Below are 55,886 nucleotides of genomic sequence, written 5' to 3'. Positions count from 1 at the left end.
GACGGTGTCGCGCCGGGCATCGTCTATTTCGGCATGCTGGCCCAGCGCCACGAAGTGGCGCGCGGCGCGCTCGAGGCGGTGCTGGACAGGGGCGCCGGCACGGTCCTGCGCTTCCTCGACCTGAACCTGCGCGATGGCCAGTACGACGAGTGCGGCGTCACCCGCTCGCTGCAGGCGGCGAACGTCGTCAAGGTCAACGAAGAAGAATTGCAGGCGCTGCTCGGCTGGTACTGCCAGATCAAGCCCGACGATCCGCCGCTGGCGGCCGACGAGGTGCATGCCTCGTGCCAGGTTTTGCTGAAGATGTTCTCGCTCGACGCCCTGATCGTCACCCTGGGCCACCGCGGCTCGGCGTACTTCGACAGCGAGGGCCGGGTCCTGTCCCAGCGCGATCATCCGGCCCCGCCGTTCGTGATCGATACGGTGGGGGCGGGCGACGCCTTCGCGGCGATCTTCCTGCTGGGACGCATGCGCGGCTGGCCGCTCGAGCTGAGCCTGGCGCGTGCGAACGAATTCGCCGGCGCCATCTGCGCGATTCCCGGCGCGGTGCCGAGGGATATGGGGTTCTACGACAAGTGGATGACGCGCTGGCGCTGAACGCCAGGCCGGGCATGCAATGAAAAAGGGCCGGCGCAAGCCGGCCCTTTACGTTCAAGTCGCGATCACGGCGCGATCTGGCTCTGCAGGTAGTTCTGGATGCCGACCTTGACGATCAGGTCGAGCTGGGTTTCCAGCCACTCGATGTGTTCTTCGGTGTCTTCCAGGATTTCCAGGAACAGGTCGCGCGACACGTAGTCGGCAGCCGCTTCGCAGGCGGCGATGCCTTCCTTGACGGTCACTTGCGCGGCGCGTTCCAGCTTCAGGTCGCATTCCAGCATTTCCTGGGTCGATTCGCCGATCAGGAGCTTGTGCAGCGCCTGCAGGTTCGGCAGGCCGTCCAGCATCAGGATGCGGTCGATCAGTTTGTCGGCATGTTTCATTTCGCCGATCGATTCTTCGTATTCTTTCTTGCCCAGTTTTTCCAGGCCCCAATGGCGGTACATGCGCGCATGCAGGAAATACTGGTTGACTGCGGTGAGTTCGTTGGTCAGCTGTGCGTTCAGCAGACGGATGACGTTTTGATCGCCTTTCATTGGAGTGCCCCTAATTGATTTTGAATGGACACCATGATAGCAAACAAGCCGCTGCAATATGGCCTCAAAAGAGAGAATTTTCGCCAAAAAAGCGCATTAAATCGCAGAAAATGCCAAAAAATACGGCGTAATAGAAACCGTTCTCACTCCATACTGGGAACGCTTCTCGCTACCGCCAGAATGAAAATGAAAGCACTTCTCATTTCACCCGCACGTGCATCTTTCGGAGCATGTTTTATCGATTAAAAACCATGGCCGCTCGGTATGACGCGCCCGCGCAGCAGGGTCGCGAGTTCGTCGGAATTGCGGCGTCAGGTCGACGCCGGCGCGCCGCAGCAGCGCGCATTCAATGACGGACAGGAAAATGGTTGACCGGCCAGGCTGGCCGGGCGCGATGAACGGCTGTTCAAGCGACGGTCGCGGACCGGACAAGCCCCGCCGCGTGGCGGGACAGAAGCGGCGCTATTCGGCAGTTCAGGCCGCTTGGGGGATGCGGCGAACTTCGGTGATCGTGGTCTTGCTGTCGATGTGCTCATGCAGGACTTCGCGCGCATAGCTGACGCATTTGCCGCACATGGTGCCGACGCCCAGTTCCTTGCGCAGCTCTGCCATCGAGGAGATGCCCAGGTCGGCGGCCTGGCGGATTTCACGGTCGGAGATGTTGTTGCAGACACAGACGATCATCGAGACTACCCTTGCTGTTTACACTACAAAAATGCGAATCATTCTCATTTGCGTTGCTATTTTCTGTAAACCGGACCGCGAAATCAAGTGATTTTTACGTGTCATGGACACTTTTTTTGCGCTTTCCGCTCATGCAATGACAAGCTGCAAATAGAAATAATTCGCATTTAGAGCTATGATGTCGGCATCATTCTTGTCGCTGTCTCATAAGCGCAACAACCATCTGGAAGCTGCCATGACCCTAGCCCCCACCCTGTCCACACTCGACTCGCTGAAAGCGGGCCAGAGTGCCACCGTCGTCCAGCTGGCGCCGCATGCGCAGGGCGGCGTCGACGTCCAGCGCCGCCTGATGGAGCTGGGCTTCGTGCCGGGCGAGCGCATCCGCGTGCTCAAGCGGGTGCTGGGTGGTCCGCTGGCGGTCAAGGTCGGCGAGTCGACCTTCGCGCTGCGTCGCTTCGAAGCTGCCCTGATCTCGATCGATTCGGTCAATTCGATCAAGGCGGACTGAACGCATGGGAGTCATGGAACAACAAGTGGCCGCCCGCACTCCGCTGGTCGCACTGCTCGGCAACCCCAACTGCGGCAAGACCGCGCTCTTCAACCGTCTCACCGGCTCGCGCCAGAAGGTCGCGAACTATGCCGGCGTCACCATCGAGCGCAAGGAAGGCAGCTTCAAGTTGCCATCCGGCCGGGCGTTCCGCGTGCTCGACCTGCCGGGCGCCTACAGCCTGAATGCGCAGACGCCGGACGAGGGCATCACACGCGACGTGGTGGTCGGCCTGCGCGCGGGAGAACAGGCGCCGGACGCGGTGCTGTGCGTGGTCAACGCCACCAATCTGCGCCTGAACCTGCGCCTGGTGCTGGAACTCAAGCGCCTCGGCCTGCCGATGGTGCTGACCCTGAACATGGTCGACGTCGCCCGGAAGCGCGGCATCGAGATCGACACCGCGAAGCTGGCGCAGGAACTGGGCATGCCGGTGGTGGAAACCGTCGCCATCCAGTCGGGCGGCGAACAGGCGCTGCTGGCCGAGCTCGAGCGCATGACCTTCGACGCGCCGGTCAAGGTCAATCCGCTGTCGGCGATCGATGCGGTGCCGGTCGAAGAGACCCAGCGCGAGGTGCGCCGCATCCTGTCGATCGCCGTCTCCACCGCGAAGGACAGCGGCAACCTGACCGAAAAAATCGACAATGTCGTGATGCATCCGATTGCGGGACTGGTCATCCTGGCCGCGCTGATGTTCCTGATCTTCCAGGCCGTGTTCAGCTGGGCCGGCACGCCGATGGACCTGATCGAGGCCGGCGTCGGCGCCCTGGGCGGATTCGTCGGCGACCTGCTCGGCGAAGGCATCCTGCACAGCCTGATCGTGGACGGCATCATCGCCGGCGTGGGCAGCGTGCTGGTGTTCCTGCCGCAGATCCTGATCCTGTTCTTCTTCATCCTGCTGCTCGAAGACGTGGGCTACCTGCCGCGCGCGGCCTTCCTGCTCGACCGCATCATGGGCAGCGTCGGCCTGTCGGGCCGCTCCTTCCTGCCGCTCCTGTCCTCCTTCGCCTGCGCGATCCCCGGCGTGATGGCCGCGCGCACGATCCAGAATCCGCGCGACCGCCTGGTGACGATCATGATCGCGCCCCTGATGACGTGTTCGGCGCGCCTGCCGGTGTATGCGCTGCTGATCGCGGCCTTCATCCCCGACCAGACCGTGGCCGGCATCCTCAACCTGCAGGGCCTGGTGCTGTTCATTCTGTACATGGCCGGCATCCTGTCGGCGATGGGCGTGGCCTGGTTCATGAAGCGCCGCAGCACCTACAAGCAGCACGCGCTGATGCTCGAACTGCCGGCCTACCACTGGCCGCAGCTGAGCGCCCTGGCCTCGGGCCTGCTGGAACGCACCAGGATCTTCCTGATGCGGGTCGGCACGCTGATCCTGACCATGATGGTCCTGCTCTGGCTGCTGTCGAGTTTCCCGGGCGCGCCGGAAGGCGCGGCCGAGCCGCCGATCTACTACAGCGTGGCCGGCATGATCGGCCGCGCGCTGGAAGTGATCCTGGCGCCGATCGGCTTCAACTGGCAGATCGCGATCGCCCTGGTGCCCGGCATGGCCGCGCGCGAAGTGGCGGTCGGCGCGCTGGGCACCGTGTACGCGCTGTCCGGCGGCGACGAGGTCGGCGACACGCTGGCGCCGCTGATCGCGCAATCGTGGTCGCTGGCCACGGGCCTGGCGCTGCTGGCCTGGTACGTCTACGCGCCGCACTGCCTGCCGACGCTGGCCACCGTGGCCCGCGAAACCGGCAGCCGCAAGTACGCCTGGATCATGGCCGGCTACATGTTCGGCCTGGCCTACGTGGCCGCCTTCATCGTCTATCGCGTCACCCTCGCCGTCACTGGAGCCTGAATCATGCAGGAACTGCTGGTTGCCGTCATCGTGCTTGCCTCGGCGCTGTACCTGGGCGCGAAAACCATGCCGGCTGGCCTGCGCGTGCGTCTGGTCAGGCACCTGACCCGGGGCGGGCGCACGTCGGTCTTGGCGCGCTGGCTCGACAAGGCGGGAGGCGGCGGTTGCGGCGGCGGCGGCTGCGGCAGCGGCTGCGCGCCCAAGCAACCGGATTCGCCCGGCAAGCACCGCGTGATCAAGCTGCACCAGAAACACTGAGTTTTCTTCTTCAATCCCGCAGCGCCGCGATCAGGCGCTGCGCGTCGAACGGCGCATGCACCTTGATGTCGTTGTCGAAGTAGCAGTAGACGTCGCGCTTGCTGCGCTTGCGCGGCGCCTTGTCCGACGCCAGGCAGGCGTCGTGCGGCTGTCCGCCATCGCGCCAGGCGCGAATCTTCCTTGCCCAGTGTTCGATGGCCCGGTCGTCGTAGCCGCTCGCATACAGTTCCTTGTCGCCATGCAGGCGCACGTACATGAAGTCGGCCGTCACATCCTCGATCCGCGGCCATTTTCCGGCCGTGTCGGCCACCACCAGCGCCACCTTGTACTTGCGCAGCAGGGCGATGAAGACGGGGTCGATGAAGCTGTCGTGGCGGATCTCGACCGCATGGCGCATCGGTCTCCTGGGTCCCGGATCGAGCGCGACCCGGCCTTCCATGCGTTTTTCGTGCCCCTTGGCCAGTTCGGCCGCGGCATGGGTGTCGTGCGGCAGCAGCGCGAGAAAGGCTTCGAAGCGCTCCGGCTCAAAAGAAAAATTGGGCGGGAACTGCCACAGCATGGGACCGAGCTTTTCGCGCAGCATGAACACGCCCGAGGCCAGCACATTGGCCAGCGGTTTGCCGGCGACCTTCAGGCGCAGCATGTGGGTGATGAAGCGGTTGCCCTTGACCGCGAACACGAAGCCGGGCGGCGTGGCCGTGTACCAGGCAGCATAGCTCTCCGGCCGCTGCAGCGCGTAGAAGGAGCCGTTGATCTCGATGCTGGGGAGCTGGCCGGACGCGTATTCGAGCTCGCGGCGCTGGACCAGGCCGGGCGGATAGAACTTGCCGCGCCACGGCGCGTAGCGCCACCCCGAGATGCCGATATGGGTCGATCCGCTCATGCCTGCCACGATACACGGCGCGCCGGCGCGTGGTCGTACGCTGGCGCACCCAGCCGGCGCCCGTGCCGTCGAAGCGCGCGCCGCCGGTCCACCGGGCGGCTGCGCCCTTTTGGCAAAGGCGCAACAGTGCTAAGCTAGCGCCCATCGTCACTCCCAGAGCCGCCATGATCGTCGTCCACCACCTGAACAATTCGCGCTCGCAGCGCATCCTGTGGCTGCTGGAAGAGCTGGGCCTGGAGTACGAGATCAAGCGCTACCAGCGCGATCCCCGCACCATGCTGGCCCCGCCCGAGCTGAAGGCGGTGCACCCACTGGGCAAGTCGCCCGTCATCAGCGACGGCGGCCTGGTCGTGGCCGAGTCGGGCGCCATCGTCGAGTACCTGGTCGAACGTCATGGCGACGGCCGCCTGCGGCCCGCTGCCGGCACCCCGGCGCGCCTGCGCTATACCCACTTCCTGCATTATGCGGAAGGGTCGGCGATGCCGCCGCTGCTGCTCAAGCTGGTGTTCGACAAGGTCGAGAGCAGCCCGATGCCGTTCTTCGTCAAGCCGATCGCGCGCGGCATCGCGCAAAAGATCAAGGGCAGCTTCGTGCTGCCGCAGATCGCGCTGCACCTGGGCTATCTGGAAGCGGAACTGGGCAAGCATCCCTGGTTCACCGGCGAGGAATTCACGGCGGCCGACATCCAGCTCAGCTTCCCGCTGGAGGCGGCGGCCTCGCGCGGCGGACTGGATGGCAAGTATCCGAACCTGAGCGACTTCCTGAAGCGCATCCATGCGCGGCCGGCCTACCAGCGCGCGCTCGCGCGCGGCGGCAAGTACGAGATCGGCAAGGCCTGACGGAGTCCAGCGCATGGCCAAGCTGCTCGCCATCGACGGCCTGAACATCGTGCGCCGGGTGTACGAGGCCAGTCCCGAACCGGATTCGGATCTGAAGGCCAGCATCGCCTTGCGCCACGCCTTCTCGTCGTTTCGCAACCTGCTCGAGACGCATGCGCCGACCCACGTGCTGGCGGCGTTCGACCACGGCGGCGAGAACTGGCGCCACGCCCTCTATCCGCGCTACCGCGAGGGCAGGGCGGCGATGCCGCGCGAACTGCGCGCGGCGCTGCCCGAGTTCCACGAGCGCCTGCGCGGCGCCGGCCTGCACGTGGTGTCGATTCCCGAGGTCGAGGCCGACGACGTGATCGCCACCGGCGTGATGCGCTGGCTGTCGGAAGGACGCGGCGAAGCCATCGTCGCCACCACCGACAAGGACCTGCACCCCTTGATCGCGCATGGCGCGCTGGTGTGGGACCATTTCAAGAACGAATGGCACGACGACGCCTGGGTGCGCCAGCGCTTCGGCGTCGCGCCCGAGCGGCTGCACGACCTGCTGGCGCTGATGGGCGATCCGACCGACGGCGTGCCGGGCGTGTCCAAGATCGGCATGAAGACGGCCGCGCGCCTGCTCAATGCCTATGGCAGCCTCGACGCCGTCATTGCCGGCGCCGGCATCCTCAAGACGCCGCTGGGCGAAAGGCTGCGCGCCGAGCGTGAGATACTCGAGATCTCGCGCTGCCTGGTGTCGCTCAAGCTCGACGTGCGCCTGGGCGTGACCTGGAACATGCTGGCCTATGAATCGAATTAAGAGGGAAACGACGCGATGCTCAAGGCGGTAATCGTGGATGGAAACGCGCTGTCGCGTTCGATGCTGGGCACCGTGCTGGCCGACGGCAGCTATGAGGTGGTGGGCGCGACCCATACCAGCGCGCTCGGCTACGCCCTGGCGATCAAGCACCGCCCGCACGTGATCTGCATCGCGCGCGAGCAGGTCGAGGACGGCAACAACGTGGTCGAACAGCTGCGCGCCGAGCTGCCCAAGACCCTGATCTTCCTGGTCTCGGGCACGCTCGATGCGCAGGCCGTGCAGTCGGCAGCGTCGCGCGGCGTGCACGGCTTCATCGTCAAGCCGTTCAAGGCCGACACCGTGCTCAAGACCATTCGCAATACCGTGATCTCCTTCGTCAAGAAGCAGCAGGCGGCGCCCAAGGCGGACTAGCCGCGGCGCCCGACTTCGTCGGACGCGATGGCCGCCAGTTCGCGCAGCGCACGCAATTCGCGTTCGCGCAGGCGCCGCGGTTCGCGGTCAAGCACGCACAGCGAACCGAGCGCCAGCCCGTCGGCGCCCCGCACCGGATAGCCGGCATAGAAGCGGATGTACGGCGCGCCCGTTACCAGGGGATTGGCGGCGAAGCGCGGGTCGGCGCCCGCATCTTCCACCACGAAAACCCCGTCCTGCATGATCGTGTGGCTGCAGAAGGCCACTTCGCGCGGGGATTCGCGCAGCGCGATGCCGATGCGCGACTTGAACCATTGGCGTTGCCCGGACAGTAGCGTGAGCAGGGCCATCGGGCATTCGGTCACGTGGCTGGCCAGCCAGGTCACGCGGTCGAACACGGCTTCCTCGGGCGAGCCCATCAGCCTGGACGCGGCCAGCGCCGCCAGGCGCTGCGCTTCGTTGGGCGCCACCGGATAAGCGGGGGCCGGCGAGGGGAGTAATTCGGCGGCGAGCCGCGCGGACTGCGCCGCGGGCAGGCCGGCTTCGCGCTGCCGCATCAGCTGCGTCACCGCGCTCAGGCGCACCCTGCGATGGCCGCCTGGGGTCTTCCAGGTGGGCAGCGCACCGCCTTCCATCCAGACCTGGGCGGTGCTCACCGCCACGCCCAGCAGCCGCGCCGCATCGCGCGTGGTCAGGATCGGATCGTCGTCGTGTCTCGTTGTCATGATGTGGTGTATTGCTGCAATACAGGGATTTTATACCAAGCAACAAAAAATGACGGATTTGACGAAAAATTGACAATACTTGTTGACTGTAAGAATTTTTATTGCAACAATGAATCAAAATTCGTCAATTCCGTCATTTCTGGTGCATGTGCGCCAGCCAGGGCCCGCGCATGAACTTACCGATCAAACCAGCACTATTGGCCCCGTCCATCCATGAAGCGGCGCGTCTCGAAGCCCTGCATCGGCTCGAATTGCTGGACACGCCGCCCAGCGAGGCCTTCGACCGCATCACGCGGATGGCGGCCCAGCTGTTCAATCTGCCGATCGCGGCGGTGTCGCTGACCGACAGCGATCGCCAGTGGTTCAAGTCGAAGGTCGGCGTTCCGCATGATTCGATCCCGCGACTGCGCGCGCCGTGCGCGACGGTTACCGACACGGCCCACGTGCTGGTGGTGCCTGACCTGCTTGAAAACGCCTTCTTTCGCGACAGCAGGCTGGCCGCGGACGGCATCCGCTTCTATGCCGGCGCCCCGCTCGTGACCAGCGACGGCTTTGCGCTGGGCGCGATGTGCGTGCTGGGCACCGAACCGCGCCAGGTGACGGCGGCCGAGAGGCAGACGCTGCAGGACCTGGCGACGATGGTGATGGCGCAGGTCGAGTTGCAGCATGCGCTGGGCCGGATCGATCCGACCAGCGGCCTGCCCAACCGTAACCAGTTCATCGGCGACTTCACCGATCTCGAGCTGGCCGGACCGGCGGGCGACATGCGCCTGGCGGCCCTGGTCAGCCTGGCCAGCCCGCAGGAGCTCAGCGACGCCCAGCGCGTGATGGGTTCCGGCTATCTCGACGAGATGATGCGCGACGCGGTGCCGCAGCTGCGCCTGGGCGGCGCCAGCAAGATCTACCACGTGGCCAGCACCCAGTTCGCCTTCTTCGCGCCGCCCGGCGTCTCGCTCGATACCTTCCGCGTCCAGCTGCAGTCCTGGCTCGACGCCCGCGCCAGTTGCGGCCAGGGGCGCTTCATCACCACCACCACGGTCGGCATCGCGCCGTTCACGGTTGGCCAGACCGAAGGCCTGGACCTGCTGCGCAATATGCACAGCGCTGCCTACGACGCCCTGGCGACCGAGGGCTGCGTGCGCGTGTTCTCCTCCGAGCACGACGCAATCCTGCAGCGCAGCTTCTGGCTGGTGAACGCCTTCGGCGCCGCGCTCGAGAGCCGCGACCAGCTGCACCTGGTGTACCAGCCCAAGGTCGGCCTGCGCGACGGCGCCTGCTCCGGCGTCGAGGCGCTGCTGCGCTGGAACCATCCCGAGCAGGGCGCGATCTCGCCGGGCGAATTCATTCCCGTGATCGAGGGCACCTCGCTCGCGCGCGCCACCACCGAATGGGTGCTGGGCGCCGCCATGCGCCAGATGGCCGCGTGGCGTCACGACGGCGTGACGTTGCAGGTGGCGGTGAACGTGTCGGCGGTGAACCTGGAAGAACCGGATTTCTGCGACCGCGTATTGAAGCGCCTGGTGCGCCACGGCCTGGCGCCGTCAAACCTGGCGATCGAGCTGACCGAGAGTGCGCTGATGCGCAACCCGAAGGTGGCGCAGGCCACGCTGGAGCGCCTGGCGCACGCCGGCGTGCAGCTGGCGATCGACGATTTCGGCACCGGCTACAGCAGCCTGTCCTACCTGCAAAGCCTGCCGGCGAACGTGGTCAAGATCGACCAGAGCTTCATGCGCAACCTGGCGCACGACGAGCGCCGGCGCGCGCTGGTGGGGACGATGATCAAGCTGTCGCACGACCTGGGCCACAAGGTGGTGGCCGAAGGCGTGGAGACGGTGGAAGTGGAAGACTTCTTGCGCGCGGCGGGCTGCGACGAGGTGCAGGGCTACCTGCATGCGCGCCCGCTGGCGCCTGGCGCGCTGGCCACATGGCTGGCCGGGCGCGCTAATGCCGTTAAGTTAAGCTAGCTGAGCTAGCCGTCAAATACGTCGTCCCCGCGCAGGCGGGGACCCAAGTTCTGCAAACGTCGTCGAAACGCTTGCAAGATTGGGTCCCCACCTTCGTGGGGAGTCGTTACTGCCAGTGGCAGTAACGACGTTTTTACGCTAACTCAAGAAGACTTTCGCCTTAACTTAACGTCATTAGGCCGGGCGCGCCCCTTGATGCGCCAGCGTCAGGCCACGCCCGAGCGCGCGTCGATGATGCCGCCGCCCAGGCAGACGTCGCCGTCGTACAGCACGGCCGACTGGCCAGGGGTGACCGCCCATTGCGGATCCGCGAAATCGAGCGCGAAGCGGCCGTCGCTTGCAGCCTGCATCCTGCAGGCCACGTCGGCCTGGCGATAGCGGGTCTTGGCCGACAACTCGCGCGGATCCGGGGCCTGGCCCGCGATCCAGCTGGCCTGGCCGGCTTCCAGCCGGTTCGACAGCAGCCATGGGTGGTCATGGCCCTGCACGATGTACAGGGTGTTGGCCTCGATGTCCTTGCGCGCCACGAACCATGGCTCGCTGGTGCCGTCCGCATTCCTGCGCGATTTCAGGCCGCCGATGCCGATGCCCTTGCGCTGGCCCAGCGTGTAGAACGACAGCCCGACGTGTTCGCCGACCGTGGTGCCGTCGTCGAGCCTGATCGGGCCCGGCTTGTAGGACAGGTAGCGGTTCAGGAAATCGCGGAACGGGCGCTCGCCGATGAAGCAGATGCCGGTCGAATCCTTCTTGGCGGCGTTCGGGAGCTTGAGCTTTTCGGCGATCTTGCGCACTTCGGTTTTCGGGATCTCGCCCAGCGGGAACAGCGACTTCGAGAGCTGCGCCTGGTTCAGGCGATGCAGGAAGTAACTCTGGTCCTTGGTGGCGTCAAACGCCTTGAGCAGTTCGAACCTGCCGCTGCCCGTGTTCTGGCGCACGCGCGCGTAGTGCCCGGTCGCGATCAGGTCGGCGCCCAGCTTCAGCGCATGGTCGAGGAAGGCCTTGAACTTGATTTCGGCATTGCACAGCACGTCCGGGTTGGGCGTGCGGCCGGCCTGGTATTCGCGCAGGAACTCCGCGAACACGCGGTCCTTGTATTCCGAGGCGAAGTTGACCGCCTCGATGTCGACCCCGACCACGTCGGCCACGCTGGCCGCGTCGATCCAGTCCTGGCGCGTCGAGCAGTATTCGGAGTCGTCGTCGTCTTCCCAGTTCTTCATGAACAGGCCGACCACGTCGTAGCCTTGTTCTTTCAGCATCCACGCCGCGACCGAGGAGTCGACTCCGCCCGACATCCCGATCACGACTTTTTTCTTGCTCATGTTGCGTCCGTATCGAATTCAGATCCCGCCCTCGAATACCGAGGAATGGGTGTATAGCAGGGACAGCGGCGTACTGCTGCCGGCCAGGTAGTCGTCCACGCACTTGAGCACGATCGGGCTGCGGTGGCGGTCGGCGGTGGCGGCGATCTCGTCGCGGGTCATCCACAGGGTGCGCAGGATGCCTTCGTCGAGCGGCTGGTCGAACTTGCGGCCGACGGTCCCGGCGAAGGTGAAGCGCAGGTAGGTGACATCGGCATTGCGCGACTTCGAGTGGTAGCGCGACATGTACATCCCCACCAGGCTGCGCGGGATGAACTCGTGGGCGGTTTCCTCGAGCGCCTCGCGCACGACCGCCTGTTCCAGCGATTCGTGCGGGTCGAGATGGCCGGCGGGCTGGTTCAGCTTGACGCCCTCGCTCGTCTCTTCTTCGATCAGCAGGAAACGGCCCTCGTGCTCGATGATCGCAGCCACGGTAACCGATGGTTTGAAGATGTCGCTCATGCCTGTCCTTGAAAATGAGCCGGTATTCTACCTCGGGCGGCGGCTGCTCTGCTCAGCCTCCCCCTCCCTGTGGCGCTTGCCTGACGTTAATTGCGCTTGATCTGTCGCAAAAATGTTGGCAAATCTCCCGAGCGGCATGAGTTTTGTCATAAGCATTGCAAGATCAATAAAAGGAGGCGTATATTGTTGTATTTGCTGTAAAGACAAGCTGTGCACTCGAGTATTCCAACGTACGGAGGTGTCATGAGGATAGGCATACCGGCCGAGACCAGGCCGGGCGAGACCCGTGTTGCAGCAACTCCTGAAACTGTCAAAAAACTGGCCGCCAAGCACCAGGTCCTGGTGCAATCCGGGGCCGGCCTTCATGCCGCGGCGCCCGATGCTGCCTATGAGGCGGCCGGCGCCAGCATCGTCGATGCCGCCGCCGCATTCGGCGCCGACATCGTCCTCAAGGTGCGCAGCCCGGACAGCGCCGAACGCGGCCTGATGCGCAGCGAATCGGTGCTGGTCGGGATGCTCGATCCCTTCGATGCCGAGAACCTCGCCGCGCTGGCCGCGAGCGGCCTCATCGCCTTCGCGCTGGAAGCGGCGCCGCGCATCACGCGCGCGCAGTCGCTCGACGTGCTCTCTTCGCAGGCCAATATCGCCGGCTACAAGGCCATCCTCCTGGCCGCCAATACCTACGGGCGTTTCATGCCGATGCTGATGACGGCGGCCGGCACGGTCAAGGCGGCGCGCGTGCTGATCATGGGCGTGGGCGTGGCCGGGCTGCAGGCGATCGCCACCGCCAAGCGCCTGGGCGCCGTGATCGAAGCGTCCGACGTGCGTCCGCCGGTGAAGGAACAGGTAGAGTCGCTCGGGGCCAAATTCATCGACGTGCCGTATCTGACCGATGAAGAACGCGAGATCGCCCAGGGCAGCGGCGGCTATGCGCGGCCGATGCCTGCCGACTGGATGCGGCGCCAGGCCGAACTGGTGCACGAGCGCGCGAAACTGGCCGACATCGTCGTCACCACCGCCCTGATCCCGGGCCGCAAGGCGCCGGTCCTGATCGGCGAGGAGACGGTGCGCGCCATGAAGCCGGGTTCCGTGATCGTCGACATGGCCATCTCCCAGGGCGGCAACTGCCCGCTGACGGAGCTGGGCAAGACCGTGATCAGGCACGGGGTGCACATCATCGGCGAGCCGAACCTCGCGGCGCTGGTGCCGGCCGATGCGTCGGCCCTGTATGCGCGCAACGTGCTGGACTTCCTCAAGCTCGTGATCGACAAGGACGACCGGTTCTTCATCGACCGCGAGGACGAGATCGTGGCCGCGACGCTGATGTGCGCCGGCGGGGAAGTGCTGCGTAAATAGATTGCTTCAGACAAGTCCGGAACAGGACTGGACAGGACAGGACAGGAGACTAGGCATGGAAATCAGCCACACCATCATCAACCTGATCATCTTCGTGCTGGCGATCTACGTCGGCTACCACGTGGTCTGGACCGTCACCCCCGCGCTGCACACGCCCCTGATGGCGGTCACCAACGCCATCTCGGCGATCGTGATCGTCGGCGCCATGCTGGCCGCCGGCTTGACCGAGGGCCTGGCCGGGCGCGTGTCCGGCACGGTCGCGGTGGCGCTGGCGGCGGTCAACGTGTTCGGCGGCTTCCTGGTCACCCAGCGCATGCTGGAGATGTTCAAGAAGAAGGCGCCGAAAGCCGCGAAGGAAACGCCCGAGGCGAAGACCGGGGAGAAGCAGTCATGAACGGCATCAGCATGAACGTCGTCACCCTGTTCTACCTGGTCGCCTCGGTATGCTTCATCCAGGCGCTCAAGGGCCTGTCCTCGCCCTCGACCGCGCGCATCGGCAACGCCTTCGGCATGGCCGGCATGGCGATCGCCGTGGTGACCACCGTGGCGCTGATGCTCAAGCTGCAGGACAGCCTGGGGCAGGGCGGCGGCTCGGGCTTCGTCCTGGTGCTGCTGGGCGTCGTGGTCGGCGGCGCGATCGGCGCCTATGCCGCGAAGAAGGTCGAGATGACCAAGATGCCCGAGCTGGTGGCGGCCATGCACTCGCTGATCGGCCTGGCGGCGGTGTGCATCGCGATCGCCGCCGTGTCCGAGCCCTGGGCCTTCAATATCGCCACCCGCGAGACGCCGCTGCCGTTCGGCAACCGGCTGGAGCTGTTCATCGGCACCTTCGTCGGCGCGGTGACCTTCTCGGGTTCGGTGATCGCCTTCGGCAAGTTGTCGGGCAAATACAAATTTCGCCTGTTCCAGGGGGCGCCGGTGCGCTTCGTCGGGCAGCACATCCTGAACCTGGCGATCGCGATCGCGATCGTGGCGCTGGGATTGATGTTCTGCTTCGCCGACGGCGTGGCGCCGGCCTGGACGCCCTTCATCGCGATGGCGGCGCTGGCCTTCGTGCTGGGCGTCCTGATCATCATCCCGATCGGCGGCGCCGACATGCCGGTGGTGGTGTCGATGCTGAACTCCTATTCCGGCTGGGCGGCGGCCGGCATCGGCTTCTCGCTGAACAACTCGATGCTGATCATCGCCGGCTCGCTGGTCGGCTCGAGCGGCGCGATCCTGTCGTACATCATGTGCAAGGCGATGAACCGCTCCTTCTTCAACGTGATCCTGGGCGGCTTCGGCGGCGAGGCGGTGAGCGACGCCGGCGGCGAAAAAGAGCAGCGTCCCGTGAAATCCGGTTCCGCCGAAGACGCCGCCTTCATCCTGCAGAACGCCGAGTCGGTGATCATCGTCCCCGGCTACGGCCTGGCGGTGGCGCGCGCCCAGCACACGGTCAAGGAACTGGTCGACAAGCTCACGGAGCGCGGCGTGACGGTGCGCTATGCGATCCACCCGGTTGCCGGCCGCATGCCGGGCCACATGAACGTGCTGCTGGCCGAGGCCGAGGTGCCCTATGACCAGGTGGTCGAGATGGAAGACATCAACGGCGAATTCGGCCAGACCGACGTGGTGCTGGTGCTGGGCGCCAACGACGTGGTGAACCCGGCCGCGAAGGACCCGAAATCGCCGATCGCCGGCATGCCGATCCTGGAGGCCTACCGCGCCAAGAGCATCATCGTCAACAAGCGCTCGATGGCTTCCGGCTATGCCGGCCTGGACAACGACCTGTTCTACCAGCCCAACACGATGATGGTGTTCGGCGACGCCAAGAAGGTCATCGAATCGATGGTCAAGGCCATCGACTAAGAGGGCGGCGTGGGAATGGAATGACAACTTCCGGCCAGGAAGTGATCCGATCATCCATTCCCGCCCTCGGTGCGGGCGCCGGCCAGAAAAATAATGTGAGAAAGTTCTAGACGACTGGTCTAATTCGATCTATAGTGCCGTCATGGCCAAGACAACGACACATGACTCTTCCGACGTCCGTGACAATATTGTCGCGGTCGGGCAGCGCATCATGGCCGGCAAGGGTTTCTCGGCGGTCGGCTTGAACGAGATCCTGGCCACGGCGGGTGTGCCGAAAGGATCCTTCTATCATTACTTCGGGTCGAAGGACGCCTTCGGCGAAGCGCTGCTGGCAAAGTATTTCGAGGATTACCTGGCCGACATGGACCGCATGTTCCAGCAGGCCGACAAGACCATGGCGGAGCGCGTGGTCGCGTACTTCGAGTCCTGGCGCGCCAACCAATCGTTTTACGATTGCCAGGGCAAATGCCTTGCAGTCAAGCTGGGCGCGGAAGTCGCGGACCTGTCGGAACCGATGCGCCTGACCCTCAAGCAAGGTACCGACGGCATCGTGACTCGCCTGGCACAGGCGATCGAAGGCGGTGCAGCCGATGGTTCGCTCGCGGCGCAGGCAGATCCCGCGCAATTGGCGGCAACCCTGTACCAGCTCTGGCTCGGCGCCAGCGTCATGGTCAAGATCGTGCGCGATGCATCGCCATTCGATGCCGCGATGGAAACAACACAACGCCTGCTGCGCCTGGCCCGCTGAACGCGGGTCGCACCGGACGCTTCCCAGCGAAGCGTCTTTTTTCGGCGCCAGGATTAGACGACTGGTCTACTTCATAAATTGCAGGAGCAAGCCCATGAATAAACTGACCGTAACCCAGGCCGAGCCCATTGAGCCCGCCACCGAACCGAAAGACTCCTACATGTCCCATCATCCATCCTTGTTCGCGCCGGCGCCCCTCGGGCGCCATACGCTGAAGAACCGCATCGTGCTGCCGCCCCTGACCCGCCAGCGCTCCACCCAGCCCGGCGACGTCGCCAACGACCTGATGGCGAGCTATTATCGCCAGCGCGCCAGCGCCGGACTGATCATCACCGAAGGCACGCAGATCGAGCCGCGCGGCAAGGGCTACGCCTGGACGCCGGGTATCCATGACGCCGCGCACATCGCCGGCTGGCGCAAGGTGACCGAGGCCGTGCATGCCGAGGGCGGCATCATCTTCGCCCAGCTGTGGCACGTCGGCCGGGTCTCGCACGCCGCGCTGCAACCCGACGGCGGCGCGCCGGTGGCGCCGTCCGCCATCCGGGCCGCCGGGGTCAAGGTCTTCATCGAGACCGGCCCCGGCGCCGGCGAGCTGGTGGAGCCATCGGTGCCGCGCGAGCTGAGCGTGACCGAGATCGGCGAGCTGGTCGCCCTGTACGCCCAGGCGGCGCGCAACGCGCTGGCCGCCGGCTTCGACGGCGTCGAGATCCATGCCGCCAACGGCTACCTGGTCAACCAATTCATCTCGGCCCACTCTAACCACCGCAGCGACGAATACGGCGGCTCGCTGCAGAACCGCCTGCGCTTCCTGCGCGAGATCGTGCAGGCGGTGGGCGAGGTGGTCGGACCCGACCGGCTCGGGGTGCGCTTCGCGCCGCTGTTTTCCGGCACCGACGAAGAACGCGTCTACATCGGCCTGGTCGAGGACGATCCGCACCAGACCTATCTGGAAGCGATCGCGGTACTCGAACGCGCCGGCGTCGGCTACCTGTCGATCGCCGAGGCCGACTGGGACGGGGCGCCCGACCTGCCGCTCGCGTTCCGGCAAGCAGTGCGCGCCGCCTTCAGCGGCAAGATCCTGTACGCCGGCCGCTATACCGCCGAGAAGGGCGCGCGCCTGGTCGAGGCCGGCCTGGCCGACCTGATCGCTTTCGGTCGCCCCTTCATCGCCAACCCGGACCTGCCCGAGCGCATCGCCCAGGGCTGGCCGCTCAATCCGCTCAACGCCGCCACCATGTACGGCGGCGGCGAGGCCGGCTTTACCGATTACCCGCGCCATGCGCAAACCATCAACCAAGGAGAACCAGCATGAATCAGCACATGAACCAGCAAATCGAAGGCAAAGTAGTCCTGATCACCGGCGGCGGCACCGGCATCGGCGCGGAGGCTGCGCGCCTGCTCGCCGAACGCGGCGCCCGGGTCGCGGTCGCGGCCCGCCGCAAGGACAAGATCGACGGCGTCGTCGCCGAGATCGCCGCCGCCGGCGGCGAGGCCAGGGGCTATGTCCTCGACGTCACCGACAAGAAGCAGGTGGAGGCGGTCGTGGCCGCCGTGGTCGCCGACTTCGGCCGGATCGACGTCCTGATCAACAACGCCGGCCTGATGCCGATTCGTCCGATGGCCGAGGTCAATACCGACGAATGGGACGCCATGATCGACGTGAACATCAAGGGCGTCCTGTACGGGATCGCCGCGGCCCTGCCGCGCTTCCTGGCCCAGCAAAGCGGACACATCATCAATCTGAGCTCGGTCGCCGGGGTCAAGGTGTTCTCGCCGGGCGGCACGGTGTACTCGGGCACCAAGTTCGCGGTCCGGGCCATCTCGGAAGGTCTGCGCCACGAAGTCGGAAGCAAGGTCCGCGTCACCTCGATCGAGCCCGGCGCCGTGGAAAGCGATCTCAAGCACAGCACCACGGGCGGCGCGACCCAGACCGTGCTCGACTTCTACCGGCAAGCGATTCCGGCCGCTTCGGTGGCGCGGGCGATCGCCTTCGCGATCGAGCAGCCGGCCGACGTCGACATCAATGAAATCGTACTGCGACCGACCGCACAGGAATTCTGACCAGGAATTTTTGAACCGGGAGCGAATCCGCTCCCGGCGCCCTGCCGCCAGCCGGCGGCAGGGCCGCGCATCCACCCGGCAGGAACGGTTAGCGGCGACCGAACATCATCAGGTCGGCCAGGAGCGTGCGCGCGGGTCTGGCCAGGTCGAGCGCCGCCAGGCCCAGGCCCAGCAGTGGTTGCAGCGGCTTGCTGCCGGTGAAGGCGCGGGCCATGGTGTCGGTCAGGCCGATCGTCAGCTTGCGGTCTTGCGCGCGCTCTTCCTGGAAGCGTTCGATCGCGGCCGGACTGGCGTCGCGCGCCAGCTGGCGCGCCAGGACGGCGGCGTCGCGCAGGCCCAGGTTCAGGCCCTGCCCGGCGACTGGATGCAGGGTTTGCGCGGCATTGCCGATGGCGACCGTGCGCGCCGTGGCGCGCGCTTCGGCGTTCAGGCCGAGGGGGAAGGCGACGCGGGGGGACGCCTTGGTGAACGCGCCGAGGCGCGTGCCGAAGGCTTCGCCCAGCTGCTTCAGGAACGCCGTTTCGTCCAGCGCGAGGATCGTGCCGGCGCGCGCGCGGCGCACGCACCACACCAGCGCATACTGGTGGCCGTCGGGACCGTCTTCCGGCAGCAGGGCCAGCGGGCCTTCGCCGGTGAAGCGCTCGAAGGCGCGGTGGGCGATCGGCGCGTCGCTCGTCACGCGCGCGATCACGGCGCTCTGTTCGTAGTCGCGGCTCCTGGCGCGCTGGTCTTGCCGGCCGAAGATGCCGCCCTCGGCCTGGACCGCCACCTGCGCGCGCACCAGGCGGCCGTCGTCCAGCGCCAACTGCACGCCAATGGGGGTGTCGTCCAGCGCCTGCACGCGCGCCGGGCGCAGCATGGCGACGCCGGCCGCCTCGCAGCGCCGCGCCAGGGCGTCGACCACGGCGCCGTAGCGCGTGACGTAGCCCAGTGCCGCGACGTCGTGGTCGCGGCGGTCCATCAGGCTGCGACCCAGATGGCCGCGGCGCGAGACGTGGATCTGGTGGATCGCGGTGGCCGGCAACGGCCAGGCCTTGAGCTCGTCCAGCAGCTGCACGCTGCCCCAGGACAGCGCGATCGAGCGCGGGTCCGAGATCGCCTGGCCCAGCGACTTGCCGTCGATCAGGGCGATACGCGCACCCGGCACGCCGCGCCGCACCAGGAAGGCCGCCAGCGCCAGGCCCACCGGGCCGGCGCCGCAGATCGCCACGTCGAAGTCCAGGTCTGCTGGCGTCATCGTGTCTCCCGCATCAGTGCTTCGATCTCCGCCATGTCCTTCGGCGCGCCGGCGGTCAGGATGCGGCAGCCGGCGTCGGTCACGACCACGTCGTCCTCGATCCGGATGCCGATGTTCCAGTATTGTTCCGGCACGCCTTCGCCGGGCCGCACATAGATGCCCGGCTCCACCGTCAGCGCCATCCCCGGCTGCAGGGGCCGCGACGGCTTGTCGGGCAGGCTCGGGTCGCGGTAGGCGCCGACGTCGTGCACGTCCATGCCCAGCCAGTGGCCGGTGCCGTGCATGTAGAACTGCGCATAGGCGCGCGATCCGATCGCGTCGTCGAGCGAGCCCACCTTGTTCCGGTCCAGCAGGCCCAGGTCGAGCATGCCTTCGGTGAGCACCCGCACCGCCGCATCGTGGATCGCGCTGTACAGGCGGCCGGGATGGATGGCCGCAAGCGCCGCGGCCTGCGCGCGCAGCACCAGCGCGTACAGGGTGCGCTGGGCGTCGCCGAAGCGGCCATTGGCCGGATAAGTGCGCGTGATGTCGCTGGCGTAGCCGTCCAGCTCGCAGCCGGCGTCGATCAGCACCAGGTCGCCGTCCTCGACGCGCCGGTCGTTGGCGCTGTAATGCAGCACGCAGGCGCGCGCTCCCGCGGCGACGATCGGGGGATAGGCCGGGAATTGCGCCCCGTTGCGGCGGAATTCGTGCAGCAGCTCGGCCTCGATCTCGTACTCGAACATGCCGGGCCGGGTGGCGCGCATCGCGCGCGCATGGGCCTCCCCCGAGATCGCGCCGGCGCGCGCCATCAGGGCGATTTCGTGCTCGTCCTTCACGAGCCGCATCTCGTCCAGCATGCCCAGCAGGTGGTGCATCGTCTGCGGCGCGGCGACGCCGCTGCGGCCGCGTGCGCGCACCGCCCTGAGCCAGCCGGCCACTCGGGCGTCGAGTTCGGCGCCGTGGCCCAGCGCGTAGTACAGCGCCGGCGCATCGGCCAGCACGTCGGCCATGCGCGCGTCGAGTTCGTCGATCGGCCAGGCCTCGTCGAAGCCGAAGGCATCGCGCGCCGCTTCGGGGCCGAAGCGGAAACCGTCCCAGATCTCGCGCTCGACATTCTTCTCGCGGCAGAACAGAATCGTGCGCGCCGGCAGTTCTCCTCGGGCCGCGACCAGCACGACGAAGCTTTCCGGTTCGGCGAACCCGGTCAGGTAATAGAAATGGCTGTCGTGGCGGTAGGGATAGTCGCTGTCGCCGTTGCGCGGCGCCGTCAACGCGGTGCCCAGCACGGCGACCGCGCCCGGTTGCATGCGGCCCAGCAGCTGCGCGCGCCGGGCCGCATGCGCAGCGCAATGCGGCATCATGAAGCCGTCTTGGCCGCCCGCAGCGGCGCGTTCAGTTCTTCCAGCTGGCCCACGGTGCCGACGTTGACCCACTGGCCCTGGTAGATCTCGCCGCCGACGCGGCCCTGCTCGATGAACTTGCGCATCAGGGGGCCGAACTTGAGGAATTCGCCGGCGCGGAGCCCGTCGAACATCTCGGCGCGGTACACGCCGATGCCCGCGAAGTTCCATTTGGTGGCGCCGTCGTTCTTGAGCGTGTACATGTCGAGCGCGAAGTCGCCCTCGGGGTTGTGCCACGGGTTCGGCGTCAGCCACAGCCAGGCGATGTCGCGCCGGTCGACCGGGTAGGGAACGCCTACCGCATCGATATCCTTGAGCGCGTCGAGCGCCAGCGAGAAATCGAAGTAGGGTGCATAGATGTCGCCCGACACGGCCAGGAACGGCTCGTCGCCCAGCAGGTGCAGCGCATTGACGATGCCGCCCGCCGTCTCGAGCGGCGTCGGCTCGTGCGAGTACACGATGCGCGCGCCGTAGCGGCTGCCGTCGCCCAGTTCTTCCTCGATCATGTGGCCGAGGTGGGAGTGGTTGATCACGATGTCGGTGATCCCGGCGCGCACCAGGTTCAGCACGTGCCAGGTGATCAGGGGCCGCCCGCGCACTTTCAGCAAGGGCTTGGGGCAGCTGTCGGTCAGGGGCCGCATGCGCTCGCCGCGGCCGGCGGCGAAAATCATTGCTTTCATGCTGGACCTCAGAAGGTGTAGCCGACTTGGGGCGCCTTGTTTTCCACGGCGTCGAGCAGACGCAGCAGCGGCTTGAGTTCGGCGTAGCGGTTGGCGGTCTTGCGCACGTAGTCAAGCACCGTCGGCAGGTCGCCCATGTAGTGCGACTTGTTGTCGCGGTAGTTCAGGCGGCAGAAGATACCGAGGATCTTCAGGTGGCGCTGCATGGCCATGAACTCGAAGTCGCGGTAGAAGGCGTCGATGTCCGGGTTGACCGGCAGGCCGGCCCCCTTGGCGCTCTGCCAGTAGCGCACCACCCAGTCCAGCACGATCTCTTCGTCCCACTGGATATAGGCGTCGCGCAGCAGCGAAGCCAGGTCGTAGGTCACCGGGCCGTACACGGCGTCCTGGAAATCGAGCACGCCGGGGTTGCCCTGGTCGAGGAACATCAGGTTGCGCGAATGGAAATCGCGGTGCATGAACACCTGCTGCTGCGCCAGCACGTTCGAGGCGATCGCCTCGAATACCTTGTCCAGCTGCGCCTGCTGCTTGTCGTCCAGGGTCACGCCCAGGTGGCGGTTCAGGTACCACTCCGGGAAGATGTTCAGCTCGCGCAGGATGAAGGCGCGGTCGAACTCGGGCAGCACGCCGGGCTGGCTGGCCATCTGGAACTTGAGCAGGGCGTCGACCGCGTCCGAATACATGAACGCGGCGTTGTCGCTGGAAAGGCGCGCCAGGTAGGTGGTGCCGCCCAGGTCGCCCAGCAGCAGGAAGCCCTGTTCGACGTTGCGCGCGGCAATCGCCGGCACGGTCACGCCGGCGTCGAACAGCAGGCCCTGCACGTGGACGAAGGCCGGCACGTTCTCGCGTTCCGGCGGCGCATCCATGGCGACCAGGGTCGCGCCCAGCTTGTCCTGCATGGCGGGCACGACGTCGTAGCGGAAATAGCGGCGAAAGCTCGCATCGACGGAGGCAGGGCGGCCGCTTCCGACTTCCACCAGGCCGGTCGAGGCCAGCCAGTCGTTCAGCTGTGCCAGGCGCGGATCGGTCTCGTGCGCGGCGCCGACCGAAGTGGAAGAATTTTGATACAAAGATGACATGGAGCGGCCTGACGAATCCGGTTGGTTGAACTAATTCCCATATAATAAGGGATTCATTCTAAAAAAACCGCCCTTTATGGTGCATGTCCGATTTTCCGTGAGCTGCGATTTTCCATGAGCTGGTCGTCAAGCCAACCTTTCCCACCGCGGCAGGTGCTCGCGCTCTATGCACTGGTTTCCGCAACCGCGATCCCGGCATTCGCCCAGAGTGTCCCCCCTGCGCCCCAAGCCGAAGACGAACTTCCCGTCATCATCCAGGCCGAGGAGATCGGCGGCCGTCCCGACCGGCGGGTGGATCTCAACCGCAACGTCGAGATCACGCGCGGCCAGAGCGGCATCACCGCCGATACCGCCTGCTACCTGCGGGTCGAGGACGAAGTCACGGCCACCGGCAACGTGAACATGTGGCGCTTCGGCGACCGCTACAAGGGCGACGAGCTGCAGCTGAACCTCGAGACCGGCAAGGGCTACCTGCTCAATCCGACTTATTTCCTGGCCGACAGCAATGGCCAGGGACGGGCCGACCGCATCGACTTCCTGGGCGAGCAGCAGGCCGTGGTGCGCAACGGCACGTACAGCACCTGCGAAGGCCCCGATCCCGACTGGTACCTCAAGTCGAGCACGCTGCGCCTGGACCGCGGCCGTGACGTCGGCACCGCCGGCAAGACCATCATCTATTTCAAGGATGTCCCGATCATCGGCACCCCGGCGATGTCGTTCTCGCTGTCGGGCCAGCGCCGCTCCGGCTGGCTGCCGCCCACGGTGGGCTTCGGCTCCCAGGGCAAGGCCGAGGTGATGGTGCCGTACTACGTCAACATCGCCCCGAACCGTGACCTGACGCTGTATCCGCGCATGATGTTCGACCGCGGCTTCCAGATGGGCGCCACCGGCCGCTACCTGGGCAGCACCTACCAGGGCGAGACCCACGTCGAGGTCTTGCCGGACGACCGCGAGACCAATACCACGCGCTGGCGCGTCGACTCGCTGCACAGCCAGTCGATCAGGCCGAACTGGTCGTATGGCTGGAACCTGCACGGCGCCTCGGACGACGAATACCCGTCCGACTTCTCGCGCACCGTTGCCGCCAGCGCCGAGCGCCAGCTGCTGCGCGAAGTGCGCACCGATTACTATGGCCAGTTCTGGAGCCTGACCGCGCGCGCCCAGAACTACCAGGTGTTGCAGGACCCGGCCGCCGTGACCAATCCGAGCCTGACGGTGCCGCGTCCCTACGACCGCCTGCCGCAGATTAATTTCCGCGCGGCGCGCTACGACGTGGCCGGTTTCGACTGGGCGATCGACGCCGAGGCGACCCGCTTCGACCACCCTACCTGGGTCACCGGCAACCGCGCCGTGATGCAGGGCCAGGTGAGTTATCCGATCGTGCGTCCGGGCTGGTTCGTCACGCCCAAGCTGATGTACAACGCGGCCAAGTACGAGATCCAGGACCATCCCGACCGGGTCGGCAGGGACACCAGGCTGACGCGCACGATCCCGACCTTCTCGGTCGACAGCGGCATGGTGTTCGAGCGCCGGACCACGCTGTTCGGCGGCGCCGCCACCCAGACCCTCGAGCCGCGCCTGTTCTACGTCTATACGCCGTACGAGAACCAGGACGACGTGCCGCTGTTCGACACCGGCCGCGCCGGCTTCAACTACGCCCAGCTGTTCTCCGAAAACCGCTACGTGGGCCTGGACCGCGTGTCCGACGCCAACCAGGTCACGGCCGCGCTGGTGTCGCGCTTCATCCAGGAAGACGGCGCCGAGCGCCTGCGCCTGGCCTTCGGCCAGCGCCTGTATCTCGAACAGCCGCGCGTGCGCATCCCTGGCGAAGAACTGCACAAGAGCCGCTCCGACCTGCTGCTGGCCGCCGCCGGCACCATTTCCGAGGCCTGGACCTTCGATAGCGGCGTACAATACGATGCGAACGGAAGCAGTTTGTACAGCTCGAATGTGGGTGTACAGTGGCGTCCGGGGCAGATGAAGGTGTTGAACGCCGAATACCGTTATCAGCGTGACAGCTTCCGCAATATCGACTTCTCGGCGCAGTGGCCGATCGGCCGCCGCTGGTATGGCGTGGGGCGGGTCAGCTATGCGCTGCGTTCGTATGGCGTGGGGCAGGAAGTCAATCCGGCCACTGGCGGCAAGCTGATCGAGAGCCTGATCGGCCTCGAATACAAGGCCGATTGCTGGGTGTTCCGGATGGGCGCGCAGCGCTTCGTGACCGCCGCGCAAGAGACGTCGACGCCGATCTTCTTCCAGCTCGAGCTCAATGGCTTGTCGCGCCTGGGCCTGGGTAATCCGCTCGAGTCGTTCAACAAGAGCATCCCGGGCTATACGCGACTGAATACCGGAATTGGACGTCCATAAGCTAGCGTTCAGACTAGCAGCCCATACTGGCCGTCCATGATTCGTCCATCAAGTGAACTATCCTGAAATGAGTGCTTTCCAGATGATGCGTACTACCCGTTTGCAGTCCCTCCAGATGGCGGCAGCACTGCTGTGCGCGCTCACCGCCGGCCAGGCGCTGGCCCAGGCCGCCACCGGCGCGGCGCCCGCCGCCCAGACCGGGCCATCGGCCGCCACCAGCGGCGGCTTCCTGCCGCCGGCATCGGCCAGCGCCAAGGTGATCGATTCGATCCAGGTCGTCGTCAATGACGAAGTGATCACCCGCAACGAAGTGGCCGGCCGCGTGGCCCAGGTCAGCCAGAACATGAAGGCGCGCAACGCCCAGATACCCGATCCGGCAACGATGGAGCGCCAGGTGCTCGAGGCGATGATCGTCGAACGCGCCCAGCTGCAGCTGGCGAAAGAGATGGGCGTCAAGGTCGACGACCGCACCCTGGACGCCACCATCGGCCGTATCGCCGAGAATCAAAAGATGTCGGTGCAGGACATGCGCAACCAGATGGAAAAAGAGGGCATGCCGTTCGCCCAGTTCCGCGAAGACATTCGTAACGAGATCATGATGCAGCGCCTGCGCGAGCACGAGGTCGACAGCAAGATCCAGGTCTCCGAGGCCGAGATCGACACCTATATGGCCGCCGCCAAGGCTGCCGAGGCCGACCGCGTCGAGGTCGACATCGCCCAGATCCTGGTGCGTGTGCCAGAGAACGCCTCGCCCGAGCAGATCGCCGCGCGCGCCGCGCGCGCCGAGGAAGTGATGCGTCAGTTGCGCACCGGCGCCGACTTCGCGCGCATGGCCTCGACCTATTCCGACGCGCCCGATGCGCTCAAGGGCGGCGAGATCGGCTGGCGCGACGCCGACCGCCTGCCGCCGATGTTCGCGACCGAGCTGCGCAAGCTCCAGGCGGGCCAGGTCACGCCGGTCCTCAAGACCAACGTCGGTTTCCACATCCTCAAGCTGTCGGGCAAGCGCCCGCTGGGCGGCGAGGCCGAGAAGTCGGTGGTCGAGCAGACCCACGCGCGCCACATCCTGATCAAGGTCACCCCGACCATGACCGAGGGCGAGGTCAAGCGCAAGCTGCTCGAGCTGAAGGAAAAGATGGACAACAACGCCGGCACCTTCGAGGACCTGGCGCGCCTGCACTCGCAGGACGGTTCGGCGTCCAAGGGCGGTGACCTGGGCTGGCTGTACCCGGGCGACACGGTCCCGGAATTCGAGACCGCGATGAACGCGCTGAAGCCGGGCGAGGTGTCGGACGTGATCCAGTCGCCGTTCGGCTTCCACCTGATCCAGGTCATCGGACGCAAGAGCGAAGACGTGACCCAGCAGAAGGAACGCAACATGGCGCGCCAGGTGCTGCGCGACCGCAAGATGCAGGAAGCGATGGAAGACTGGATGCGCCAGGTGCGCGACCGCGCCTACGTCGAGTTCCGCGAGGAGCAGTAACACCATGGTTGCGCCACAGGCGCCCGGGCGCCCGTTGGCGCCGCAGTCGGCAGCAGCACGGCCCGCATCTCGCCCAACCTTGGCGATCACGGTCGGCGAGCCGGCCGGGATCGGCCCCGAGATCGCGATCCGCGCCGCCTGGGCCCTGCGCGAGCAGGCCAATTGCGTGCTGATCGGCGACGCCGCCTTCCTGGCGCTCACCGCCAGCCTGATCGATCCAGCCATCCGCCTGGCGGCGCTATCGACCCAGGCCCTCCGTAACGGCGGCCTGCCGCACTTCGGCGCCCAGCGCCTGGCGGTGGTCGACGTGCCGCTGGCCGCGCACGTGGTGCCGGGCCAGCTCAATCCCGACAATGGCCTGGCGGTGCTGGCCACGCTCGACCTGGCGATCGAAGGGTGCCGGGGCGTCAACGATCGCGGGTGGTTCGACGCCATGGTCACCGCGCCGCTGCAAAAAAGCACGATCAACGATGCCGGCATCGCTTTCTCCGGCCACACCGAATACCTGGCCGAGAAGACCGGCACGCCCAAGGTGGTCATGATGCTGGCCGGCGCGCCGGGACAAGACCTGCCCTACCTGCGCGTCGCCCTGGCCACCACCCACCTGCCTTTGAAGGACGTGCCGGGCGCGCTCACGCGCGACAACCTGACCCGGGTGCTGGACATCCTGCACGCCGATCTGCGCGACAAATTCGGCATCGCGGCGCCCGTGATCCTGGTCACCGGCCTCAATCCCCACGCCGGCGAGAACGGCTATCTGGGCCGCGAGGAGATCGACGTCATCACGCCGGTGCTGATGGAGGCGCGCAGCCGCGGCATCGACGCGCGCGGCCCGTATCCGGCCGACACCCTGTTCCAGCCGGCATACCTGAAGGATGCCGACTGCGTGCTGGCGATGTACCACGACCAGGGCCTGCCGGTGCTGAAGTACGCGACCTTCGGGCGCGGCATCAACGTCACGCTGGGCCTGCCCCTGATCCGCACCTCGGTCGACCACGGCACCGCCCTCGACCTGGCGGCCCGGGGCCTGGGCCTGGCCGATTGCGGCAGCATGGAAGAGGCGATCCGCGCCGCCATGCACATGGTGGCGGCGCGCCGCCAGGCCACCACCGAATAATCAAGAAAGCAAGCATGAAACACGTCGCACGCAAGCGCTTCGGCCAGAACTTCCTGACCGACGACAATGTCCTGAACAATATCATCGACGCCATCGCACCGCGGCGCGCTGAAACGATGGTCGAGATCGGCCCGGGCCTGGCGGCGATGACGGCGCTGCTGCTCAAGTCGCTCGACCATATGCACGTCGTCGAGCTCGACCGCGACCTGGTGGCGCGCCTGGAAAAAGCCTATCCGCGCGAACGCCTCACCGTGCATTCGGGCGACGCGCTCAAATTCGATTTCGGATCGATCCCGGTCCCGGACGGGCAAAAACTGCGCGTGGTCGGCAACCTGCCGTACAACATCTCCAGCCCGCTGCTGTTCCACCTGGCCGAATTCGCCCATCTGGTCGAGGACCAGCACTTCATGCTGCAGAAGGAAGTGGTCGAGCGCATGGTGGCCGAGCCGGGCACCAAGGCCTATAGCCGCCTGTCGGTGATGTTGCAATGGCGCTACGACATGGCCATGCTGTTCATCGTGCCGCCGACCGCCTTCGATCCGCCGCCGCGGGTCGAGTCGGCCATCGTGCGCATGGTGCCCACCCGCCGCCAGTTGCCGTGCGACGGCAAGCGCCTGGAGGCGGTGGTGGCCAAGGCCTTCTCGCAACGGCGCAAGGTGATCCGCAACTGCGTGGCCGGCATGTTCACCGAGGCGCAGCTGGTCGAGGCGGGCATCGATCCGGGCGTACGTCCGGAAGCGGTCAGCCTGGAGCAATACGTGGCGCTGGCTAACCTGCCCGTGTCCTGACCCGGCGTGGTCGCTGCGGCGACCCCTTCCGCCCCTAAGCGCCGCCTCGCCGGCGCTTTTTTGCGTCCGACCACGCCTTGTTGCGCCGCAGCATACGGGTTATCACGTACTTCCGCGTGCCCGGTCGCCCATGTCGCAGGTGGCGATCGGCATGGGCAAGATCGCCAGGGTGAAGGTGCGCGCCGCACGCTGATCGTCGTCGGCAGGGGCCCATGACGCGGGCAAAAAAAAGCCCGCTCTAGAAGAGCGGGCTGAAATCCAATTCTTTTCTGAGGAGAGTTGGAGGAGACAGGAGTTATTATGCTGCGCGACAGCATATAAATCCAATTTTCCTTTCAAATACTCGACATAAGAATTGTGTATATCTGATCAGTTCGACGCAGCCACGCAAGTGACGTTGATATTGCTGACGTTCGCGGCTCTCATGACGCCGGCGGCATTTGCCACCGTGCAAATCTGGCCGGTCGGCTGGGTGATGACGGTCACGCCATAGGTCTGATCGTATTCAACCAGTCCGGCGAAAACGTAGCTGACCGGCGTCGTGACACCTGCTGCCGGCTTGGCGACTGGAACCGTTCCCCCGGTACTGCCATTGGCCAGCACCAGGCCATCCGCGGTGAGGCCGCTCACAGTGCCGCCGATCGAGTAGGCATTGACCTGGCATGCGAAGGTGATGTTGATCTCCGCCAGGCGGCCGGCGGTATCGTTAAAGTTCGGAATAGTCTGGAATGGCGTATCGCATCGCTGATTATCCGGGAAACTTTCGAACTGGACGTTATATACGTCGCCATATTCCAGCTTGTCAGGGAATGCGAAACTGACCGTGTCGCGTGGCGTGGCTGGCGGCGGGACGGCGATTTTCATGCCATTGGTGGTCAGGACGGCGCCTGGATAGACGATGCCGGTGATCGTGCCTTTGACGACGAACTCGGCTTTGTCGCTGCCGCCACAGCCGGCCAGGCCAGCGGCCAGCGCCAGCGCGAGCGCCGGACGGATCAGGGAAGACTTCATGCGTAACGCTCCAGGAAAATTAAGGGGTGCAGCTAACGGCCACGTTGGTGACAGGGGCCGGACCAACGGTACCGCTGCCATTGCTGACAGTGCAAGTCTGGCCGGCCGGTTGTTCCAGGACCGTGATGCCATATGGCGAATCTTCGGCAATGTCGGCCATCCTGAACGAGGTGGCGCCGGCCTGCAGGGTGACGCGGTCTGAACCGTTGACCAGGACCAGGTTGCCCTTCAGGTTGCTGACGGTGCCGGACAGCGCATGGCGGTTGAGCTCACACGCGATGTAGACGGAATAGACGTGGTAGCCCGCACGACCGCTCCCATTGGTGACTGTGCAATCCTTGACGTTCGACGGCTTGGACTTGATGACGACGTCGTAGCGGTCGTCGGTCGAGATCAGGTTGTCGAACGTCCATCGGCCGGCGCCGGTACCATCGGCCGGCGGGGTGATCGCCTTTTCCTGGCCGTCACTGGTCACGACCAGGCCGGCCTTGGTCACGCCGACGAAATCGCCGCCCAAGACCAGCTGGCCATCGCTGCCGCCACAGGCAGACAAGGCGACCGCGCATGCCAGCGCCGCGCCGGCACGCAGGTAGGAACTCTTCATAACATCTCCAAAAAATCGAGCGGGAACGCGCAGCTGCGCGGTAAGAATTGAAAAATCGCTCAACATTTTAGTTCATTTGGCAAGCAGCTGGACCATTTCGGGCGCATTTGGTTTTGTATCTTGGTGTAACCAGAATTTAACAAGCGCAATATTCCATGGGATAGACGGCGTGCGCATTGCATTCAGCGTAGCGCATCGCTATGCTTGGGGCGCACCTTGCTCCTAGTCTGGAAACCGATGACCCGCCAACCCTGGCCGAAAGCCGTCCTGTTCGACCTCGACGATACCCTGTGGCCAATCGCGCCCGTGATCCTGGAAGCCGAAAAACTGTTGTATGCCTGGCTCGGCGAGCACGCGCCGCGGGTCGCCGAACGCTTCACGATCGACAGCTTACGAGCGGCGCGCCTGGAATTGCTGGCCGCGCGCCCCGAATTCGGGATCGACCTGGGCGCGCTGCGCCATGCCGGGTTGGTCGCCGCATTCGAGCAGGTGGGCGAGGACGCTGGCAAGGTCGAACTGGCGATGACCGAATTCTTCGCCGCCCGCAATGCCGTGACGCCTTACGACGATGTCGTGCCGGGCCTCGAGCGCCTGAAAAAACGCGTGCTGGTCGGCTCGGTCACCAATGGCGTGGCCGACCTGCAGACCATCGGCCTGGCCCACCATTTCCAGGCCTCGGTGGCGGCGCGGCAGTTTGGCCGCGCCAAGCCCGACCCGGGCATTTTCCTGGCCGGCTGCGCCGCGCTCGGCGTCCAGCCCGGCGAGACCCTGTACGTGGGCGACGACCTGTTGCTGGACGTGCAGGGCGCCCAGCGCGCCGGCCTGCGCGCGGCCTGGATGAACCGGACCGGCAAGGTCAACGACCTCGCCCATGAAGTCCGGCCCGACGTCGAAGTGGCCAGCCTCGACGCGCTGCTCGACTGGCTCGACGCTGCCCACGCGCACAAATACAACGGTTGACCATGCGTCACAGCAAGCCTTGTGCTGTCGCGCCACGCCCCAACCTGCCTATAATGCACACACTGAGAGCCTGTCCCGTAGGTGGGAGTCGGGCCGAGAGCGCCTGGCAAGCGTGCGCTGCGTTGCTCGTCGTTGCATGGCGCCACCATGCGACCTCCTCGCGCCTTGCTCGCGCTCGCCATGCATCGACATGAGCTTCCCCCACCGACCGGGATAGGCTCTAATACGAGCGTCACCGAACTTTTCCCGGAATCATGCAACTCGACCAACGTGCCCAAACCCTGCTCAGAGCCCTCGTCGAGCGCTATATCGCCGACGGCCAACCGGTAGGCTCGCGCGCGCTGTCCAAGCTGTCAGGCCTGGAATTGTCGCCAGCGACCATCCGCAACGTCATGGCCGATCTCGAGGAAATGGGCTTCGTCGCCAGTCCGCATACCTCGGCCGGCCGCATCCCGACTCCGCGCGGCTATCGCGTGTTCGTCGACACCCTGCTGACGGTGGGGCCGATCGACGACATGGCGGTCGACGCCGAGCGCATGCGCCTGCCGGTGCAACATCCGCAGAAGCTGATCGCCAACGCGGCGCAGATGCTGTCTTCGCTGTCGCAATTCGCCGGCGTGGTGCAGAGTCCGCGCCGCGAGTCGGTATTCCAGCAGATCGAATTCCTGCGCCTGGGCGAAAAGCGCATCCTGCTCGTGATCGTCGATCCGCGCGGCGATGTCCAGAACCGGCTGCTGCAGCTCGACAAGGATTATTCTCCGGCCCAACTGACCCAGTCGGCCAATTACCTGAACCAGAATTTCGCCGGCCTGTCCTTCGACGCGGTGCGCAAGCGCCTGAGCGGCGAGCTGAAGCAATTGCGCGATGATATGGGCCGCCTGATGCAGGCGGCGGTCGAGGCCGGCAGCGAGGCGATGGCCGAGGGCGACGACATGGTCATCTCCGGCGAGCGCAACCTGCTGTCGGTGTCCGACCTGTCGTCCAACATGAGTTCGCTACGACAGATGTTCGAGATGTTCGAGCAAAAGACTGGCTTGATGCAATTGCTCGACGTTTCGAGCAAGGCCGGCGGCGTGCAGATCTTCATCGGCGGCGAATCGAAGCTGGTGCCGATGGACCAGATGAGCGTGGTGACGGCGCCGTATGCGGTCGACGGCCGCATCGTCGGCACCCTGGGCGTGATCGGCCCGACGCGGATGGCCTATGAAAGGGTGATCCCGATCGTCGACATCACGGCCAAGCTGCTGTCGAACGCCCTCAGCCACTCCTGACATCGACCGCCATCGGACGAAAAAAAGGCGCATCGAGAAGTTCTCATGCGCCTTTTCTTTTATATGCCAGGGAGGCACGCTGCCGATGTTATTCCGGCTTGCTGATGCCCCGGCACTGCGGGCAGCTGCCATAGATCGCCAGCGCATGCTCGACGATCGTGAAGCCGTGCTGCTCCGCAATCATCTGTTGGCGCTTCTCGATCTCGTCGTCATAGAATTCTTCGACGCGGCCGCAGGTGACGCACACCAGGTGGTCATGGTGGGAACCGGCGTTGAGCTCATAGATGGCCTTGCCGGTCTCGAAATGGTTGCGGTTGAGCAGGCCAGCCTGCTCGAACTGGGTCAATACCCGGTAGACGGTGGCAAGGCCCACGTCCATATTGTCAGCAAGAAGGATCTTGTAGACATCTTCCGCCGTCAAATGCCGCACGGAGCTGTTCTGGAAGATTTCCAGGATTTTCAGTCGCGGCAGCGTGGCCTTGAGGCCGCTCGCCTTCAGGTCGGTCGGGTTGTTACTCATGTTTGTCACTCGAATATTGGCGGAGTGCTTTATGATATAGCGTTTTGAACGCTCCCGCTCGAACGTATTGAGGTTAACTATGCCTGTCAAACAAGCCGTATTCCATCGATTCACCGCCAAAGCGGCGCTGGCGGCGGGTCTCGCCTGCACGTTGGCGCTGTCCGGCTGCGCCTCCTGGCGCAACCAGACGCGTCCGGCGCCGCCGGTGGCGACGGATGCGGCCGCCAGTGCGTCCGACGCGGAAAAATCGGCCGCCATCGCCAATGCCGGCGCGCAGACCGTCCAGGCGACGCGCCTGCAGAAGTTCCTGTGGATCTTCTCGCCCTACCGCCCGGACATCCAGCAGGGCAACTTCGTCTCGCAAGAGATGCTGAACCAGCTCAAGGCCGGCCAGACCCGCGACCAGGTGCGCTTCCTGCTCGGTTCGCCGCTGCTGATGGATGCCTTCCATGCCGACCGCTGGGATTACCCGTTCTACCTGGCGCGCGGTAATGGCGAGCTGACCACCAGCCGCGTGACCGTGTTCTTCAAGAACGACGTGGTCGAGCGCTTCGAGGGCGGCAACCTGCCGAGCGAGCGCGAGTACATCGACCGCATCGCCGGTCCAGTCAAGGTCGCCAAGGCGAAGCCCGACAGCCGCCCGGTCCAGCCGGTCACGGTCACCGCGCCGGCAACCCAGCAGTAAGGACACACACCATGACCATGTTGAATATCGCCGTTGCCGGCGCCAGCGGCCGCATGGGCCGCATGCTGATCGAAGCCATCCAGTACGCACCCGACATGCGCCTGGCCGGCGCCCTCGACGTGCCGGGCTCGCTCTTCATCGGCCAGGACGCGGGCGCCTTCGCCGGCATCCTGACCGGTGTGATGATCGAGGACAGCATCAAGCACGGCCTGCACAATGCCGACGTGCTGATCGACTTCACCCGCCCCGAGGGCACCCTGCAGCACCTGGAATACTGCGCCGCCAACGGCAAGCGGATGGTGATCGGCACCACCGGCTTCGACGAGGCCGGCAAGGCCGCGATCCGCGCCGCCGGCGAAAAAATCGGCATCGTGTTCGCCCCGAACATGAGCGTGGGCGTGAACGTGACGCTCAAGCTGCTCGAAATGGCGGCCCGGAGTTTTTCGGAAGGCTATGACATCGAGATCGTCGAGGCGCACCACCGCCACAAGGTCGATGCGCCGTCCGGCACCGCGCTCAAGATGGGCGAAGTGATTGCCGACGCCATCGGCCGCGACCTGAAGGAGTGCGCCGTCTATGGCCGCGAAGGCGTGACCGGCGAGCGCGATCCGTCGACCATCGGGTTCGCCACCGTGCGCGGCGGCGACGTGGTGGGTGACCATACCGTGATGTTCCTCGGCACCGGCGAGCGCATCGAGATCAGCCACAAGTCGAGCAGCCGCGTGACCTATGCCCACGGCTCGCTGCGCGCGGCGCGCTTCCTGGCGGACAAGGCCAGCGGCCTGTTCGACATGCAGGACGTGCTGGGCCTGAAGGGGTGATCATGGCGGTGGCAGAACTGAACGGCGCCGTCATCACCGACGAAGCGTCGTTCCACCGGCAGAGCCGCGAGGCCTTCGGTTTCCCGGCCTCGTATGCGGACAGTATCGACGCCTGGGTCGACTGCATGAGCTATCTGCGCGACGACGAGAACATGACCAAGTTCCGGCTGAAAGCGAACGAAGTGCTGGAAATCGTCATTACGGACGCCGACAAGATGAAGGCGGCGGCGCCGGACCTGCTCGACGAACTGGCCTATTGCGTCGGCGGCATCAACGAGCGTTATGAGGACTACGGCGAGAAGCCGGCGCTGGAACTGATCCTGCGTTGATCCTCGAAGGCAGCGGTCAATCGATGCTGCCTTTTTTGCACTTTCCCTCACGCACCGCGCCGGCGCCGCGGTGCAAAATGAACGGGTTATAATGACCGGTTCCACCTCCCACATTACGTCTGCAGAATCATGCAAGAAAAATATAGTCCAGCTGAAGTAGAACAGGCCGCCCAGGCCTACTGGAAGTCGATCGACGCCTATAAAGCCGTCGAAAACGACCCGCGTTTCCCGAAAGGCAAATATTACGCCTGCTCGATGCTGCCATACCCGTCGGGCAAGCTGCACATGGGTCACGTGCGCAACTATACGATCAACGACGTGATGTACCGCTACCTGCGGATGAACGGCTACAACGTGCTGATGCCGATGGGCTGGGACGCGTTCGGCATGCCGGCCGAAAACGCGGCGATGGCCAACAACGTGCCGCCGGCCGAATGGACCTATTCGAACATCGCCCACATGCGCGGCCAGATGGAATCGATGGGCCTGGCGATCGACTGGTCGCGCGAGATGACCGCCTGCAAGCCGGATTACTACAAGTGGAACCAGTGGATGTTCCTCAAGATGCTCGAGAAGGGCATCATCTACCAGAAGACCGGCACCGTGAACTGGGACCCGGTCGACCAGACCGTGCTGGCCAACGAACAGGTCGTGGATGGCCGCGGCTGGCGCTCGGGCGCGCTGATCGAGAAGCGCGAGATCCCGATGTACTACGTGCGCATCACCGACTACGCCGACGAGCTGCTCGACCACGTCGACAACAAGCTGCCGGGCTGGCCGGAGCGCGTGCGCACCATGCAGGCCAACTGGATCGGCAAGTCGACCGGCGTGCGCTTCGCCTTCCCGCACAACGTCAAGGACGACAACGGCGAACCGATCAACGACGGCCGCCTGTACGTGTTCACCACCCGCGCCGACACCATCATGGGCGTGACCTTCTGCGCCGTGGCGCCGGAACACCCGCTGGCCCAGCACGCGGCCCGCAACAACCCGGCCCTGCAGGAGTTCATCGCCGAGTGCAAGATGGGTTCGGTGATCGAAGCCGACATGGCGACCATGGAGAAGAAGGGCATGCCGACCGGCCTGTTCGTCACCCATCCGGTCACGCAAGAGCAGATCCCGGTCTGGGTCGGCAACTACGTCCTGATCACCTATGGCGACGGCGCCGTGATGGGCGTGCCGGCGCACGACGAGCGCGACTTCGGCTTCGCGAAAAAATACAACCTGCCGATCAAGCAGGTGGTGGCGGTCGAGGGCCAGGAATTCTCGCTGGAAGCCTGGCAGGAGTGGTACGGCGACAAGGAAAACGGCCGCACCATCAACTCGGGCAAGTACGATGGCCTCGATTACACCTCGGCCGTCAATGCGGTCGCGGGCGAACTGGCGGAGCAGGGCCTGGGCGAGAAGAAGACCACCTTCCGCCTGCGCGACTGGGGCATCTCGCGCCAGCGCTACTGGGGCACCCCGATCCCGATGATCCACTGCGACGAGTGCGGCGCGGTGCCGGTCCCCGAGAGCGACCTGCCGGTCGTGCTGCCCGAGCACCTGGTCCCGGACGGCACCGGCAACCCCTTGAACAAGGACGAAGCCTTCCTCAAGTGCGACTGCCCGACCTGCGGCAAGCCGGCGCGCCGCGAGACCGACACGATGGACACCTTCATCGATTCGTCGTGGTACTACATGCGCTATACCTCGCCGGGCTCGAACGATGCGATGGTCGACGCCCGCAACGATTACTGGATGCCGATGGACCAGTACATTGGCGGCATCGAGCACGCCGTCATGCACCTGCTGTACGCGCGCTTCTGGACCAAGGTGATGCGCGACTTCGGCCTGGTGAAGTTCGACGAGCCCTTCGTCAACCTGCTCACCCAGGGCATGGTGCTCAACGAGACCTATTACCGCGAAGACGCATCGGGCAAGAAGACCTGGTTCAACCCGGCCGACGTCGAGCTCACCTTCGACGACAAGGGCCGTCCGCACAGCGCCATCCTGAAGGCCGATGGCCAGCCGGTGGAGATCGGCGGCACCGAGAAGATGTCGAAGTCCAAGAACAACGGCATCGACCCGCAGGCCCAGATCGAGCAGTACGGCGCCGACACCGCGCGCCTGTTCACGATGTTCGCCTCGCCGCCCGAGCAGACCCTGGAATGGTCGAACAGCGGCGTCGAAGGCGCCAGCCGCTTCCTGCGCCGCGTGTGGGCCTTCGGCTACGCGCAGCGCGAGCGCATCGCGGCGAGCTTCAACGGCGAAGCGCAAGGCACCCTGAACGACGGGCAGAAAACCCTGCGCCGCGAAGTGCACAAGGTGCTGCAGCAGGCCGACTACGACCTCAAGCGCATCCAGTACAACACCGTGGTCTCGGCCTGCATGAAGATGCTCAACACGCTCGAGTCGGCGAAGCTGGACGACTCGGCGGCCTCGAACGCGATCGTCGCCGAAGGCTTCTCGATCTTCCTGCGCCTGTTGAACCCGGTCGCACCGCACATCACCCACGCGCTGTGGCAGGAGCTGGGCTTTGCCGGCGCCCATGGCGACATCCTGAACGCCGCCTGGCCGCAGGTCGACCCGGCCGCGCTGGAGCAGTCCGAGATCGAGATGATGATCCAGGTGAACGGCAAGCTGCGCGGCTCGGTCAAGGTGCCGAAGGAAGCCGACAAGGCCGCCATCGAAGCCGCCGCGCTGGCATCGGAAGCGGTGCAGAAGTTCATCGAAGGCACGCCGAAGAAGGTCATCGTGGTGCCGGGTAAACTCGTCAATATCGTGGTGTAAGGAGTCGTATGATCAAATCCGCGTCGAACAAGACCCTGGTGCGCGCCCTGGCCGCGATGTTGACGGCGGCCGTGCTGGCCGGCTGCGGCTTCCAGCTGCGCGGCAGCGACGGCCAGTACAACATGCCGTTCCAGAGCATCTGGCTGTCGTTCAACGAGTCCTCGCCGCTGGGCACTGAGCTCAAGCGCAACCTGCGCGCGGGCGACACCGTGCGCATCGAGACCGATGCCTCGAAGGCCCAGGCCCTGTTCGACGTAATCAGCGAAACGCGCGGCAAATCGATCCTGTCGCTCAACAGCCTGGGCCGGGTACGCGAGTACTCGCTGAGCTACACCCTGGTGTTCCAGGTGCGCGACGCCAACAACCGCCAGCTCCTGGCCCCGACCGAGATCACCCTGCGCCGCAACATCGCCTTCGACGAATCGCAGGTGCTGGCCAAGGAATCGGAAGAAGCGCTGCTGTACCGCGACATGCAGTCCGACCTGGTGCAGCAGATCCTGCGCCGCCTGACGGCGATCAAGCCGGCATAAGGAAACAAGTCACGATGCAGTTGCGGCTCGAGGCGCTCGACGGCCACCTGGGCAAAGGCCTGGCGCCCTTGTACGTGATCACCAGCGACGAGCACCTGCTCGCGCTGGAAGCGGCCGACCGGATCCGCAGGACGGCGCGCGCGCAAGGCTACACCGAGCGCGACGTGCTCACGGTCGAGCGCAGCTTCAAATGGGGAGAGCTGCTGGCCGCCAACCAGGCGCTGTCGCTGTTCGGCGACAAGAAGCTGATCGAGCTGCGCATCCCGACCGGCAAGCCGGGCAAGGACGGCAGCGCCGCGCTGCAGAGCTACGCGAAGGATCTCAGCCCCGACAACCTCACCCTGATCACGCTGCCGAAGCTGGATTGGCAGACCGCCAAGTCGTCGTGGGTGACGGCGCTGCAGGGGGCGGCGGTGTATATCGAGATCCCGAACGTCGAGCGCGCCCAGCTGCCGGGCTGGATCGGCCAGCGGCTGTCGATCCAGGGCCAGAGCGCCGAGCGCCAGAGCCTGGACTTCATCGCCGACCGGGTCGAGGGCAACCTGCTGGCGGCGCACCAGGAAATCCAGAAGCTGGGGCTGCTGTACGAACCGGGCAAGCTCAGTTTCGAGCAGGTGCACGACGCGGTGCTGAACGTGGCGCGCTACGACGTGTTCAAGCTGTCCGAGGCGATGCTCGGCGGCGATCCGGCGCGCCTGGCGCGCATGCTCGAAGGCTTGAAGGGCGAGGGCGAGGCGCTGCCGCTGGTGCTCTGGGCGGTATCCGAAGAGATCCGCACGCTGCTAAAATTAAAGTCCGGCATGGCGCAGGGCCGCCCGCTGGGCGCACTGCTGAAGGAATACCGGATCTGGGGACCGCGCGAGCGGATGATGGAACCGGCGCTGCGCCGCGTGTCGCTCGGCACGCTCGAGGCGGCGCTGCAGGACGCGGCGCAGGTCGACCGCATGGTCAAGGGCTTGCGCGCGAAGGGATTCGCGGGCGATGCGTGGGATGCGATGTTGCAGCTGGCGTTGAAGGTGGCGCGCTAAGAACCTGCCGGAACAGGTTCCAAGGCAGCCGCTCTCGATACGGATGTGCATCGCTCGGCGCGCCTGATCGATAACGCAACGGGAATACGATGGACATCACCGCACACATGCACCAACTGGGCCGCCAGGCCAGAACCGCCTCGCGTGCCATGGCGCGCGCCGACACGGCGACCCGCAACCGCGCACTCGAGCTGATCGCGACCGCCATCGAGCGCGACGCCGGGTTACTGCGCGTGGCCAACCAACAAGACCTGGACGCCGCGCAGGCCGCCGGCCTGGCCCCGGCCCTGATGGACCGCCTGGCATTGTCGGATGGCGCGATCGCCACCATGGTCGCCGGCCTGCGCCAGATCGCCACCTTGCCCGATCCGGTCGGGGAGATCTCGAACATGAAGGTGCGTCCGAGCGGCATCCAGGTCGGCCAGATGCGCGTGCCGCTGGGCGTGATCGGCATCATCTACGAAGCGCGCCCGAACGTGACGGTCGACGCGGCCGGCCTGTGCATCAAGAGCGGCAACGCCGCCATCCTGCGCGGCGGTTCGGAAGCGATCCACTGCAACCGCGCGCTGGCCAAGCTCGTGGCCGAGGGCCTGGCAGGCGCCGGCCTGCCCGCGGCCGCGGTGCAGGTGGTCGACACGACCGACCGCGCCGCCGTCGGCGCCCTGATCACGATGCCGGAATACGTCGACGTGATCGTCCCGCGCGGCGGCAAGGGCCTGATCGCGCGCCTGATGAAGGAAAGCACGGTGCCGATGATCAAGCACCTGGACGGCATCTGCCACGTCTATATCGACGACAAGGCCGATATCGAGAAGGCGGTGGCGGTCGCGTTCAACGCCAAGTGCCATCGCTACGGCACCTGCAACACGATGGAAACCCTGCTGGTCGCGCGCGGGATCGCCCCCATCGTGCTGCCGCGCCTGGCCGCGCTGTATGCGACGAAAGAGGTCGAGCTGCGCGCCGACCCGGAGTCGCGCGCGATCCTGGCCGGCTACCCGCATCTGGCCAACGCGAGCGAAGAGGACTGGAGCACCGAATACCTGGCCCCGATCCTGGCGGTCAAGGTGGTGGCCGACATGGATGGGGCGATCGACCACATCACCGCCTATTCGTCCAAGCACACCGAGGCCATCATCACCGAGGACTACACGAGCGCCATGCGTTTCCTGCGCGAAGTAGACTCGGCCTCGGTGATGGTCAACGCCTCGACCCGCTTTGCCGATGGCTTCGAATACGGCCTGGGCGCCGAGATCGGGATCTCGAACGACAAGCTGCATGCGCGCGGCCCGGTCGGGCTGGAAGGCCTTACGTCGCTCAAGTACGTCGTGTTCGGACACGGCGAAGTTCGTCAATAATCAACAACAAGGAACCGCATGTACCTCTGGATCAAAGCCCTGCACATCGTCTTCATCGCCTCATGGTTCGCCGGCCTGTTCTACCTGCCGCGCATCTTCGTGAACATGGCCCAGGAAACCAACCCGGCGGCGCTCGAGCGCCTGCAAGGCATGGCGCGCCGCCTGTACCGCTTCACCACGATCCTGATGGTGCCGGCGCTGCTGCTCGGCCTGTGGCTGGCGATGATGATCGGCATGAAGCACGGCTGGCTGCACGCGAAGCTGCTGCTGGTGATCCTGGCGATCGGCTACCATCACGCCTGCGGCTCGATCCTGAAGAAATTCGAGCGCGGCGTCAATACGCGCAGCCACACGTGGTTCCGCTGGTTCAATGAAGTGCCGGTAGTGCTGCTGCTGGTGATCGTGATCCTGGCGACGGTCAAGCCGTTCTAAGCACCACCACCAAAGCTCGCACCGTCGTTACTGCCACTGGCAGTAACGACTCCCCGCGCAGGCGGGGATCCAAGTCCTTTGCTCAGCCGCTGTTGCATGCGCTAGTGGCCGAGCGGGCAAACTTGGATCCCCGCCTGTGCGGGGATGACGTTTTGGAGCAGGTGGCTTTAAATAATCAAACGGTCATCCACTGATGTGGCTGACGCGTTATCAACACAGTTTCATCAACGGACAAAGGGTTCCCCTCATGGCTTCTTATTTTTGCCCATGCCCGCGCGGCATGGAAGCGGCGCTGGCCGAAGAACTGGGCGAGATCGCCCAGCTTTCCACCACCTTCAAGGTGCACAACCAGGTGCCGGGCGGCGTGCACTGCTCGGGCACGATGCAGGACGCCTGGCTGGTCAACCTGCATTCGCGCATCGCCTCGCGCGTGCTGATGCGCATGGGCCAACGCAGCTACAGCAACGAGAACGACATCTACGACCTGGTGCTCGAGCAGCCCTGGGAAGACTGGTTCGGCCCCGACCACACGATCCGCGTGGACGTCACCGCCGTCAAGTCGCCGCTCAAGAGCCTCGAATTCACCACGCTCAAGATCAAGGACGCGATCTGCGACCGCTTCCGCGACCAGTTCGACAAGCGTCCTTCGGTCAACACGCGCGAACCGGACATGCGCATCGTCGGCTTCCTCGACCAGCGCAACTTCATCATCTACCTCGACACCTCGGGCGAAGCGCTGTTCAAGCGCGGCTGGCGCGAAGAGACGGGCGACGCGCCGCTGCGCGAAAACCTGGCCGCCGGCCTGCTGCGCGTCTCGGGCTGGAAGCCGGGCGTGCCGCTGTTCGACCCGATGTGCGGCTCGGGCACGATCCTGGTCGAGGCGGCCCAGATGGTGCAGGGCATCCCGCCCGGCGCGCGCCGCCGGTTCGCCTTCGAGCAGTTCGCCGATCACGACCGTCAGGCCTGGGCCGCGATGAAGGCCGCCATCAAGCCGAACCCGCTGCCGGGCGAGCCGACCATCTTCGGCTCCGACATCTCGGGCGACATGGTCGCCATGACGCGCCATAACCTGAAGGTGGCCGGCATCCTGTTCGAGGTGCCGCTCAAGCAGATCGAAGCCCAGCACGTGTCGGCGCCGACCGAACAACCCGGCATCCTGCTCACCAACCCGCCGTACGGCGAACGGATCGGCGTGCGCGGCGACAGCACCGTGCCGCAGGACGAGATGGCGCTGGGCTTCTACTCGGCCTTCAGTACCACGCTCAAGCAGCGCTTCGCCGGCTGGACCGCCTACCTGTTCACCGCCGACCTGGGATTGCCCAAGATGCTGCGCCTGAAGGAATCGCGCAAGACGCCGTTCTTCAACGGCGCGCTCGAATGCCGCCTGTTCCGCTTCGACATGGTGGCCGGTTTCAATCGCCGTGAAGAAGCGAAGCCGAAACAGGACTGAACCCGACTGGACCGCGATGCTGACGCCAACCGACCCGCCCGATCTTCCCAAGGACCCCGTCACCCCGGTTCCACCGCCCACTCCCCACAAGATCGTGATGCTGTCGGCGGGCGGCCTGGCGACCCTGCTGGCGGCCCTGGCGATGCTGGGGCCGTTCTCGATCGACGCCTATCTGCCGGCCTTCCCGCAGATCCAGGCCGAGCTGCGCGCCACCCCGCTCGAAGTGCAGCAGACCCTGACCGCCTACATGCTGGCCTTCGCCGGCATGGTGCTGTGGCATGGCGCGCTGTCGGACGCCTTCGGGCGCCGCAACGTGATCCTGGTGGCGCTGGTGGTGTTCGCGATCGGCACCTTCGGCTGCGCCTCGGCGTCCTCGGTGCATTACCTGTGGGTGTTCCGCATCATGCAGGGCGTGTCGGCAGGGGCGGGCGTGGTGGTGGGGCGCGCCATCATCCGCGACCTGTATTCCGGCACCGCGGCAGCGCGCCTGCTGTCGATGGTGACCATGATCTTCTCGATCGCGCCGGCCATCGCGCCGGTGGTGGGCGGCTGGATCGTGCTGTGGTTCGACTGGCGCGCGATCTTCCTGGCGCTCTGCCTGTACACCGTGCTGCTCGGCTGGTTCTGCTGGAAGCACCTGCCCGAGACCATCCCCGCACCGAAGCGCCAGCCGTTCAACCCGCGCTTCCTGGCCAGGAACTACGGCGCCATCTTCGGCTCCTTCCTGTTCCACATGAAGGCCGGCGTGACCGCCCTGAACTTCGGCGGCCTGTTCCTGTACATCGCGGCGGCGCCCGTCATGCTGCCCGAAAGCCTGGGCCTGGGGCCGTCGCAATTCGCCTGGCTGTTCGTGCCGACCGTGAGCGGGATCTTCCTCGGTTCGCTGATGGCCAACCGCCTTGCCGGCAGGATGGACTTCCCGCGCCAGATCCGCATCGGCTACTTCTTCATGCTGGGGGCCGTGACGTTCAACGTGGCCTACCACGCCTTCCTGCCGCCGGCGCTGCCGTGGACGGTGGCGCCGATGTTCTTCTTCACCTTCGGCAGCTCGCTGATCGCGCCCGGCGCGACCCTGCTGGCGCTCGACCTGTTCCCGCACATCCGCGGCACCGTGGCCTCGTGCCAGTCCTTCGTCTCGACCCTGCTCGGCGCGGTGGTGGCCGGCGTGGTCGCCCCGGCGCTGTCGCACTCGGTGCTGGCGCTGGCCGTCGGCCAGATGTCCTTCGTGCTGGTCTCGCTGGCGTTCTGGGACACGGCGCGGCGCCACCGGCGAAAATTGCGGGCGCAGGGAGAACACATCCCCTGAGCACGAACCCGCCAGGGGCGGGGCTTTATGTCTGAAACTTAAGATTTTTTATGCAACAGTCGTATTGATGCAACAAGCATATGTTTGCTTTCCCTCTGCCGTACGGTTAGAGCGCACCCTCGGCAATAGTTACTACTGTAACTATTGTTCCTAGTCGGAAATGTATATATGCTACGATACGTTTTTTACGTCTGGAGCAGAGGGCAAATCACTCGCCTGTTCCATGGACTGAAGTGTCAGATGTCGTGGCCGCCCGGAACGGTGGGCAACGCCACCAACCAAACCTTCGACAAGTGGCGGCCGTGCTAGAAAACATGCACCAATCCGACCAGGACATCCGCAATCGCTTGCTGATTGCCCGTCTGCCGGCCATGCCGCAGATCCTGGTCAAGCTGATCGAGCACCTGCAGGCCGATGACCTCGGCATGCCGGAACTGGCCGCCCTGATCGCGAAGGATGCCGGCATGACCGGCAAGCTGCTGGCGGTGGCCAACAGCTCCGCCTACCACCGCCACACGCGCAACGCCGACCTCGAGCAATCGCTGGTGGCGCTCGGCACCGACATGATCAAGACCCTGGTCATCAGCGATTCGGTGTTCCAGACCTTCAACAGCTTCCCCCATTCGAACAGCATCGACCTGCGCGCGTTCTGGAAGCATTCGCTCAGTGCGGCGGTGCTGGCGCGCGACGCGGCGCGCGCGCTGGGCTACGCGCATCCCGAAGAAGCCTATCTGGGCGGCCTGCTGCACAACGTCGGCCGGCTGGCGCTGCTGGCCGCGGCGCCCAAGGAATACGCCTTCAATTTCACCGCGCGCGACGACGACGACCTGTGCGCGGTCGAGCAGCGCACCCTGCAGATCACCCACACCGAGGCCGGCGCCTGGCTGATCGAGCGCTGGCAGCTCGATTCGTTCCTGGCCGACGCGGTGCTGTACCACCACGAACCGAGCGAGCGGCTCGAGTCCAGCCATCCCCTGATCCGCATCGTGCGCCTGGCGCATGTGCTGTCCCATCATGCGGACGATGCGACGATGGTGGTCGACGCCAGCGCGCTGTGCGGCCTGCACGCCGGACAAGCGGCCCGGATGGTCGAGAGCGCCGCGCGCCAGGTCGAGCAGGCCGCCGCCCACCTGGGCATCGACCTGACGGGCGCCGACGACATCCCGAGTCCGCCGGCCTATGCGCCGCCAGCGCCTGCCGATCCGGTGCAACAGCGCCTGAACGAGGAAGTGCGCAATATGGTGCTGGTGTCCGAAGTCGGCCAGAGCCTGGCGCGCCAGCAGGGCGAGTCGGGCCTGCTGGACGCGATGACGCGCACCGCGCGCATCCTGTTCGACTTCGACAGCGCCGTGGTGCTGCTCGAGAACCCGACCGGCCAGCTGCTGTCCGGCGCGCCGACCTTCGGCGTGCAGCGCATCGCCGAGTTTACGCTGCCGCTGTCGAAGGGCGGCCCGGTCGCGCGCAGCGCGCTGGAGCGCCGTCCGGCCTTCGTGCAGCGCGCGCGCCACCAGGACCAGCTGGGCCTGGCCGAGGAACAGCTGCTGCGCATGCTGGGTACCGACAGCCTGGTGGTGGTGCCGCTGGTCGTCGGCCCGCGCTGCCTGGGCGTGCTGGTCGGCGGCGTGCCCGGCTGGCAGCTGCCGCATTGCCAGCGCCGCGAGCGCTTCATGCAGGCCTTCGGCGGACAAGCCGCCGCCGCGCTCGAAAACCTGCTGCTCGAGCGCGGCCACGCGCGGCGCCAGCTGGCCAGCGTGGCCGAGGAATTCCGCGACGCCTCGCGCCGCGTGATCCACGAGGTGAACAATCCGCTGGCGATCATCAAGAACTACCTCAGTGTCCTGGACGGCAAGCTGGCGCGCCAGGAGCCGGTGGGCGGCGAGCTGGCGATCCTGAGCGAAGAGATCGACCGCGTCGGCCAGCTGATCGGCAGCCTTGCCGACCAGCGCACGCCGGACGCCGCTCCCCGCCCGCTCGATGCGGCCAAGGTGGTGGACGACGTGCTGCGGCTGTTCCGCGGCAGCGGCTACATGCCGGCCACGATCCAGGTCGTGGCGCGCATGGAAGGCGATGGCGCGATCGAGGGCGATCCCGACCTGCTCAAGCAGATCCTGGTCAACCTGGTCAAGAACGCGGTCGAGGCCCTGGGCTCGCGCCCGGACGGGCGGATCGAGATCGTCAACCGCGGCCACGTGAACCGCGAGCGCCGGGTCTACCTGGAACTCGTCGTCAGCGACAACGGCCCGGGCCTGTCGCGCGAGGTGCTGGCCAACCTGTTTTCTCCGGTCAGGAGCGCCAAGGACGGCCTCGAGGCCGGCGCCAACCGCGGCCTGGGCCTGTCGATCGTCCATGGCCTGGTCAAGCAGCTCGACGGCCACATCGCCTGCCGCAGCGGCAGCGCCGGCACTTCCTTTGAAATCCTCCTGCCGGCGTGGTCCGGCGCCGGCGCGACCCCCGCGTTCCCGGCGCGCGCCCTCGGTTCCGCTTAACCCGCACATGCACGCCCATCCCGCCACCGCCACCATGCCTCCCGGCGACCCCGCTCCCCTTTCCCAGACCCTCGACACCGACAGCCAGCCACGCCTGCTGCTGGTCGACGACGAGCCACGCCTGCTGTCCTCGCTGTACGAACTGCTGCAGGGACGCGGCTACCGTCTTGTGACGGCGCCGTCAGGAACTGATGCTCTCGCTCACCTTTCGCGTCAGCACTTCGACCTCGTCCTGCTCGACCTGCGCCTGCCCGACATCGGCGGCCACGAGATCATGGACTTCATCAACGAGAAGGGCATCGACGCCGACGTCATCGTGATGAGCGGGGAGGTCGGCATCGACGCCGCGATCGGCGCGCTCAAGCGCGGCGCCTACAGCTACCTGCGCAAGCCCTACAGCCGCGAGGAGCTGCTCTCCACCGTGAGCAATGCGCTGCAGCGGCGCCGCCTGACGCTGGACAACGCGCGCATCGCGAACCAGCTCGAGAACTCCGAGAAGATGTACCGCTACCTGGTGGACTCGTCGCCGGACATCATCTATACCCTGAACCACGAGGGCCGCTTCACTTTCGTGAACGACCGCGCCTACCAGCTGCTCGGCTACACCCGCGAAGAGCTGATCGGCCAGCATTACTCGATCCTGGTGCACGAGGAAGACCTGGAGCGGGCGCGCTACGTGTTCAACGAGCGCCGCGTCGACGAGCGCGCCTCGCGCAACGTCGAGCTGCGCCTGAAATGCCGCGGCGGCATTGGCCATGACCGCACCTTCAACACCACCCTGATGACGATCTCGCTCAACGCGATCGGCATGCACGTGCCGGACCAGGAAGTGAAGAAGCTCGAATTCTTCGGCACCTATGGCGTGGCGCGCGACATCACCGACCGCAAGCGCGCCGAAGAAGTCATCTCCTACCAGGCCTATCACGACATCCTGACCGACCTGCCGAACCGTATCCTGTTCAAGGACCGCCTCGGCCTGGCCGTGATCCAGGCCAAGCGCAAGCAGACCGAGCTGGCGGTGATGTTCATCGACCTGGATCGCTTCAAGCTGGTGAACGACACCCTGGGCCACGTGAAGGGCGACGAATTGCTGCAGCAGGCGGCCGGCCGCCTGAAGGAGTGCCTGCGCAAGGGCGACACCCTGGCGCGCCAGGGCGGCGACGAATTCACCATCGTGCTGCCCGAGCTGCGCGACCGCGACGATGCGCGCATGGTGGCCGATGCATTCCTGGAGGTGCTGCAGGAACCGTTCGACCTGGACGGCCATCAGGTGCACATCTCGGCCTCGATCGGCATCGCGATCTATCCGAAGGACGGCGAATCGATCGACGAGCTGCTGCGCCACGCCGACATCGCGATGTACCAGGTCAAGGCGCTGGGCAAGAACGGCCACAGCTTCTACCACGACTCGATGCTCGAAGTGTCGCATCAGAAGATCGCGCTGGAGCAGGCGCTGCGCCGCGCGCTCGAGCACGACGAGCTGGAGATGTTCTACCAGCCGCAGATCGACGCCATGACCGGCCGCATCACCGGCGCCGAAGCCCTGATGCGCTGGAACCATCCGACCCGCGGCCGCCTGTCGGCCGGCGAGTTCCTGCCGTTCGCCGAAGAGAACGGCCTGATGCTGCCGATCTCGGACTGGATGATCGGCGCGCTGTGCCGCGACATGCTGAAGTGGAATGCGATCGGCGGCAGCGAGATCCGCCTGTCGCTGAATCTGTCGCCGCAATACCTCGACCGCGGCGACTTTTTCGAGAAGATGCGCGGCGCGCTGGTGCGCTACGGTATTTCTCCGCAGCAGATCGAGGTCGAGATCACCGAGAACATCTGCATCCGCAATCCGCAGTACGCGATCGAGCAGCTCAACAAGCTGTGCCAACTCGGGGTGTCGATCGCGATCGACGACTTCGGCACCGGCTACTCGTCCTTGTCGTACCTGCACCGCTTCCCGATTCACACCGTCAAGATCGACCAGTCCTTCGTCAAGGAGATCCACCAGGAAGACGGCCACTATCCGGTGATCCTGGCGATCATCTCGATCGCGCGCGGCCTGGGCCTGAACCTGATCGCCGAAGGCGTCGAGACCGAGGAGCAGGCGCGCTACCTGCGCGCCAACGGCTGCCTGACGATGCAGGGCTACCTGTTCTACCGTCCGATCCCGCTGCAGGACTTCATGGCCGCGCTGCGCACCCAGTCGGGCGGCAGCCTGCGCGCGGTGCAGGCCTGACCGCCCATGCCCGACGCCCCGCTGCGAGCGAGCGCCGCGCCGGCTGATAGCGCCGCGCATTTCGCTGCGCGTTCCGCCGCGCATTCCGCCGCGCATTCCGCCGAATTCCTGCGCGTAAAAGCGCAGGCCGAGCGCGGCGTGGCCCAGGCCCAGCACAGCCTGGGCTTCATGTACGCGAGCGGCCAGGGCGTGCCGAAGAGCGACGAGCTGGCGGTGGCCTGGTACCGGATGGCGGCGGCGGCGGGCCTGGCGCAGGCCCAGTACAACCTCGGCGTGATGTTCCAGAAGGGCCAGGGCGTCGAGCAGGACTTCGGCCAGGCGGCCCACTGGTACGGGCGCGCGGCCGACCAGGGTTATGCCCCGGCCCAGTACAACCTGGGCTGGCTGTACGCGAAGGGCCATGGCGTGACCAGCGACGTGGGCCGCGCGCTGCACTGGTTCAGCCAGGCGGCCGACCAGGGCGAGCCCGGTGCGCAGCACAATCTGGGCATGATGTTCGAGACCGGCAAGGGCGTGGCCCAGGACCAGGAAGCGGCGCTGCGCTGGTACCGGCGCGCCGCCGAGCAGGGTTATGCGCGCTCGCAGTACAACCTGGGTCTGCGCTACGAGGCCGGCCAGGGCGTGGCGCGCGACGCACGCGAAGCGCTGGCCTGGATGCGCAAGGCGGCGGAGCAGGGCCACGCGCCGGCCCAGTTCAACCTCGGCCTGCGCTACGACAAGGGTCAGGACGTCGAGCAGGACAGCCGTCAGGCGATCCTGTGGTACGGCCGCGCCGGCGAACAGGGGCACGCCAGCTCGCAGTTCAATCTCGCGCTCATCTACGACTCGGGCGACAGCGGCGGCCACGGCGTGGCGCGCGACGAGGCGCTGGCCCTGGCCTGGTACCGGCGCGCGGCGGAGCAGGGGCATGCCGGCGCCCAGAACAGCCTCGGCATGCGCCATGAACATGGGCAGGGCGTGGCGGTTGACGCGGCGCAGGCGGCCGCCTGGTACCGGCGCGCGGCCGAGCAGGGACTGCCGGCGGCCCAGTATCACCTGGGACAGTTGCTCGATGCCGGCAACGGGGTCGGGCAGGATCCGGCCGAGGCGACCGGGTGGTATCGCAAGGCGGCCGAGCAAGGCCACTTGCGGGCCCAGTTCGACCTGGGCCTGCGTTTCGAGGCCGGCAACGGCGTCGAACAGGACAGCGCGCAAGCCCTGGCCTGGTACCGGCGCGCGGCCGGCCAGGATTACGCGCCGGCCCAGTACATGGTCGGCGCGCTGCTCGACCGGCTGGAAAACGGCGACCCGTTCGAAGCGACCGACTGGTTCCACAAGGCGGCCGACCAGAAGCACGCGCTGGCGCAGTTCGAGCTGGGGTTGCGCTACGACTGCGGCAAGGGCGTGGAGCGCGACTACGAGGCGGCCCATTTCTGGTACCTGTGCGCCGCGCGCCAGGGCCATGCGCGGGCCCAGTTCAACCTCGGCGTGATGTACGCGGCGGGGCAGGGCGCCCAGCGCGACCTGGTCGAGGCCTACGCCTGGCTGCACCGGGCCGGCGCCGCCGGCGTGGCGCCGGCCAGCGCCTACCTGACGAAGGTCGCGCGCAGGATGGAAGCGCATCAGTTGTCCCAGGCGGAGCGCTTGATTTCGGCCTGACGTCCCGCATTTGAACCGTCGGCAGGCGCACATCCCTGCGCCAGCGCACCGTACACGTATGCACGCCGCGTTATACTGTATGCCCATACAGTCAGGTGCGCGCGATGGAACTCAACGACAAGCTCGAAATCCTGGCCGACGCGGCCAAGTACGACGCATCCTGCGCCAGCAGCGGCGCACCCAAGCGCGGCTCCGAGGGCAAGGACGGCCTGGGCGCCACCACCGGCATGGGCATCTGCCACAGCTATACGCCGGACGGCCGCTGCGTTTCGCTGCTCAAGATCCTGCTCACCAACTTCTGCATCTACGACTGCCAGTACTGCATCAACCGGCGCACTTCGAACGTGCCGCGGGCGCGCTTCGCGGTCGATGAAGTGGTCAAGCTGACCCAGGATTTTTACCTGCGCAACTACATCGACGGCCTGTTCCTCAGCTCGGGCATCATCCAGTCGGCCGACTACACGATGGAGCAGCTGGTCGCGGTGGCGCGCCAGTTGCGCGAGGTGCACCAGTTCCGTGGCTACATCCACCTCAAGACCATCCCCGACGCCGATCCATTGCTGATCCAGGAAGCCGGCCGCTGGGCCGACCGCCTGTCGGTGAACATCGAGCTGCCGACCCACGACAGCGTGACCCGCCTCGCGCCCGAAAAAAGCGTCCACACGATCAAGCTGGCGATGGGCTCGATCCGGCGCAAGCTGGACGAAAAAGCCGAAGAGCCGAAGGCGCCGGCCTTCGCGCCGGCCGGCCAGAGCACGCAGATGATCGTCGGCGCCGACGCCAGCGACGACCACACCATCCTGAACACGGCCGAGACGCTGTACGGCAGCTACAAGCTCAAGCGCGTGTACTACTCGGCCTTCAGCCCGATCCCGCAAAGCCCCGGCAGCGTGCCGCTGGCGCCGCCGCCGCTGCTGCGCGAGCACCGCCTGTACCAGGCCGACTTCCTGTTGCGCGGCTACGGCTTCACGGCCGGCGAACTGATGCCGACGTCGGGCAACCTGGCGCTGGACGTCGATCCCAAGCTGGCCTGGGCCCTGGCCAACCGCGAGCACTTCCCGATGGACCTGAACCGGGTCGACGCCTCCCTGATCCCGCGCATTCCCGGCATTGGCCTGCGCAATGCCAAGCGCCTGGTGGACCTGCGCCGCCTGCGCCGCATCCGCTGGGAAGACCTGTCGCGCCTGCGCTGCAGCCTCAAGAAGCTCGCGCCCTTCGTCGTCACCGCCGACTACAAGCCGGCGCAGGGCGCGACCAGTTCCGACCTGCTGCGCAAGCACATGGCCGATGCGCCGCAGCAGATGAACCTGTGGCCCGAATTGCAGGCCGCATGAATTCCCAGTCCAACGCCGCGGCCCTCGCCGCCACGGCGGTGGCGAGCGTGCATGCGGGCCGGCCGCTGCTGGTGGACGGCTTCACCACATGGCGCGCGGTGGCGCGCGAACTGCTGCACGCCGGCGTGCCGCCCGAGGCGGTGACCTGGGGCGCGCCGGGCGCCGACCTGTTCTCGGGTGCGCCGGCTTCCAACGCGGCTGCGCATAATGGGGGCGACCTCCTGTCGTCCCCGACTGAACCGCAAGCGGCCGGGCAGGAGCCTTCCAATGCAACGGCGCCAAGGCCGCCGAGGCCACACATTCCGCGCTCCCTGATGGAGATGCTGCAGACCGCCGCCTGCTACCGCGACCATGACCGCTGGGCCTTCCTGTACCGGGTGATCTGGCGCTGGCAGCAGGGCGAGCACGACGTGCAGTCGCCGGCCGACCCGGACGGGCAGCGGCTGCATGCGATGGTCAAGGCGGTGCGCCGCGAGGTACACGATATGCATGCCTACATCCGTTTCCGCGAACGGCCGTTCGAGGCCGGCGCGCCCCATTTCGTGGCCTGGTTCGAACCCGCCCACGACGTCCTGCCGCAGGTGGCCGAGCATTTCGTGGCGCGCATGGGCAAGGTGAGCTGGATGATCGCCACGCCCGACGCCAGCGTGCTGTGGGACGGCGCCACCCTGCACCATACCGGCCCGCTGCTGTCGAGCGCGGCCGACCTGACTGATGCCGGCGAGGCGCTGTGGCTGACCTATTACCGCAGCATCTTCAACCCGGCGCGCCTGAATACCCAGGTCATGAACAGCCACATCCCGTCGCGCTTCTGGAAGAACCTGCCGGAAGGCGCGCTGGTGCCGTCCCTGGTGAGCCAGGCCGGCCTCGGCGCGCGCCGCATCGGCCAGGTCGAGGCGGTAGGCCGGCGCAGCGGCCGCACGATCCCGATCGACGCCGAGCAGGCGCAGCCCGAGCGGCAGCAGCCGTCGAAGCTGGACGAGTGCCGGCGCTGCGCGCTGTGGGAACACGCGACCCAGGCGGTCGGCGGCGAAGGGCCGCGACACGCGCAGATCATGCTCGTCGGCGAGCAGCCGGGCGACCAGGAAGACCTGGCCGGCCAGCCCTTCGTCGGCCCGGCCGGCAAGCTGCTCGACCGCGTGTTCGAAGAGGCCGGCGTGGAGCGCAAGAGTGTCTACATCACCAACGCCGTCAAGCATTTCAAGTGGGAGCCGCGCGGCAAGCGGCGCCTGCACAAGACGCCGGCGCAGAAGGAGATCGAGGCCTGCCACTACTGGCTCGAGAAAGAGGTCGCCTCGCGCAAACCCAAGGTCATCGTCGCCATGGGCGCGACCGCGCTCAAGTCGGTGCTGCAGACCGGCAGCGTGACCCTGAAGGACAAGCTGGGGCGGCCCGTGCGCCATGGCGACAGCTGGGTGGTGACGATCTACCATCCGTCGTACGTGCTGCGCGTGCCGGACGAAGCGTCCAAGCAGGAGGCGTTCTCGGTGATGGTCAAGGGCTTGCGGCTGGCGCAGGAATTATTGGCCCGGCCAGATGCGCCGGAACCGCCGGAAAGCTGACATATGCACACTATGCGCCGCTCATGTAATTGAAACAGCCGCGTTACAGCCGGGTGGCCGACGCGGTCCTTGACGTAAGATCTGGTGGTGTTCCACAACCGGATTTTTTCATGAGCAAACTTGCCGTATCCGCTTTCTGTCTATCCCTGCTGGCTGCACCCGCATGGGCGCAATCGGAAGACGTGCCAACCCCGGCGCAGGCCGCCGTCGATGCCGGCGCGGCCGAACCGGCGCCGGAACGGATCCCACGTCGTGGCCCAGCGCCCAGGTCCGGGCATGTGGAAAGTGTCGAAGGGCGAGCACGTGCTGTGGGTGTTCGGCATGTACGGTCCGCTGCCGAAAGACATGCAGTGGCGCTCGCATGAGGTCGAAAACGTCATCCGGAATTCGCAGGAATACCTGTCGGCGCCAAGCGCCTCGGCCAAGCCGGGTTTCTTCAAGTCGATCACGCTGCTGCCAAGCATGATCGGGGTGCGCAAGAATCCGGACGGCGCCACCTTGCGCGACCTGATGCCGGCTGACGAATATGCGCGCTGGAGCGCGCTCAAGGCCAGGTACTTGCCGGACAACGACGACGACGTCGAGCGCGAGCGCCCGATCTTCGCGGCCGAGGTGCTGGCGAACGCCGCGCGCAAGCAGGCCGGCCTGGTCGACGGTTACGTGGTGCGCAAGCAGGTGCTGGACCTGGTGCAGAAGGCGAAGTTGAAGGAGACCTCGTCGACGTACCAGCTGCCGATGGACAATGCGCGCACGGTGCTGAAGAACTTCAAGAAGTCGACCCTGGGCGACGCCGCCTGCCTGGCGCGCACGATGGCCACGCTGGAGCAGGACATCGAGGCCGCCAGCCGGCGCGCCGATGCCTGGGCCAAGGGCGACATCGAAGCGATGCGCAAGCTGGACTTCGCCAGCCGCGAAGAGGCTTGCTTCGGCGCGCTGATGAACAGTACGGCGTTCGATGCCGAACCCGAATTCAGGCATATGAAGACGCGTGCGAACGAGAAATGGATCGCCTCGGCCGAGAAGGCGCTCGCGGCCAATGCTTCGACCTTCGCCGTGCTGAAGATTGGCGATATCCTCGACCCGGGCGGCGTGATCGCGGCGCTGGCGGCGAAGGGATATGCGGTCGAGCAGCCGGATTGATCCCCGGCAGACGCGGGTTGGGCGGAAAATTGTCAAACCGCCCCGAACGCGCGTAGAATGTTGCCAACGCGGGTGTAGTTCAATGGTAGAACGGCAGCTTCCCAAGCCCCTCCACATCAAGAACAACCACTGTTCATGCACGTTTCCCCCACGCGAGACATCCGTTCGACCAAAAAACCACTTAAATCAAGGGGTTAGGTACCATCACATTTTCGACCCCTCATTGTTTTCGAAAAGCTGTTGATGTGATCAATAAAGAACGTGGAGTCGTTCGCGTTGTCCGGTTCACCGTTTTCCTAGATGGTTCCCGTATTGCAATAATCGGAAGCCGTCAATGGATCAGCATCATCTGAACTACAAAAATCTAATTCAACTCATTCCTGCTCTGCATGAGATAACCGGGCCAGTGAGGCTCGTTGCGCTAGGGTACGGAGATGTACATGTGGATGTGATAAAGCGGAATCGTCACCGCCTAGTGCTTCGTATGAGCCACTACCTCGAGCGGCGGGATGGTACAGCGATACCTGATCCTGACATGACCCTCGAGGTGTACTCGGTGGCCGAAACCGTCAGTGCGCTGACCTACTGCGATTGCTTTGGCTCGCGGAGAGTGTTCTGTCCGGAACTGATGGCTATCAGCCCCTTGGCTAAGGCAGAGCTAAATAATTTCCTCAGACAATGGCTGACGAAACTAATTGCCGAGGGCCGGCAGCTGCCGGTGGGCGAAATTTCTTAGCTGTGCTGGGCCAGGCTTGACCTGGCACATCGCCCTCGCTGCTAGGAGATACCCAGTTCAGACATCGCAGCAAATTCTTCCCCGCTCGATGAGCTTTGCATAGCTACTCATTGGACTGCCTCGTCCCCAATGCATCAGCGTTGTGCCATCTATCGCATCTTATATGGCATAGATGGCGAAGGATTTGGGTTCAGGCCTTCGAAGGGCTTGATATAGCCTTTCACAAGACTATCTACTTCCCCATGCGTCAGCGTTGCGCCATCGTCCGCATCATTTATGGAAGTGATGGTTCAGAATCTGCTTGCATTGTTGCGAGTGATGCGATATCGTTAGGTCATCGATGGCGCATCGATGCGTACTCGCTAACAATCACCTCATGGAGCAAGAAATGGGAAATATAACCGCAGTAGTCGTGATGACGGCCCGTGGGCCGGACCGTATCCTCCAGGAGGGTGGAAGCCAAGCATGGGTACTCAACCCTAAGAATGCAGTCAAACATGACTACCTCATTACGGTCCAGAACCGTCACAACGGCCAGTGGGGCGGTGCTACAGAACCTCACGGCACTGCGTTCCTGATCGGAAAAATCTCTGCGGTCGTTCCGAGTCCTGAGCCTAAGTCTAAGGGACGGTACTTAGTCAGGATTAGTGAATACGCGCGCATCAGCGTACCGTCCAAGTGGCGCGGAAGCAATCCAGTGCGCTACTTAGACATCCAAAAGGAGTTCGGTATCGATCCCGATACGCTCGACTTTGTGCCAGTGCCTGCTCCTGATGTTGAGCATTCAGAAGCTGCTGAAGATACTCAACTTGACGGCGATTTTGAGCCAAGCGAAGGGCTCGTATTAACCATCGCTCAGGCTAAGACTGGTCTCGCTGCAAAATTCGGTGTCAGCGAAAACCAGATTGAGATCATCATTAAGGCGTAGAACCCGGGCTGAGTGTCGCGCTAGGTAGGCGACCACTCGGCCGATTAGCGCATGATGTGTTGGCATTATTGATCATGGATGCCATCCGCCACTCTCAATTCTTGTGCGTACGTGAACTTTAAACTGCTCCGGAGTCAGCTCAGCTTTGCGGGAATGACGGTGCAGGTTGCAGAACCGGCAGGCGGCAGCGATGTTGGAAGCCAGGTTGCTACCGCCATCTTTTTTTGCGCAGAGATGCTCCGCCGTGCACTGAAAACGGCGAGCTTGTTTTACTGTGAGCTTGTGTTTGGCCGCGAAGCGTGAAGGTTCTGAAAGCCACATTGGACTGTGACAGTAGATGCAGCGACCATGCTGGCGCAGAAATGCACGTGCGCGAACGCGCTGTAGAGTTTTGGGCATCAAGGCTCCTTTGTTAGAGAAACCCGTCTGCTCTCAGAACATCGCGGGAACCACCAGACTCAGTCTAGGTGGCACATCGAACGACCTCATGGTACGTCCTGGCTGAGTTTGCCCGATTTACAAAGTTGATGCAAGTGCCCGCTCAACGCAACTACAGCCTGCACATGAATGCTACGCGCGAATCATTGCTTAACCCAGCTTCGCTTTGATCAGCTGGTAATTGGCCTTCCCCCATCGTCACGGACACTTCCGTTAGGCGCATTTTAGATTTTCAAACTGTACCGGGCTGATGTAGCCGATAGTGGAATGACGCCGG

52 protein-coding genes (1 of these 52 running past the window's edge) are annotated in these 55,886 nt (G+C 65.5%); 38 read left to right on the top strand and 14 right to left on the bottom strand.

Features of this window, described 5'->3' with window-relative positions:
- On the top strand, window positions 1–597 hold the 3' portion of the coding sequence (locus tag ABIB38_RS17495; RefSeq protein ID WP_429205760.1) for a PfkB family carbohydrate kinase. 330 nt of this gene lie to the left of the window's left edge; only the last 597 of its 927 coding nucleotides appear in the window; its start codon lies beyond the left edge, outside the window; the stop codon is at window positions 595–597.
- 65 nt (window positions 598–662) lie between these two features.
- Here the strand turns inward: ABIB38_RS17495 and bfr are convergent, their stop codons facing one another.
- Both bfr and ABIB38_RS17485 read right to left on the bottom strand, forming a co-directional pair.
- Entirely contained in the window at window positions 663–1,133 is a 471-nt protein-coding gene (bfr, locus tag ABIB38_RS17490; protein WP_429205759.1) for a bacterioferritin, read from the bottom strand.
- Window positions 1,134–1,607: 474 nt separating this feature from the next.
- The gene (locus ABIB38_RS17485) at window positions 1,608–1,817 is read right to left on the bottom strand and encodes a (2Fe-2S)-binding protein (protein WP_429205757.1); all 210 of its coding nucleotides are present in this window, start codon (window positions 1,815–1,817) and stop codon (window positions 1,608–1,610) included.
- A 235-nt stretch (window positions 1,818–2,052) separates the two neighbouring features.
- Between ABIB38_RS17485 and ABIB38_RS17480 the strand changes: the two genes are divergently transcribed.
- Genes ABIB38_RS17480 through ABIB38_RS17470 form a run of 3 tightly spaced genes read left to right on the top strand, consistent with a single transcriptional unit; the run spans window position 2,053 to window position 4,468 of the window.
- Complete coding sequence (locus ABIB38_RS17480; RefSeq protein ID WP_429205755.1) at window positions 2,053–2,325, top strand: FeoA family protein; 273 nt, start codon at window positions 2,053–2,055, stop codon at window positions 2,323–2,325.
- Window positions 2,326–2,329: 4 nt separating this feature from the next.
- The gene (feoB, locus tag ABIB38_RS17475) at window positions 2,330–4,210 is read left to right on the top strand and encodes a ferrous iron transporter B (RefSeq protein ID WP_429205753.1); all 1,881 of its coding nucleotides are present in this window, start codon (window positions 2,330–2,332) and stop codon (window positions 4,208–4,210) included.
- A 3-nt stretch (window positions 4,211–4,213) separates the two neighbouring features.
- Window positions 4,214–4,468: a DUF6587 family protein gene (locus ABIB38_RS17470; protein ID WP_429205751.1), complete on the top strand. Its 255-nt coding sequence runs from the start codon at window positions 4,214–4,216 to the stop codon at window positions 4,466–4,468.
- Window positions 4,469–4,478: 10 nt separating this feature from the next.
- Here ABIB38_RS17470 and ABIB38_RS17465 read toward each other — a convergent pair whose 3' ends face one another.
- Window positions 4,479–5,351: a DUF72 domain-containing protein gene (locus ABIB38_RS17465; RefSeq protein WP_429205750.1), complete on the bottom strand. Its 873-nt coding sequence runs from the start codon at window positions 5,349–5,351 to the stop codon at window positions 4,479–4,481.
- A gap of 164 nt (window positions 5,352–5,515) precedes the next feature.
- On the opposite strand from ABIB38_RS17465, the gene ABIB38_RS17460 reads away from it, so the two are divergent.
- Genes ABIB38_RS17460 through ABIB38_RS17450 form a run of 3 tightly spaced genes read left to right on the top strand, consistent with a single transcriptional unit; the run spans window position 5,516 to window position 7,391 of the window.
- On the top strand, window positions 5,516–6,190 hold the full coding sequence (locus ABIB38_RS17460; protein ID WP_429205748.1) for a glutathione S-transferase: 675 nt from the start codon (window positions 5,516–5,518) through the stop codon (window positions 6,188–6,190).
- Window positions 6,191–6,203: 13 nt separating this feature from the next.
- On the top strand, window positions 6,204–6,980 hold the full coding sequence (locus ABIB38_RS17455; protein ID WP_429205746.1) for a 5'-3' exonuclease: 777 nt from the start codon (window positions 6,204–6,206) through the stop codon (window positions 6,978–6,980).
- A gap of 15 nt (window positions 6,981–6,995) precedes the next feature.
- Window positions 6,996–7,391 carry a response regulator gene (locus ABIB38_RS17450; RefSeq protein WP_429205744.1) on the top strand — a complete coding sequence of 132 codons (396 nt, stop codon included), beginning with the start codon at window positions 6,996–6,998 and terminating at the stop codon, window positions 7,389–7,391.
- On the opposite strand, the gene ABIB38_RS17445 is transcribed toward ABIB38_RS17450, so the two are convergent.
- Window positions 7,388–8,116 carry a GAF domain-containing protein gene (locus ABIB38_RS17445; RefSeq protein WP_429205742.1) on the bottom strand — a complete coding sequence of 243 codons (729 nt, stop codon included), beginning with the start codon at window positions 8,114–8,116 and terminating at the stop codon, window positions 7,388–7,390. The two genes, ABIB38_RS17450 and ABIB38_RS17445, sit on opposite strands and share 4 nt — an antisense overlap.
- A 170-nt stretch (window positions 8,117–8,286) precedes the next feature.
- Between ABIB38_RS17445 and ABIB38_RS17440 the strand changes: the two genes are divergently transcribed.
- On the top strand, window positions 8,287–10,080 hold the full coding sequence (locus ABIB38_RS17440; RefSeq protein WP_429205740.1) for a sensor domain-containing phosphodiesterase: 1,794 nt from the start codon (window positions 8,287–8,289) through the stop codon (window positions 10,078–10,080).
- 206 nt (window positions 10,081–10,286) lie between these two features.
- Here the strand turns inward: ABIB38_RS17440 and mnmA are convergent, their stop codons facing one another.
- Complete coding sequence (gene mnmA, locus ABIB38_RS17435) at window positions 10,287–11,399, bottom strand: tRNA 2-thiouridine(34) synthase MnmA (RefSeq protein ID WP_429205738.1); 1,113 nt, start codon at window positions 11,397–11,399, stop codon at window positions 10,287–10,289.
- A gap of 18 nt (window positions 11,400–11,417) precedes the next feature.
- Window positions 11,418–11,900, bottom strand: coding sequence for an NUDIX hydrolase (locus ABIB38_RS17430; RefSeq protein WP_429205737.1), 483 nt, complete (start codon window positions 11,898–11,900; stop codon window positions 11,418–11,420).
- 243 nt (window positions 11,901–12,143) lie between these two features.
- Between ABIB38_RS17430 and ABIB38_RS17425 the strand changes: the two genes are divergently transcribed.
- The 6 genes from ABIB38_RS17425 (at window position 12,144) to ABIB38_RS17400 (ending at window position 17,913) form a co-directional block, all read left to right on the top strand.
- Window positions 12,144–13,256: a Re/Si-specific NAD(P)(+) transhydrogenase subunit alpha gene (locus ABIB38_RS17425; RefSeq protein ID WP_429205736.1), complete on the top strand. Its 1,113-nt coding sequence runs from the start codon at window positions 12,144–12,146 to the stop codon at window positions 13,254–13,256.
- A gap of 55 nt (window positions 13,257–13,311) precedes the next feature.
- Complete coding sequence (locus tag ABIB38_RS17420; protein ID WP_429205734.1) at window positions 13,312–13,650, top strand: NAD(P) transhydrogenase subunit alpha; 339 nt, start codon at window positions 13,312–13,314, stop codon at window positions 13,648–13,650.
- Window positions 13,647–15,104 (top strand): NAD(P)(+) transhydrogenase (Re/Si-specific) subunit beta, encoded by a 1,458-nt coding sequence (locus ABIB38_RS17415; protein WP_429205732.1) that lies wholly within the window; start codon window positions 13,647–13,649, stop codon window positions 15,102–15,104. The genes ABIB38_RS17420 and ABIB38_RS17415 overlap by 4 nt, the downstream gene beginning before the upstream one ends.
- Before the next feature lie 142 nt (window positions 15,105–15,246).
- Entirely contained in the window at window positions 15,247–15,852 is a 606-nt protein-coding gene (locus ABIB38_RS17410) for a TetR/AcrR family transcriptional regulator (RefSeq protein ID WP_429205730.1), read from the top strand.
- Between the two features lie 160 nt (window positions 15,853–16,012).
- Window positions 16,013–17,164 (top strand): alkene reductase, encoded by a 1,152-nt coding sequence (locus ABIB38_RS17405; protein ID WP_429205849.1) that lies wholly within the window; start codon window positions 16,013–16,015, stop codon window positions 17,162–17,164.
- A complete protein-coding gene (locus tag ABIB38_RS17400) occupies window positions 17,161–17,913 on the top strand; it encodes an SDR family oxidoreductase (RefSeq protein WP_429205728.1) in 753 nt (250 codons plus the stop codon). Before ABIB38_RS17405 ends, ABIB38_RS17400 begins: the two co-directional genes overlap by 4 nt.
- Before the next feature lie 88 nt (window positions 17,914–18,001).
- Here ABIB38_RS17400 and ABIB38_RS17395 read toward each other — a convergent pair whose 3' ends face one another.
- Genes ABIB38_RS17395 through ABIB38_RS17380 form a run of 4 tightly spaced genes read right to left on the bottom strand, consistent with a single transcriptional unit; the run spans window position 18,002 to window position 22,291 of the window.
- Window positions 18,002–19,150 carry an FAD-dependent monooxygenase gene (locus ABIB38_RS17395; protein WP_429205727.1) on the bottom strand — a complete coding sequence of 383 codons (1,149 nt, stop codon included), beginning with the start codon at window positions 19,148–19,150 and terminating at the stop codon, window positions 18,002–18,004.
- Complete coding sequence (gene pepP / locus ABIB38_RS17390; RefSeq protein WP_429205726.1) at window positions 19,147–20,493, bottom strand: Xaa-Pro aminopeptidase; 1,347 nt, start codon at window positions 20,491–20,493, stop codon at window positions 19,147–19,149. The genes ABIB38_RS17395 and pepP overlap by 4 nt, the downstream gene beginning before the upstream one ends.
- Window positions 20,490–21,212 carry an N-acetylmuramate alpha-1-phosphate uridylyltransferase MurU gene (murU, locus tag ABIB38_RS17385; protein WP_429205724.1) on the bottom strand — a complete coding sequence of 241 codons (723 nt, stop codon included), beginning with the start codon at window positions 21,210–21,212 and terminating at the stop codon, window positions 20,490–20,492. Before murU ends, pepP begins: the two co-directional genes overlap by 4 nt.
- 8 nt (window positions 21,213–21,220) lie before the next feature.
- Window positions 21,221–22,291, bottom strand: coding sequence for an aminoglycoside phosphotransferase family protein (locus ABIB38_RS17380; RefSeq protein WP_429205723.1), 1,071 nt, complete (start codon window positions 22,289–22,291; stop codon window positions 21,221–21,223).
- Window positions 22,292–22,405: 114 nt separating this feature from the next.
- On the opposite strand from ABIB38_RS17380, the gene ABIB38_RS17375 reads away from it, so the two are divergent.
- The 4 genes from ABIB38_RS17375 (at window position 22,406) to rsmA (ending at window position 28,046) form a co-directional block, all read left to right on the top strand.
- Window positions 22,406–24,658 (top strand): LPS-assembly protein LptD, encoded by a 2,253-nt coding sequence (locus ABIB38_RS17375; RefSeq protein WP_429205722.1) that lies wholly within the window; start codon window positions 22,406–22,408, stop codon window positions 24,656–24,658.
- An 82-nt stretch (window positions 24,659–24,740) separates the two neighbouring features.
- On the top strand, window positions 24,741–26,141 hold the full coding sequence (locus tag ABIB38_RS17370; protein ID WP_429205721.1) for a peptidylprolyl isomerase: 1,401 nt from the start codon (window positions 24,741–24,743) through the stop codon (window positions 26,139–26,141).
- Between the two features lie 4 nt (window positions 26,142–26,145).
- The gene (gene pdxA, locus ABIB38_RS17365; protein ID WP_429205720.1) at window positions 26,146–27,258 is read left to right on the top strand and encodes a 4-hydroxythreonine-4-phosphate dehydrogenase PdxA; all 1,113 of its coding nucleotides are present in this window, start codon (window positions 26,146–26,148) and stop codon (window positions 27,256–27,258) included.
- Window positions 27,259–27,272: 14 nt separating this feature from the next.
- Window positions 27,273–28,046 carry a 16S rRNA (adenine(1518)-N(6)/adenine(1519)-N(6))-dimethyltransferase RsmA gene (gene rsmA, locus ABIB38_RS17360; RefSeq protein WP_429205719.1) on the top strand — a complete coding sequence of 258 codons (774 nt, stop codon included), beginning with the start codon at window positions 27,273–27,275 and terminating at the stop codon, window positions 28,044–28,046.
- 369 nt (window positions 28,047–28,415) lie between these two features.
- On the opposite strand, the gene ABIB38_RS17355 is transcribed toward rsmA, so the two are convergent.
- On the bottom strand, window positions 28,416–29,057 hold the full coding sequence (locus tag ABIB38_RS17355; RefSeq protein ID WP_429205718.1) for a hypothetical protein: 642 nt from the start codon (window positions 29,055–29,057) through the stop codon (window positions 28,416–28,418).
- A gap of 19 nt (window positions 29,058–29,076) precedes the next feature.
- A complete protein-coding gene (locus ABIB38_RS17350) occupies window positions 29,077–29,661 on the bottom strand; it encodes a hypothetical protein (RefSeq protein ID WP_429205716.1) in 585 nt (194 codons plus the stop codon).
- Window positions 29,662–29,898: 237 nt separating this feature from the next.
- Here ABIB38_RS17350 and ABIB38_RS17345 point away from each other — a divergent pair, with 237 nt between their 5' ends.
- Entirely contained in the window at window positions 29,899–30,621 is a 723-nt protein-coding gene (locus ABIB38_RS17345) for an HAD family hydrolase (RefSeq protein ID WP_429205715.1), read from the top strand.
- A gap of 254 nt (window positions 30,622–30,875) precedes the next feature.
- On the top strand, window positions 30,876–31,892 hold the full coding sequence (hrcA, locus tag ABIB38_RS17340; RefSeq protein ID WP_429205713.1) for a heat-inducible transcriptional repressor HrcA: 1,017 nt from the start codon (window positions 30,876–30,878) through the stop codon (window positions 31,890–31,892).
- A gap of 88 nt (window positions 31,893–31,980) precedes the next feature.
- Here the strand turns inward: hrcA and fur are convergent, their stop codons facing one another.
- Window positions 31,981–32,412, bottom strand: coding sequence for a ferric iron uptake transcriptional regulator (gene fur, locus ABIB38_RS17335; RefSeq protein ID WP_429205711.1), 432 nt, complete (start codon window positions 32,410–32,412; stop codon window positions 31,981–31,983).
- A gap of 79 nt (window positions 32,413–32,491) precedes the next feature.
- Here fur and ABIB38_RS17330 point away from each other — a divergent pair, with 79 nt between their 5' ends.
- From ABIB38_RS17330 to ABIB38_RS17245, 18 genes are all read left to right on the top strand, one after another.
- A complete protein-coding gene (locus ABIB38_RS17330) occupies window positions 32,492–33,097 on the top strand; it encodes an outer membrane protein assembly factor BamE (protein ID WP_429205710.1) in 606 nt (201 codons plus the stop codon).
- 11 nt (window positions 33,098–33,108) lie between these two features.
- Window positions 33,109–33,918: a 4-hydroxy-tetrahydrodipicolinate reductase gene (gene dapB, locus ABIB38_RS17325; RefSeq protein ID WP_429205708.1), complete on the top strand. Its 810-nt coding sequence runs from the start codon at window positions 33,109–33,111 to the stop codon at window positions 33,916–33,918.
- 2 nt (window positions 33,919–33,920) lie between these two features.
- Window positions 33,921–34,247: a barstar family protein gene (locus ABIB38_RS17320; protein WP_429205707.1), complete on the top strand. Its 327-nt coding sequence runs from the start codon at window positions 33,921–33,923 to the stop codon at window positions 34,245–34,247.
- Window positions 34,248–34,376: 129 nt separating this feature from the next.
- Complete coding sequence (leuS, locus tag ABIB38_RS17315; protein ID WP_429205705.1) at window positions 34,377–37,019, top strand: leucine--tRNA ligase; 2,643 nt, start codon at window positions 34,377–34,379, stop codon at window positions 37,017–37,019.
- 8 nt (window positions 37,020–37,027) lie between these two features.
- Entirely contained in the window at window positions 37,028–37,549 is a 522-nt protein-coding gene (lptE, locus tag ABIB38_RS17310; protein WP_429205703.1) for an LPS assembly lipoprotein LptE, read from the top strand.
- 14 nt (window positions 37,550–37,563) lie between these two features.
- On the top strand, window positions 37,564–38,577 hold the full coding sequence (gene holA, locus ABIB38_RS17305; RefSeq protein ID WP_429205701.1) for a DNA polymerase III subunit delta: 1,014 nt from the start codon (window positions 37,564–37,566) through the stop codon (window positions 38,575–38,577).
- A gap of 89 nt (window positions 38,578–38,666) precedes the next feature.
- A complete protein-coding gene (locus tag ABIB38_RS17300; RefSeq protein ID WP_429205699.1) occupies window positions 38,667–39,932 on the top strand; it encodes a glutamate-5-semialdehyde dehydrogenase in 1,266 nt (421 codons plus the stop codon).
- Window positions 39,933–39,950: 18 nt separating this feature from the next.
- A complete protein-coding gene (locus tag ABIB38_RS17295; RefSeq protein WP_429205698.1) occupies window positions 39,951–40,364 on the top strand; it encodes a CopD family protein in 414 nt (137 codons plus the stop codon).
- 247 nt (window positions 40,365–40,611) lie between these two features.
- Window positions 40,612–41,814, top strand: a complete 1,203-nt coding sequence (locus ABIB38_RS17290) for a THUMP domain-containing class I SAM-dependent RNA methyltransferase (protein ID WP_429205697.1) — start codon at window positions 40,612–40,614, stop codon at window positions 41,812–41,814.
- 16 nt (window positions 41,815–41,830) lie between these two features.
- The gene (locus tag ABIB38_RS17285) at window positions 41,831–43,120 is read left to right on the top strand and encodes a multidrug effflux MFS transporter (RefSeq protein WP_429205695.1); all 1,290 of its coding nucleotides are present in this window, start codon (window positions 41,831–41,833) and stop codon (window positions 43,118–43,120) included.
- Window positions 43,121–43,434: 314 nt separating this feature from the next.
- Window positions 43,435–45,606, top strand: coding sequence for an HDOD domain-containing protein (locus ABIB38_RS17280; RefSeq protein ID WP_429205693.1), 2,172 nt, complete (start codon window positions 43,435–43,437; stop codon window positions 45,604–45,606).
- 34 nt (window positions 45,607–45,640) lie between these two features.
- Window positions 45,641–47,833 carry a putative bifunctional diguanylate cyclase/phosphodiesterase gene (locus tag ABIB38_RS17275; protein WP_429205847.1) on the top strand — a complete coding sequence of 731 codons (2,193 nt, stop codon included), beginning with the start codon at window positions 45,641–45,643 and terminating at the stop codon, window positions 47,831–47,833.
- 6 nt (window positions 47,834–47,839) lie between these two features.
- Window positions 47,840–49,471 (top strand): tetratricopeptide repeat protein, encoded by a 1,632-nt coding sequence (locus ABIB38_RS17270; RefSeq protein WP_429205691.1) that lies wholly within the window; start codon window positions 47,840–47,842, stop codon window positions 49,469–49,471.
- Window positions 49,472–49,575: 104 nt separating this feature from the next.
- A complete protein-coding gene (locus tag ABIB38_RS17265; protein WP_429205689.1) occupies window positions 49,576–50,805 on the top strand; it encodes a putative DNA modification/repair radical SAM protein in 1,230 nt (409 codons plus the stop codon).
- Entirely contained in the window at window positions 50,802–52,367 is a 1,566-nt protein-coding gene (locus ABIB38_RS17260) for a UdgX family uracil-DNA binding protein (RefSeq protein WP_429205687.1), read from the top strand. The genes ABIB38_RS17265 and ABIB38_RS17260 overlap by 4 nt, the downstream gene beginning before the upstream one ends.
- A gap of 252 nt (window positions 52,368–52,619) precedes the next feature.
- A complete protein-coding gene (locus ABIB38_RS17255; protein ID WP_429205686.1) occupies window positions 52,620–53,507 on the top strand; it encodes a TraB/GumN family protein in 888 nt (295 codons plus the stop codon).
- 334 nt (window positions 53,508–53,841) lie between these two features.
- Window positions 53,842–54,243: a DUF1249 domain-containing protein gene (locus tag ABIB38_RS17250; RefSeq protein WP_429205684.1), complete on the top strand. Its 402-nt coding sequence runs from the start codon at window positions 53,842–53,844 to the stop codon at window positions 54,241–54,243.
- 376 nt (window positions 54,244–54,619) lie between these two features.
- Complete coding sequence (locus ABIB38_RS17245) at window positions 54,620–55,171, top strand: hypothetical protein (protein ID WP_429205683.1); 552 nt, start codon at window positions 54,620–54,622, stop codon at window positions 55,169–55,171.
- Window positions 55,172–55,243: 72 nt separating this feature from the next.
- Here the strand turns inward: ABIB38_RS17245 and ABIB38_RS17240 are convergent, their stop codons facing one another.
- Window positions 55,244–55,492 carry an HNH endonuclease gene (locus ABIB38_RS17240; RefSeq protein ID WP_429205846.1) on the bottom strand — a complete coding sequence of 83 codons (249 nt, stop codon included), beginning with the start codon at window positions 55,490–55,492 and terminating at the stop codon, window positions 55,244–55,246.
- Window positions 55,493–55,886 lie beyond the last annotated feature (394 nt).

It is taken from the genome of Massilia sp. UYP11, assembly GCF_050434805.1.
Taxonomy (GTDB): Bacteria; Pseudomonadota; Gammaproteobacteria; order Burkholderiales; family Burkholderiaceae_D; genus Telluria.
The sequence above is the reverse complement of the archived record's forward strand: the minus strand, read 5'-3'. Positions and strand labels throughout refer to the sequence as shown.

Excerpts from the sequence above, each read along its gene's own strand:
- ABIB38_RS17280 (WP_429205693.1), top strand. The coding sequence starts at position 43,435 with ATGCACCAATCCGACCAGGACATCCGCAATCGCTTGCTGATTGCCCGT.
- ABIB38_RS17440 (WP_429205740.1), top strand. The coding sequence starts at position 8,287 with ATGAACTTACCGATCAAACCAGCACTATTGGCCCCGTCCATCCATGAA.
- ABIB38_RS17270 (WP_429205691.1), top strand. The coding sequence starts at position 47,840 with ATGCCCGACGCCCCGCTGCGAGCGAGCGCCGCGCCGGCTGATAGCGCC.
- ABIB38_RS17320 (WP_429205707.1), top strand. The coding sequence starts at position 33,921 with ATGGCGGTGGCAGAACTGAACGGCGCCGTCATCACCGACGAAGCGTCG.
- ABIB38_RS17245 (WP_429205683.1), top strand. The coding sequence starts at position 54,620 with ATGGAGCAAGAAATGGGAAATATAACCGCAGTAGTCGTGATGACGGCC.
- ABIB38_RS17460 (WP_429205748.1), top strand. The coding sequence starts at position 5,516 with ATGATCGTCGTCCACCACCTGAACAATTCGCGCTCGCAGCGCATCCTG.
- murU (WP_429205724.1), bottom strand. The coding sequence starts at position 21,212 with ATGAAAGCAATGATTTTCGCCGCCGGCCGCGGCGAGCGCATGCGGCCC.
- ABIB38_RS17380 (WP_429205723.1), bottom strand. The coding sequence starts at position 22,291 with ATGTCATCTTTGTATCAAAATTCTTCCACTTCGGTCGGCGCCGCGCAC.
- ABIB38_RS17300 (WP_429205699.1), top strand. The coding sequence starts at position 38,667 with ATGGACATCACCGCACACATGCACCAACTGGGCCGCCAGGCCAGAACC.
- ABIB38_RS17345 (WP_429205715.1), top strand. The coding sequence starts at position 29,899 with ATGACCCGCCAACCCTGGCCGAAAGCCGTCCTGTTCGACCTCGACGAT.
- ABIB38_RS17330 (WP_429205710.1), top strand. The coding sequence starts at position 32,492 with ATGCCTGTCAAACAAGCCGTATTCCATCGATTCACCGCCAAAGCGGCG.
- ABIB38_RS17275 (WP_429205847.1), top strand. The coding sequence starts at position 45,641 with ATGCCTCCCGGCGACCCCGCTCCCCTTTCCCAGACCCTCGACACCGAC.
- ABIB38_RS17285 (WP_429205695.1), top strand. The coding sequence starts at position 41,831 with ATGCTGACGCCAACCGACCCGCCCGATCTTCCCAAGGACCCCGTCACC.
- holA (WP_429205701.1), top strand. The coding sequence starts at position 37,564 with ATGCAGTTGCGGCTCGAGGCGCTCGACGGCCACCTGGGCAAAGGCCTG.
- ABIB38_RS17240 (WP_429205846.1), bottom strand. The coding sequence starts at position 55,492 with ATGTGGCTTTCAGAACCTTCACGCTTCGCGGCCAAACACAAGCTCACA.
- ABIB38_RS17405 (WP_429205849.1), top strand. The coding sequence starts at position 16,013 with ATGTCCCATCATCCATCCTTGTTCGCGCCGGCGCCCCTCGGGCGCCAT.
- ABIB38_RS17430 (WP_429205737.1), bottom strand. The coding sequence starts at position 11,900 with ATGAGCGACATCTTCAAACCATCGGTTACCGTGGCTGCGATCATCGAG.
- ABIB38_RS17375 (WP_429205722.1), top strand. The coding sequence starts at position 22,406 with ATGAGCTGGTCGTCAAGCCAACCTTTCCCACCGCGGCAGGTGCTCGCG.
- ABIB38_RS17450 (WP_429205744.1), top strand. The coding sequence starts at position 6,996 with ATGCTCAAGGCGGTAATCGTGGATGGAAACGCGCTGTCGCGTTCGATG.
- ABIB38_RS17480 (WP_429205755.1), top strand. The coding sequence starts at position 2,053 with ATGACCCTAGCCCCCACCCTGTCCACACTCGACTCGCTGAAAGCGGGC.
- pdxA (WP_429205720.1), top strand. The coding sequence starts at position 26,146 with ATGGTTGCGCCACAGGCGCCCGGGCGCCCGTTGGCGCCGCAGTCGGCA.
- fur (WP_429205711.1), bottom strand. The coding sequence starts at position 32,412 with ATGAGTAACAACCCGACCGACCTGAAGGCGAGCGGCCTCAAGGCCACG.
- lptE (WP_429205703.1), top strand. The coding sequence starts at position 37,028 with ATGATCAAATCCGCGTCGAACAAGACCCTGGTGCGCGCCCTGGCCGCG.
- ABIB38_RS17445 (WP_429205742.1), bottom strand. The coding sequence starts at position 8,116 with ATGACAACGAGACACGACGACGATCCGATCCTGACCACGCGCGATGCG.
- rsmA (WP_429205719.1), top strand. The coding sequence starts at position 27,273 with ATGAAACACGTCGCACGCAAGCGCTTCGGCCAGAACTTCCTGACCGAC.
- feoB (WP_429205753.1), top strand. The coding sequence starts at position 2,330 with ATGGGAGTCATGGAACAACAAGTGGCCGCCCGCACTCCGCTGGTCGCA.
- leuS (WP_429205705.1), top strand. The coding sequence starts at position 34,377 with ATGCAAGAAAAATATAGTCCAGCTGAAGTAGAACAGGCCGCCCAGGCC.
- hrcA (WP_429205713.1), top strand. The coding sequence starts at position 30,876 with ATGCAACTCGACCAACGTGCCCAAACCCTGCTCAGAGCCCTCGTCGAG.
- bfr (WP_429205759.1), bottom strand. The coding sequence starts at position 1,133 with ATGAAAGGCGATCAAAACGTCATCCGTCTGCTGAACGCACAGCTGACC.
- ABIB38_RS17465 (WP_429205750.1), bottom strand. The coding sequence starts at position 5,351 with ATGAGCGGATCGACCCATATCGGCATCTCGGGGTGGCGCTACGCGCCG.
- dapB (WP_429205708.1), top strand. The coding sequence starts at position 33,109 with ATGACCATGTTGAATATCGCCGTTGCCGGCGCCAGCGGCCGCATGGGC.
- ABIB38_RS17470 (WP_429205751.1), top strand. The coding sequence starts at position 4,214 with ATGCAGGAACTGCTGGTTGCCGTCATCGTGCTTGCCTCGGCGCTGTAC.
- ABIB38_RS17250 (WP_429205684.1), top strand. The coding sequence starts at position 53,842 with ATGGATCAGCATCATCTGAACTACAAAAATCTAATTCAACTCATTCCT.
- ABIB38_RS17355 (WP_429205718.1), bottom strand. The coding sequence starts at position 29,057 with ATGAAGTCTTCCCTGATCCGTCCGGCGCTCGCGCTGGCGCTGGCCGCT.
- ABIB38_RS17370 (WP_429205721.1), top strand. The coding sequence starts at position 24,741 with ATGATGCGTACTACCCGTTTGCAGTCCCTCCAGATGGCGGCAGCACTG.
- ABIB38_RS17395 (WP_429205727.1), bottom strand. The coding sequence starts at position 19,150 with ATGACGCCAGCAGACCTGGACTTCGACGTGGCGATCTGCGGCGCCGGC.
- ABIB38_RS17265 (WP_429205689.1), top strand. The coding sequence starts at position 49,576 with ATGGAACTCAACGACAAGCTCGAAATCCTGGCCGACGCGGCCAAGTAC.
- mnmA (WP_429205738.1), bottom strand. The coding sequence starts at position 11,399 with ATGAGCAAGAAAAAAGTCGTGATCGGGATGTCGGGCGGAGTCGACTCC.
- pepP (WP_429205726.1), bottom strand. The coding sequence starts at position 20,493 with ATGATGCCGCATTGCGCTGCGCATGCGGCCCGGCGCGCGCAGCTGCTG.
- ABIB38_RS17420 (WP_429205734.1), top strand. The coding sequence starts at position 13,312 with ATGGAAATCAGCCACACCATCATCAACCTGATCATCTTCGTGCTGGCG.
- ABIB38_RS17415 (WP_429205732.1), top strand. The coding sequence starts at position 13,647 with ATGAACGGCATCAGCATGAACGTCGTCACCCTGTTCTACCTGGTCGCC.
- ABIB38_RS17295 (WP_429205698.1), top strand. The coding sequence starts at position 39,951 with ATGTACCTCTGGATCAAAGCCCTGCACATCGTCTTCATCGCCTCATGG.
- ABIB38_RS17350 (WP_429205716.1), bottom strand. The coding sequence starts at position 29,661 with ATGAAGAGTTCCTACCTGCGTGCCGGCGCGGCGCTGGCATGCGCGGTC.
- ABIB38_RS17455 (WP_429205746.1), top strand. The coding sequence starts at position 6,204 with ATGGCCAAGCTGCTCGCCATCGACGGCCTGAACATCGTGCGCCGGGTG.
- ABIB38_RS17485 (WP_429205757.1), bottom strand. The coding sequence starts at position 1,817 with ATGATCGTCTGTGTCTGCAACAACATCTCCGACCGTGAAATCCGCCAG.
- ABIB38_RS17425 (WP_429205736.1), top strand. The coding sequence starts at position 12,144 with ATGAGGATAGGCATACCGGCCGAGACCAGGCCGGGCGAGACCCGTGTT.
- ABIB38_RS17260 (WP_429205687.1), top strand. The coding sequence starts at position 50,802 with ATGAATTCCCAGTCCAACGCCGCGGCCCTCGCCGCCACGGCGGTGGCG.
- ABIB38_RS17290 (WP_429205697.1), top strand. The coding sequence starts at position 40,612 with ATGGCTTCTTATTTTTGCCCATGCCCGCGCGGCATGGAAGCGGCGCTG.
- ABIB38_RS17410 (WP_429205730.1), top strand. The coding sequence starts at position 15,247 with ATGGCCAAGACAACGACACATGACTCTTCCGACGTCCGTGACAATATT.
- ABIB38_RS17400 (WP_429205728.1), top strand. The coding sequence starts at position 17,161 with ATGAATCAGCACATGAACCAGCAAATCGAAGGCAAAGTAGTCCTGATC.